Annotated in this window: 26 protein-coding genes (1 of these 26 only partly in view); 19 read left to right on the top strand and 7 right to left on the bottom strand. The window is 64.5% G+C overall.

Going from position 1 to position 57,671, the window contains the following annotated elements; all coding sequences use genetic code 11:
• The 3 genes from ACFU4Z_RS08725 to ACFU4Z_RS08715 all read right to left on the bottom strand — a co-directional run.
• On the bottom strand, nucleotides 1-25,702 hold the 5' portion of the coding sequence (locus ACFU4Z_RS08725; RefSeq protein ID WP_379060807.1) for an MFS transporter. It extends 11,714 nt beyond the left edge of the window; 25,702 of the gene's 37,416 nt are visible here — the first part of the coding sequence; its start codon is at nucleotides 25,700-25,702; its stop codon lies off the left edge, out of view.
• Nucleotides 25,703-25,918: 216 nt separating this feature from the next.
• Nucleotides 25,919-26,350 (bottom strand): YbaB/EbfC family nucleoid-associated protein, encoded by a 432-nt coding sequence (locus ACFU4Z_RS08720; protein ID WP_379060806.1) that lies wholly within the window; start codon nucleotides 26,348-26,350, stop codon nucleotides 25,919-25,921.
• A gap of 58 nt (nucleotides 26,351-26,408) precedes the next feature.
• Nucleotides 26,409-27,068 carry a hypothetical protein gene (locus ACFU4Z_RS08715; protein WP_379060805.1) on the bottom strand — a complete coding sequence of 220 codons (660 nt, stop codon included), beginning with the start codon at nucleotides 27,066-27,068 and terminating at the stop codon, nucleotides 26,409-26,411.
• Nucleotides 27,069-27,812: 744 nt separating this feature from the next.
• On the opposite strand from ACFU4Z_RS08715, the gene ACFU4Z_RS08710 reads away from it, so the two are divergent.
• The gene (locus tag ACFU4Z_RS08710; RefSeq protein WP_379060804.1) at nucleotides 27,813-28,061 is read left to right on the top strand and encodes a hypothetical protein; all 249 of its coding nucleotides are present in this window, start codon (nucleotides 27,813-27,815) and stop codon (nucleotides 28,059-28,061) included.
• A gap of 485 nt (nucleotides 28,062-28,546) precedes the next feature.
• On the opposite strand, the gene ACFU4Z_RS08705 is transcribed toward ACFU4Z_RS08710, so the two are convergent.
• The gene (locus ACFU4Z_RS08705; protein WP_379060803.1) at nucleotides 28,547-29,725 is read right to left on the bottom strand and encodes an alpha/beta hydrolase; all 1,179 of its coding nucleotides are present in this window, start codon (nucleotides 29,723-29,725) and stop codon (nucleotides 28,547-28,549) included.
• A 380-nt stretch (nucleotides 29,726-30,105) separates the two neighbouring features.
• On the opposite strand from ACFU4Z_RS08705, the gene ACFU4Z_RS08700 reads away from it, so the two are divergent.
• Both ACFU4Z_RS08700 and ACFU4Z_RS08695 read left to right on the top strand, forming a co-directional pair.
• On the top strand, nucleotides 30,106-30,633 hold the full coding sequence (locus ACFU4Z_RS08700; RefSeq protein WP_379060802.1) for a DUF5984 family protein: 528 nt from the start codon (nucleotides 30,106-30,108) through the stop codon (nucleotides 30,631-30,633).
• Nucleotides 30,581-31,168, top strand: coding sequence for a glycosyltransferase family 2 protein (locus tag ACFU4Z_RS08695; RefSeq protein ID WP_379060801.1), 588 nt, complete (start codon nucleotides 30,581-30,583; stop codon nucleotides 31,166-31,168). Before ACFU4Z_RS08700 ends, ACFU4Z_RS08695 begins: the two co-directional genes overlap by 53 nt.
• Here ACFU4Z_RS08695 and ACFU4Z_RS08690 read toward each other — a convergent pair.
• Nucleotides 31,165-31,356 carry a DUF6374 family protein gene (locus ACFU4Z_RS08690; protein WP_379060800.1) on the bottom strand — a complete coding sequence of 64 codons (192 nt, stop codon included), beginning with the start codon at nucleotides 31,354-31,356 and terminating at the stop codon, nucleotides 31,165-31,167. The two genes, ACFU4Z_RS08695 and ACFU4Z_RS08690, sit on opposite strands and share 4 nt — an antisense overlap.
• Nucleotides 31,357-31,751: 395 nt before the next feature.
• On the opposite strand from ACFU4Z_RS08690, the gene ACFU4Z_RS08685 reads away from it, so the two are divergent.
• The 6 genes from ACFU4Z_RS08685 (at nucleotide 31,752) to ACFU4Z_RS08660 (ending at nucleotide 40,641) form a co-directional block, all read left to right on the top strand.
• Complete coding sequence (locus tag ACFU4Z_RS08685; RefSeq protein WP_379060799.1) at nucleotides 31,752-33,965, top strand: protein kinase; 2,214 nt, start codon at nucleotides 31,752-31,754, stop codon at nucleotides 33,963-33,965.
• Between the two features lie 62 nt (nucleotides 33,966-34,027).
• Nucleotides 34,028-37,060, top strand: a complete 3,033-nt coding sequence (locus ACFU4Z_RS08680) for an alpha-mannosidase (RefSeq protein WP_379060798.1) — start codon at nucleotides 34,028-34,030, stop codon at nucleotides 37,058-37,060.
• A gap of 186 nt (nucleotides 37,061-37,246) precedes the next feature.
• A complete protein-coding gene (locus ACFU4Z_RS08675; RefSeq protein ID WP_379060797.1) occupies nucleotides 37,247-37,669 on the top strand; it encodes a hypothetical protein in 423 nt (140 codons plus the stop codon).
• A gap of 6 nt (nucleotides 37,670-37,675) precedes the next feature.
• Nucleotides 37,676-38,902 (top strand): cytochrome P450, encoded by a 1,227-nt coding sequence (locus ACFU4Z_RS08670; protein WP_379060796.1) that lies wholly within the window; start codon nucleotides 37,676-37,678, stop codon nucleotides 38,900-38,902.
• Between the two features lie 132 nt (nucleotides 38,903-39,034).
• Nucleotides 39,035-39,244 (top strand): hypothetical protein, encoded by a 210-nt coding sequence (locus ACFU4Z_RS08665; RefSeq protein WP_379060795.1) that lies wholly within the window; start codon nucleotides 39,035-39,037, stop codon nucleotides 39,242-39,244.
• 383 nt (nucleotides 39,245-39,627) lie between these two features.
• A complete protein-coding gene (locus ACFU4Z_RS08660; protein WP_379060794.1) occupies nucleotides 39,628-40,641 on the top strand; it encodes a TIGR03617 family F420-dependent LLM class oxidoreductase in 1,014 nt (337 codons plus the stop codon).
• Nucleotides 40,642-40,767: 126 nt separating this feature from the next.
• Here ACFU4Z_RS08660 and ACFU4Z_RS08655 read toward each other — a convergent pair whose 3' ends face one another.
• The gene (locus ACFU4Z_RS08655) at nucleotides 40,768-41,424 is read right to left on the bottom strand and encodes a hypothetical protein (RefSeq protein WP_379060793.1); all 657 of its coding nucleotides are present in this window, start codon (nucleotides 41,422-41,424) and stop codon (nucleotides 40,768-40,770) included.
• Nucleotides 41,425-41,442: 18 nt separating this feature from the next.
• On the opposite strand from ACFU4Z_RS08655, the gene ACFU4Z_RS08650 reads away from it, so the two are divergent.
• The 8 genes from ACFU4Z_RS08650 (at nucleotide 41,443) to ACFU4Z_RS08615 (ending at nucleotide 52,130) form a co-directional block, all read left to right on the top strand.
• Nucleotides 41,443-41,679: a hypothetical protein gene (locus ACFU4Z_RS08650; protein ID WP_379060792.1), complete on the top strand. Its 237-nt coding sequence runs from the start codon at nucleotides 41,443-41,445 to the stop codon at nucleotides 41,677-41,679.
• A 185-nt stretch (nucleotides 41,680-41,864) separates the two neighbouring features.
• Entirely contained in the window at nucleotides 41,865-42,839 is a 975-nt protein-coding gene (locus ACFU4Z_RS08645; RefSeq protein ID WP_379060894.1) for an acyl-CoA thioesterase, read from the top strand.
• 491 nt (nucleotides 42,840-43,330) lie between these two features.
• A complete protein-coding gene (locus ACFU4Z_RS08640; protein ID WP_379060790.1) occupies nucleotides 43,331-44,431 on the top strand; it encodes a terpene synthase family protein in 1,101 nt (366 codons plus the stop codon).
• A 118-nt stretch (nucleotides 44,432-44,549) separates the two neighbouring features.
• Nucleotides 44,550-45,842 (top strand): diguanylate cyclase domain-containing protein, encoded by a 1,293-nt coding sequence (locus ACFU4Z_RS08635; protein WP_379060789.1) that lies wholly within the window; start codon nucleotides 44,550-44,552, stop codon nucleotides 45,840-45,842.
• A gap of 616 nt (nucleotides 45,843-46,458) precedes the next feature.
• Nucleotides 46,459-47,376, top strand: a complete 918-nt coding sequence (locus tag ACFU4Z_RS08630) for a hypothetical protein (RefSeq protein ID WP_379060788.1) — start codon at nucleotides 46,459-46,461, stop codon at nucleotides 47,374-47,376.
• A 1,158-nt stretch (nucleotides 47,377-48,534) separates the two neighbouring features.
• Nucleotides 48,535-50,067: an amino acid permease gene (locus ACFU4Z_RS08625; RefSeq protein ID WP_379060787.1), complete on the top strand. Its 1,533-nt coding sequence runs from the start codon at nucleotides 48,535-48,537 to the stop codon at nucleotides 50,065-50,067.
• Between the two features lie 108 nt (nucleotides 50,068-50,175).
• Nucleotides 50,176-51,081, top strand: coding sequence for an alpha/beta hydrolase (locus ACFU4Z_RS08620; RefSeq protein ID WP_379060786.1), 906 nt, complete (start codon nucleotides 50,176-50,178; stop codon nucleotides 51,079-51,081).
• Nucleotides 51,082-51,380: 299 nt separating this feature from the next.
• A complete protein-coding gene (locus ACFU4Z_RS08615; RefSeq protein ID WP_379060785.1) occupies nucleotides 51,381-52,130 on the top strand; it encodes a polysaccharide deacetylase family protein in 750 nt (249 codons plus the stop codon).
• A gap of 78 nt (nucleotides 52,131-52,208) precedes the next feature.
• Here ACFU4Z_RS08615 and ACFU4Z_RS08610 read toward each other — a convergent pair whose 3' ends face one another.
• Nucleotides 52,209-53,708, bottom strand: coding sequence for an MFS transporter (locus ACFU4Z_RS08610; RefSeq protein WP_379060784.1), 1,500 nt, complete (start codon nucleotides 53,706-53,708; stop codon nucleotides 52,209-52,211).
• Nucleotides 53,709-54,416: 708 nt separating this feature from the next.
• Here ACFU4Z_RS08610 and ACFU4Z_RS08605 point away from each other — a divergent pair.
• Both ACFU4Z_RS08605 and ACFU4Z_RS08600 read left to right on the top strand, forming a co-directional pair.
• Entirely contained in the window at nucleotides 54,417-55,880 is a 1,464-nt protein-coding gene (locus ACFU4Z_RS08605) for an MDR family MFS transporter (protein ID WP_379060782.1), read from the top strand.
• A gap of 255 nt (nucleotides 55,881-56,135) precedes the next feature.
• The gene (locus ACFU4Z_RS08600) at nucleotides 56,136-57,425 is read left to right on the top strand and encodes a lipase family protein (protein ID WP_379060781.1); all 1,290 of its coding nucleotides are present in this window, start codon (nucleotides 56,136-56,138) and stop codon (nucleotides 57,423-57,425) included.
• The last annotated feature ends 246 nt before the right edge of the window (nucleotides 57,426-57,671 follow it).

Here is a 57,671-nt window from a genome sequence, read left to right as displayed (position 1 = left end):
TCGACCATGCCCCAGCGTCGGCATTTTCAGGAACTTTGGCTTGCAGGTATCCGGCGAACGGGACGTTGTTGAGGAAACCGGTTGCGCCGGCGAGAGCCGCGGTCAACCAAAGGACCAACGCGTCGGTGGTGGTCGCGTATGCGGCCACAACACCCGCGTACGCTGCCACCGAGGTCGGGTAGGTCCATTTAACGTTGGCGTGGTCGATAAAATTCTTCGGTATGAATTTTGCCCCCAACAGGCCTCCGCTGATGATCCCCACGGAGAGTAGGATCATCATGGCCGCTGAAAAACCTCCGTCGTGGAGTAGTTGAGCCAATTGCATAAGGGCTGTCTGGACACCGAACAGCGCCGGAATGCACAGCAAGAGGACGCCGCGCAGGTACGAGTCCTGCCACATGGCGCGGGCTCCAGTAAAGAAACCGGCCTTCTCCTCCTTCGCTTCCTCCTTCTCTTCCTTCTTCTCTATCGTCGGAAGCTTGGACAGTGCGAGCAGATTCACCAGTGAGGTCACAACGCTGGTCAAGAACGGGAATGCTATTGAGATCCGTTCGAGTAACGGGACAATGGACTTGCCGAATCCGCCGGCGATCGACCGTTCTATTATCCTTAGTTTATTGGCAACTGTTTTGGCGGCATCCTTCTCTTTTTCTGTGGTAGCCAATTGTGTACCGTATTTATTGGCGCTTGCAGAGGCAAAAGCATCGAGGACCGCACCGACGACAGCCGAGCCCATGGCGACCGGCAGAGCGTGCGGCAGATCCCACACAACCCAGCTGCCGACGCCGGCCATGATCGCAGCGCTGGTTGCCGACAACCATCGCAGCATCCGGCGGTTGTTGATCCGGTCCGCAATCGGTCCGGCCAAGAATTGTGAAATCAGCGTGGCTGCTTGGGTCACGGCTGCCGTCAGGCCGATCGCCTGCAGCGAGGCACCCATGTCGAGGAAAACCAGCGGGAGGGTCGCTATCAAGCCGGCACTTCCCGCGCCGGCAGTGGCCGAGCCCCAGAATCTCAGGGTGAGGTTTCTGAACTTGGGTCGAGTTCTGTCGCGGATCCATTGGAGCCACGATTTCGCGGGTTCGTCCGGGTTTCCGGGCTGGTTGGATCCCTCGGTGGGTGGGTCGCCGAGGATTTCGTGTAGTCGTTGTTCTTTGGTGGGGCCTTTGGGGGCTACTTGGGGGAGTGCTCTGAGTTTGCCTTCGGAGGTTCTTGTGTATTCGCGGGTGAAGACGGCTACGGGCTTTTCAGTGTGGAGCTTTTCCCAATCCTCGCGGGTGCGGACGCGGGGTGTCGGTCGTTTGTTTTGTTCCTTTTCGGCTTTTGGGGTGGCTGGTTGTGGGATTTTGGTGTCGAAGATGAGGGTCGGGCCGCCGGGGGTGGTGGTGGCGGTGAAGCTGTGGGCGGTTGTGCCGTCGTCGGTGACGAAGACGATGGTGTCGATCTTGTTGGTGGGGTCTTCGAGTTTGTCGAGGATGTGGGCGAGAGGGTGGGCGCCGGGCGCGCTGGTTGTGGGTGGGTCGATTCTGGTGAAGCGGTTGTCGAGGCCCTTTCCAAGGTCTTTCCAGGTCTTGACGGTGGTGGTCGGGCGGGTGGTTTTGTCGTAGCCGAGGGCCCAGGTGACATCGAGGGTTTGGTTGAGGCAGGTGCGGACGTAACCGGCGATCTCGATGGTGGTGCCGCGGGTGTCCTGGACCGCCGCCAACGGTTGGCTGCCCAGCTGCTCTTCCAACTGCGTGGCAAGGCGGAGGAAGATGGCACGCTGCATCGTGTCGATGGCGTCCGAGGAGCGACCCAACGCTTGTGCCGTCTGGGCGGGCGACTGTTCGAGCTGGAAGCGACGGTGGAGGACTTGTTGGTGTTCGGGCAGAAGTTGTTGGATGCAGTCCTGCAGCGCCTGTTGGTTGTTGTCGAGCGCGTACCGAACGATGGGCGGCAGATCCTCGACAATCGCGCTGTCGGCCAGCGCCGTCACCAATTTCAGGTCGGCGCCTACGTCGGCGCGACCCTCGGCGTCGCCGAGCAGCAGGGCGGCGAGGCGTCTGATGCCCTTGCTGTAGTGGTTTCTGTGGTCTGCACCCAGTGCCCGCGCGATGTCTTTCATCGGCTGCTTGTTGAGGAGGCGTGCTACTACGGCTGCGCGCTGCAAGTCACCAAGCTGCCTCAGCGCCGCGTTGAAGGCCTTCCTGTCGTCGTTCAGCGCGTGCATGACGACTTCCAGCGATTCTTTTCCTGCCTGCGCCTCGAGCGATCGAGCGAGGTGGAGCATGGCATCGCGCTGCAACACTCTGACCGCGCTTGGGCTTCGCTCCAGAGCTGCTGCGGATTCTGTGACGGTCATGCCACGCCGAAAGCGCAGGTTCAGGATTTGCCGCTGAGCCGGTGTGAGCTGATCGAGGCAGGCCGCTAGCGCCGAGGGTTCGTCGGTCAGTGCATCCCGAACAATTGGTGGCATACGGTCGACGATGCTGCTGTGCGCCAACGCCGAAACGATCTGTGCTGCAGGCACTTGGGCATGCGGCGGCGCACCGAGTTCGGAAGTCGTCTCGAGCAGTTGCTGCAGACCCTCCCGCTCCAACCGGTTGACCACGCGCTGCTCCAAGCCCGTGATCCGCGCTACCTGTGCGACCGGTCTCCCTTCGCCGATCCCGAAGCGCAACATCAGCACTTCACGCGTTTCTTCGGTGAGCTGATCCAGGCCGTGCTGCAATATTTCCGCGCCGGCCGATGCTACGAGGCCGCCGCGCATCCCTGCCGGTGTTTTGGTGCCCGCAGCGGCCACCAGCGCCCGTCGGAGCCGATTGAATTCCAGGCCATATCGGGCGAGTACGAGGTTGGTGATCGCATCCAAACGACCGTCGGCGGTATCGGCGTCGCGAACCGGCGTCGTGGCGGCGCGGCTGAATATCTGGGCAGTGAGATACTCAGCCGTCCATGGGTCGTCGTTCGCATCGAGCATCCGTCGGAAAGTGGGGGTCGAATCCGGTACGAGGTCCGGCAGCACAACCAGACCAGTGGAGTCGACCGACGGCGTGCCCGCCATCACGGATCGGGTGGGTTGGGCCGGTGTGGCTTTGTTGGGCGTGTTCGGCTGCGCTGCAGCCGGATTGCTGTCCGTCGGCCAGTGGACTCGGCTTGCTATCGACGTGCCTGCCTTGGTGCGACTCACCAGATACCCTTCGGCGGCCAGCCGCCGGTAGGCCGTGGCCATGGCACTCGGCGACGGCATCCCGAGCTGGGTCGCGAGGTCGCTCGCTGCGGGTAGCAACTGCCCCTCGGACAACCGACCTGAGCGGATTGCCTCGCGCAGCTCGGACTCCACGACGACCTGCCAGCCCCTGCCGGCCGCTTTCGTCGTCAGTTCCGCCATCGAGGTCGCCTGGGCGAACATCCTGAGCAGCACCGCCGGATCCAACCGATCATTCGTCGGATCGAGTTCTGCATCAAGGACTTTGGCCAACGCCTGGACGGCGCGGTTGTACAGCGGCTTGATCGAGGACTCGCTGCGGAATCCGATTTCCTCCGCGATCTGGGGGAAGGTCAGGTTTCGCTCATGTCTGAGTTCGAGGCACAGTATTTGGTCGGGGTTGTCGATCCGTTGAATCTTGGCACGCAGCTGTTCGAGCTTGCTGTCGTCACCTCGTGCGGCCGCACCCAGAGCTGTTGTGAAGGCAGCCCTGACCTTGGGGAGCGCGTCCGGAATCGGGACTGGCCGAGTCTTGGTTGCCGCTACCCCGCCGCGGTCGGTCTCGGGTGCCGGGGTGCCGATGGGTCCTTCGGGATAGTCGTGTCCCGCGGTTCCGGGGACAGGCAGGTTCGGGTCGAGCGGCGCTATCGGTAGACGGTCGCTGCCGAAGTAAACGGCATACACCCGTTCGCCCTCGAGTCCCGTTGTGCCACGGACATATTCTTTCCACTCTGCGGTGCGGTCCAGGCGCTCGAGCTGCTTCTCGTTCGGGTCGTAGCCGACGAGATCGCCTTCGATGATGCGTCCGGTCTCCTCGTCGTTGCGTATCAGGGTCGCGTGGACGCCGAGGCTGCCGGGGCGTTCTACGACCAACACGGCCTGTGCTCCAGGGCCCAAATCGGATACCCGATCGGCGACCTTGTCGCGAGCGGTGCGTTCCTCGTCGGGTGTGACGCCGGCGGGCTGCCAAGCGGCGCCGGTCAACCGTGCGAGATCTTCGGCCCACGTGCCGGCAGGCGACAGCGGTCCTGCGGGCATCGTGACCGGGACGCCGTCGAGGAAGAGCTGGGAAAGTATCCACAGCGCGCAATCCCTGCTGCCCTCCAACAGAATTGCCAGCGCGGGGTCGTACCACGACAATTCCTGATCGTCCGGGACTGCGAAAGCGGTGGACCCGTCGTGACTGGGCAGGGCGATCGGTGCGGATGCCCGGACAAGATAGGGGTTCAGCTCGGGGTTCGTTCGCGCGAGCTGAACGAGCCTGTCGGCCTCGGGATTTCCGCTCGAATCGATGCGGATCCTCGTCAATTCCGCTCGCCCACCAGGTTGCGTGGCGTAGTACTTCCGAATTTTGATCAGCCCGCGGAGATCGGCGATCAGCTTTGTCGCAGCCGCGTCCTGATCGGTGGATCCGATCCACAGCACCGTCGCGACCCGGCGACCGGGGGCGGTCCGCGCGGAATTCTCGATGTCCTCGACTTGGCGGGCCACACCCGATGTCACCGAATGCAGGTCTACGCCCGGTCCGCGCACGATGACATGGACCTCGTCGGCGGCGTCGACATCACCGATGGCCAGCACCAGCTCTCCGGACCCGCCGGAGGCGTACGTCAATAAGTGGACCGGCGGATGCCCGGGCAGCTCGGCCGCCCGTTCCTCCGCCATCGCGATCCCGGCCGTCACCGCGATCCGGATAGCTCGCGCGATGTTCAGGTCGGAGGCGATTTCTCCGGTGATCCGGTTTCCATTGGCATTCGCCGTGCCGTCCTTCCTTCTTGCCGCATACAGCAGTGTTCGCTTATCTCGGTCTCGCCACCGCGCAGGCACGTACGCGAGGTTGACGCGGCGATGCATCACCCCGGTCAGGTCCCACCGTTGCTCTCGATTCAGGGAGTGGAATGCTTGCGCTCCCGCGACTCCTGGGTCGAAGGCGTAGCCGATCAGCGGAGCGTCCACCTTCAGCATGTTCACAATGCTCGACACCTGCTCGGCCGCCACGTTCGCCATGCGGGTGCGCGCAGAGCTGGATGCCGGAACAGCGGTTGGGAAAACGCGCGTGGGTACCCGCGGCTGGGCGAGCAGCTGATCAGTGGCTGCCCGCAATCGGCGCTCGAGCTCGCTGATCTCTTTCCGAATACGACGGAGTTGCTCGGCCTTCGGATCCGGAGTCGGGTGTGGGTCCAGCGGGTCGGGCACGCCCACAGCGCCGAAATCGGCTCCCGCGCGGACCTCCGCGCGGAGCTGCTCGCGCCGTGCGCTGGCCGCGCGATGTTGCCGGATGAGCGGCTCGAGCGCCGCGAAGTGCTCGTTCAGGCGGTTGATCTCGCTGATCGATGAGATGAGCAGCTCGAGTTCGTTGTACTGCTCGAAGAGTTGCCACCATCCCTCATCACCGGGACTTCCCTGCCGTGTCAGCAAAGTCCGCACCCATGGACCCATCACGGCGGGGCTGATGCCGATGTGCTGGGCGAGCAACTCCGCCAATTCGTCACGTTCGCGCAATGCCGCCGAGTCACCGAGCGCTAGATTGCGCAGTTCGGCCACCTCCTCGGCGGTGGCCTGCATCAGCTGACGTCGGGAGTTGCCCTTCAGGACCGCGGCGTCGAGGGTGACGAGCAAGCCGATCTCGGCGTCCAGTTCGTTGACCCGCTCGGCTGCTGCGAGCAGGTTCCGGATATCGCGGAATTCGTTGACCGCATCATTGACGGCCTCGTCGGGGGCTTGCGCGGGGGCGGTGCGTTGCCTATCGCTGAGCAGCGCGGTCGCCCTCGTCTGTGCACCGCGCATTCGAGTGTTCAGCCGCTGCATCGCCACCGATCCCGGCGTCAATGCCTCCGGATCTTCATGCAGCTGCCCAGCGAGTTGATCGCGTTGGGAGCGGGCCTGCTCGCGGAGCGATTGGAGTTGCCTCTGGGCTGGCAGATGCGGCGCTGTGGGGCCGTTGGTGAGGTCCGATCGGGATGCCACTTCCTGGAGTTGGCGGTCGAACAAGATCGGCCATGGGTCCTCGGGTCCGCCCGGCCCAGTCGGGTCTTGGATCGACTCTTCGAGATCGGCTCGCCGCAGGGCCAACGCGTCGAGATAGGTTTCGGTCAGACCCGGCCAGGTATCGTCCAGCTCGTCGGGCCTGACCTGTCTCAGCAGCGCATGCAGGTGGACTCGGTTCAATTGGTCGAGAATCACCAGTGCGCGATGGATCGGCCCGGAGGGGTGGTCGGCGAACTGCTGTTTCGCCTCGGCCACCAGCTGACGCCATTGCTCTGTGGTCCAGGTATCGGACGGGCGCGGCAATCCGAATTCCGTGGCCAGTCGGTTCGCCAGATCGAGGCGGCGCCGCTCCAGAATCGTTACCAGATCAGTGGATTCGCCTGTGAGGTCGGCATCGGCCGCACTGTCCTGAATGCCACTGAAGCGAGCTAGCACGTCGGTGTGCCAGTCTCCTCGGTTCCGAGCCGCGTAACGGAGCTGGGAATCGTTGAGCCGCTGCGCGGTCGCGGCGAGCTCCGCGGGCGGAATGTGGTGCGCAAGCGCCTCCAGCGTGCTGTCGTGCTCGGTCATGAAGCGTTCGACGAACCCGGTCGGATCCCAATCGTCGGTGAAGGCGTTGAGGTAGCTGACGGGAATCAGACGGTTAGCGCGATCCAAGCGCCACTTTTCGCCCGTATGCGAATTCGATGGATGGATAGTGCTATTGGCCAACCCCAGTCGTTTGGCATCGGGGGTGAGCACGTAGTCCGCCCAGGCGTCCTCGAAGTCCACTGTCGCCATGCTGACCACATCGCGTCCTGGCACGAACTCGACGAACACGATCCGCTTGCCACGGCGCAGCGCGTCCGGAGCCGGCACTCCGGCATCCCTGACGGTGTGCAGTCCCATCTCCTGCGAGTCGGCCTGCCTCACGGTGCGCATCGTCCATTTGACGGCCTGATAGCCATTTCCGTAGGTGATCAGCTCCACTTTCTCCGGCGCCGTCGGGCGATCTGAACCGGAGTCCAGACGCTGCCGGGGGGAGAGTTCGCCGGATGCTTCGGCTTCGGCGAGCTTTTCCTGGAAGCTGCGATCATCGGTGAGGGTGTTGAGCCACGCGATGTCCTCGGGATAGGTATAGAAAACCATCGCAGGTTCGTCGCGCTGGTAGTCGCCGGATGTCGGCGTCGCGAGCAGTTTTCCGTCCGTGTCGATCAGCACTCGCCGGTACTCGATTGCTAGCCCGTCGCGCGCTGCCCGCTCGCGCAACCCCGGGGCGAGGGTGTCCAGCAGCAACTGCTGGCTTTGCACTGGTGAAGCGACCACGATGCGTTCACCCGGAACCTCCACGACATCCGGGATCGGGCGTCCCTCCGCGTCGTGGACGGGGACTCCGCCCTCCGCAGCGAGCAGGTCGCGAGCCGCTAGTACAGCCAATGCCAGTCGTGTTTCCTCCAAGTGCGCGAAGGCGCGTTCGACGTTCGGCTTCAGTAGCCAGAAGTGCTGGAGGAGCTCGGCGGCCGCTTTGTCGTTGGTCAACAGGGTGACCAACTCGTCGTCGGCGACGAGTCGGCGCAACTTCGCCTCCAGACGGCGCCGCTGGATCTCCGCGACCTTCTCCGCGATCCATCGGATTCCTTCAGCATCCTCCCGATGCAGGTTCGTCGTGTCGATTCCGAGCGCGAGCCCTGGGCGCAGCGCCTCGGCTGCTATTTCCGACGCGTGTTTCTCGGCGATCGCCAGCCGCCGCTGGATGGCGGGGGATGGTTCAGGGCGAGCGTGAGTGTGGGAAGCGGTTGCACCCGTGCCGTTTTCATCGAGTTGTGGTGCGGCTGGCGCTTCTGGGGTGGCAGTGCTCGGGTCTGTCGCCGGGGTCGCGGGAGACTCCTTTGCGGCCAGGACCTGATCGGCTGTCGGCACGGGGCCATTCGGATGGTCCGGCCGCGGTGTTTGCTGCGGTGTCGGGGGTTCGGCGGCCGCGTCGTCGTTCTGGCGCTGGCTGTGGCCGCCCTTTCCGGTTGCCGCCGGATCGACCCAGCCCTTCGGGTCCGGCTTGTTCGGGTCGTGGTGGAAGGCCAAATGTTGCTGTGACAGTCGGTTTTGCTTCTCGTGTGGCATGCGGGGACCGCGGACGGGGTTGCCGAGCGCGTCGACTTCACCGAAAGACGCGGCCGCTGAATGCGCCGCGCCTGCGGCAGGGACAGCTCTGCCTCTGCCCCATGGTGTGCTCGACTTGCTGGTAGCCCCGGTGGTTTCGGCCCGGCGCCACGGTGTGGGTTGAGGGCGCGCAGTGGACGATCCGGCTGCGCTTGTCGGTTCGCCATCAGGTTCCGATGTGCGACCTTGCGGGGTGACCGACGATCCGTGGGTTCCGCGAGAATCTGTGGGCGCGGCGGGATTCGGTGTCTGCGGCTGTGGTGTCGGGTTGCCGCCCGGCTCCGGCTCGATCTCCAAGAGCGGGCCGAAGCCGGGGCCTGTCGGCGGAAATTCGCTCGTGAGGACAGTGATGTTGTCCTTTTGCCCTTTCTCTTTCGCTCTTTGCACCACCGCCTTTGCTGCTCCGAGCATATTGCCCGGTTCCTGTTCCAGCTGCGTGACGATCACGTCGCGTAGAACATCTGCCGGCGTTACCTCTGCGCTGGAAGCCTCGACGGCGAATTCCCATCCGCCATCCGAAAGCAGGACTACGACGCCCTTACCGCGGGGGCGGTAAAGCCTTGCGTTCGATCCTCGTGATCCTGTGTACGTCCGTCCCAGGAACCGATCCGGACCTTCCGCAAACTGAGAGCGGCTCGCCTCCTTTTCGGTGGCCGGTTTTTCTTTGGTGCCCAGTATTTCCATCATGGCCGCGAGATTCGAATCGTCGACACTCAATTGTTCTGCTGGTTGACCCTTGTCGAGGGGGCACCAATACGCGCGTGTGTCGCCGTACGAATCGACAGCGACCCAATCCAGCCCTTCTGCGGTGACGACGATCGTGGCCGCGGGTGGATTGTCGTGTCCGGCGTATTCGTTCGCCGCCAGTTCCGCCGCCACCTGCTCTGCCGCGGCTATCGCGCCCTTGACCAGCGCCAACGGATCGAAATCGTGGCCGGTCTGGATCGCGCCTGCCGCGTCGGCCATGCTCTTGACGGCTGCTTGTGCGGCGAGCCAGGCAAGCTTGTAACTGTGTGATGAACTGGACGTTCCGTCGACCACCGCCTTGAAAACCACCGGCTGACCGTTGATGGTTGTCTTCACCATCGCGAACGCATCCATATTCACTGGATGTTGGTTCTCGCCAACTCCGCCGATGTCGGTCACCGCGGCGACGGAGCCCTGATCTTCTTCATAATGTCTCGGCGGTTGACGGTGGAAAGGCGCGGTCTGCCCAGGTGCGTCGTCGACAGTTGGCTCCAAGGACACTGCGTGCTGCGCACCGTCGGGCAGTGGCCTGGCTTCTGATGTCTCGGGGAGATCTTCCGACGACTGGAACCGTTGTGTGCCGGACGGCGTCGCGGTATTCGCCTCGGGCCAAGCCTGAGATCGCGAGGTCTGTTCGGACGCGGATGGCGTGCCGGTATTCGCTGCGGGCCACACCGGCTGTTGTGGAGTGTCGGATAGTGCGGTGGATTCTGAGGTATCCACGAGGTCTTGCCATGACTGGTGCTGCGGAACATTCTGTGCCGCAGGTGGTGTGGTGGTGTTCGATTCCTGCCACGTCGGAACTTGCGGGATCTGTTGGGCCGCGGACGCTTCGGTATTCGCTTCGGGCCACGCCTGCTGTTCTAGAACGGGACCGGGCTGTTGGGGTGGTGTGGGCCCGAACGCGTCCAAAGCCGCGATCAGCTCGCCGATCAGGCGCTGGGCGGCCTCGTCCTCCGCCTTCGCATTCGCGAGCCGCTGTTCCCGTTCGGCGGCGGCGCTTCCGGGCTGCTCTGCATAACGCACTGCCTGCGCAGCCTCCAGATATGCAGCTGCCTTGCGGAAGTTTTCGGTGAGGGTCGCGAGTCTTGCGCGGCCGATTTTCGCGGTCGGATTTTCGAGAACCGCGATCAGGTCGTCGAGCGCCGCGAAACTGTCGTGCAGCTGGTAGAAATTGTCCGAATCCAGTGCGAGGCCGTCGTTGATCTCGCTTTCCGGAATTTCGGCGGCCCGTGACAGCGCCTCGCCGATCTGATCGGCGACCGCTCGCACCCTGTCGATTTCGATACCGTCCAACAGGCCCGTGGCATAGGGATTCGAGCGGTCACCATCTTGTACCGCACCGAGTTCCGATATGGCCGCCTCAAAGTGGCGAACAGACTCCCGGAACCGGGCCTGCGCATCCTGGATCATCCGCTCCCGCTCGGCCGCACTCGGCTCCACCTGCCGGGCTTCCGCCTCGGCCACGCGGACCTGCGCTGCCTTCCGTGACCACTCTTCCACCCCGGCGGAGAAGGACCGCAGCACCCTGAGCCGCGCGGCGGGTATCTCCGGATTCGATGCACTCTCGGCGGCCAGCTCCTCGTTCACCAGGACCAGCACTCGCTCGAGCAGCGCGACGCGCTCCGCGTCGGCCCGGCCGAACATGGCGTCGGCGTGATTTCTGGTGACGGTGTTGCGCAGCACGCGCAATCGGTCGAGATCGGCCGAGGTGGCATACGGGTTGTCTGCCATCGCGGGGCCGACTTCGTTCCGGGAGGACGCAGCCTGGCTCGGGGGTTGGCGGTTGCCTTGTGGTGTTGACGCGTTGGACGGGCCGTGGTCGCCGGGGAGGTTGTGGAAGACGACTCCGCCGTAGGGGAGCCCGGCGTGGCCGCTCGCCCGCTGGGGTTGCGCGGCAGCGTCGTGTTGGGTGTCCAGGTTCGCGAGTGCCGTGTTGTGCTCGGCGAGCACCTGGTGGGCGATCTCGGTCAGTTGTGTTGCTGTGAGCGCTGTTCGGGGGTCCGCCTGTGCTCGAGCGGCGCGTTGGTGGACCTTTGCGGTGAGGTGCCGTGCTACCTGAACGTCGGCGACCTCGCTCATCAGAATGTGGTAAACACGGTCCGAATCGGTGGTCTTGTCGGTCGCCTCTGCCTTCGGCTCCGAGGCTCTGGACGTGTCCTCGGGCTCTGGTACGGCCTCGAGTTGCCTGGAAGCTGTAGTTGCAGAATCTGTTTCGCTGCCACGGAGGTTCAGACGTTCGAACTTCATCGCGGCCTCGGTTCGATTGGCGACTCCGAGTTTCTTGTAGATGATCGTCAGCTGGTTCTTGACGTATTTCTCGGAGGTACCCAGTTGCTCGGCTATTTCTCCGTTCGTTTTGCCTTCGGCGAGTAATTCGAGTACCGCGATCTCGCGGTCGCGGAGCGGGTAGAGCGGAATTTCGGCCGTTTCCTCGGAGTTTGTGATCGGGTCGACTAGTCCCAGGTTCCGAGCCTTGAGTGCGGCCTCGGTTCGATTGGTGACTTCCAGTTTGCGATAGATCTCCGTCAATCGGTTTTTCACGGTCTTCAGCGGTTCGCCTCGGCGCAACGCAATTTGATTGACTGGCACACCCTCGGATATCAGTTGGAGCGTTTCCAGCTCGCTGTTCGATAGTTGGTGCCGGATGCTGTGGGGGTCGAGGTCCAACTGGGAAGCCTTGACTGCTGCCCCGGCCCGGCTGCTTACGCCCAGCTTCTTGTATATTTTCGCCAGACGATTCTTTACGCCCTTGACCGACATGTGCAGCGCCGCCGCAATTTCCGCGTTGGTTTTGCCCTCGACGAGGAGTACCAGCGTCTCTTCATCGATACTGGTCAGCGCGATTCTGCCTGCCTCGGGAGCGTCAGCGCGGTTGAGGTCGAGCAAGTCCCTCGCCTTGATCGCGAGTTCGGTCCGATTGCGGACATCGAGCTTCCAGAAAATGTTCTGCAGACGCGTCGCTACAGTCTTCCAGGACATACCCAGTTGCTCGGCGATTCCGCTGTTGCTCTTGCCTTCGGCCACCAAGCGGAGCACTTCGACCTCGCCAGGGGTCAGCCGGTCGCCTTGCGGTCCCTCGATCGCAGTGGATGATTGGCCGGTCTGCGAATCGGCAGGGCCTGGGGCCTTCACCACGGGGTCGGTCCGTCCGGCGGTGGCGGGGAGTGTTCGGTCGAGCGGTTCGTCCGATGTCAACAGATTCGCATCGGTCCCCGGTGATTCCGCCATGTCCGCGCGCGCCTGATCGAGCTCGCTCGTGGCGACTGCCTGGTCGCCCTGCCGCGGTGCCGTCGGCTCCGCCGATCCACGCGTGAGCGGCACCGACTGGTTCGCGGGTGTCGCCTCGGTGGGAAGTGGGCGATGCGGTTGATCGCCCCGGTGATCCTCGGTCGGCTCAGTGTTTTTCGGTTCGGTGGCTCGTCCGGCAGCGGGTCCTTGATCGGTGGAGCTCGGGAGGTAGCCCATGCGCAGCGCCATTGCCATCAAATGCGGCCGGTTTCGGGCACCGAGTTTGGTGCGGAGCGCGGCTTGGCGTACATCTACGGTGCGGCGCGACACCTCGAGGTCCGTCGCGATCTCCTCGTTGGTGTCGCCGTTGGCAATTCGCGTGAGCATGTCGGTCTCGTCCGGGGTTACCTCCGGGCGGTCGGTGTCGGTAGCGGAGTCGTGGCCGGTGCTGGGCAAGATGCCGATGCGGGTACCGATGACCACCATCTGCGCGCGGGAGCGGGCGCCGAGCTTTTGGCCGAGCTTCACCACGTTGGCATCCACGACACGTGAGGACACCTGGAGGTCGGCCGCGATTTCCTTGCTCGTCTCGCCGTTTGCCAGCCGTACGAGCAGGTCGATTTCTTCCGGGGTCGGCGCGAAATGGACGATCTCGACAGCTTCATCTGTCGAGGCGGGCAAGGGGATGCCCGGCCTCTGCCGAGCCGCGGCGATGGCCTCCGCCCGGTTATGGGCCCCGAGCTTCTGGCGTATTCGGCTCCAATGGTCACGGACCTCTTGCTCGGACAGGCGCAGCCGCGACGCGATTTCCTTGTTCGTCTCGCCGTTCGCGACGCGAGTGAGTATGTCGATTTCGCGTACGGTCAGCGCATGTCGGCCGATGTACTCGGCCTTGGCCGCCATCTCGGCTCGAGTGCTGACGTCCAGCTTCTGGCGGATGTCGGTCAGATAGCTTCGCACCGTGGGGGGCGCTAGGTCGAGGATTTCCGCGATGTCGCTGTTCGACTTGCCCGCCGCCACCAGCTCGAGCACCGCGAACTCTCGATTCGTCAGACCGAATTGACTCGGTGGCGTCGAATCGAGCTTGTCCTGGTCGGGCTCTTGGGTTGTTTGCGTCTCTTCGTCCTGATTGTCGCCGTCAGGCGAGTGTGCTTGCACCAATTGGGCGAACGTGCTGAGCGCATGACGCTGCAGGGTGGTGAGGTCGCGGCCGTGCGGTCCAGCGTCCACGGCTGCGATAATGAGCTGGCGTTGGCCGGAATTCAGCGTGCGCCACATGCGCACCGCATGCTGGGCGAGCGCGTCCAACCACGCTCCGGCGTCCGTACCTTCTGGAACCTGCCATCGGTGCGTTTCCGCAAGCCGGAACACCGAACGGTTGATGAACTGTGCCAGCGGTCCCAACCGCTCGAGTTCACTGCCGAGCGGACGATTCGAAGCAGGTGCGAGCATGGCGAGCAGGCTGTGAAGTGTGTGCGGCCCGTACTCCTGACGGAGTTCTTGGAACGCCGCCGCATCACCCTGCTGAGCCCGCTGTAGTGATGTGGTTTCGAGGCTGATACCCCATTTGCTGACTGCCTGCAATATATCTACGGAATTGGTCGCATCGAGTTTTCCGCAGATTTGGCGCATGCTGTTCGCAAGCTGGCGACTCGATATCCGCAGAGTCTCTTCAATTTCCCTATTGGACCGGGCTTCCGTGATCAGGGCGACTATCTGGGCTTCGCGAGCGGTGAGTTCGGGGCGGGGGTCAGCCATGAGTGGCGGGGGTATGAATGGAATGTCACCAGTGCGCAAGCCCATGGCAACTTTCGCCTCGCGGCGAAGGATGCCGTATTTTGTGGTGATGTGGGTCATGTGCTCGTCGACCATTTTGGGAGAAATGCCGAGCAATATCGCGATTCTGTCGTTCGTTCTGCCTTCCGCTACCAGGGTGAGCACCTGGGTCTCACGTCGGGTCAATGCGGGGCGGAGTTCGTCGCCGGACGATAGTGGCGTGCGGGGAAGGGTGCCCGCGCGCACCGCGACGGCCATCGCCGCCGCTAGGTTCGGCACGCCGAGCTTGGCCACTATCCCGGCCTGGTGCGCCAGCACGGCATCCTTCGGCATGTGTAGCAACGGCGCTATCTGAGCAGGCGACTTATCGGCGGATACGAGGTCGAGTATCTCGACCTCGCGGCTGGTCAGCGGGGTCTGGCCTGGTTCTGTAACCGGGGTGACAGGCGTCGTCGGGTTCGCGTTGCCCGTGATGTCCTGGGCCAGATGGGCGAGTGCGCGGATCGCTCTGGGTGGGATGCTGCTGAGGTCTTGGCCACGTGATACCGCGTTGGTGGCCTCCGCGATACGCCAACGAATGGGGCGGTCCAACTGGTCGAGGCGGCTCCAGAATTGCTCGATATCCAATTCGGCGATGCGACGATACGTCGAGTCCGATTCGGTGACACCATGCGCCCTCAAAATCTTCAGGATTCCTTCACGGATCGGCCGGAACCATCTCTGCTCCGTCACCTCTCCTGTGATCCTGCCCAGCCACTCGCCGACATCCTGCCCGGTGGCGGGTCGCCAACGACGTTCGTTCGCAAGAGCGAACACTTCATCGTTTATCTCGCGTGCCAATTTCACAAGCACCGCGAATTGCGGTCCTTGTCGTCCTCCCGATATTTTCAGCATCTCCAGTACGCGCCCATACGTCAGTTCGCGCAGTCTCTCGAGTGCTTCTGGGTCAGGTTGTTGCTGGACCGACCGCGGCGGCGCACTTTTCGGTGCGTCTGTGGCGGAGGGCGTGTGATCTGTATCTGGCGGTTGATGGCCGTCGTTGAGCTGTATTTCGGGCGCGTCGAGTGCTGCTTGGTGTTCTGCCACTACTTCGTCGGCGATTGCGAGTCGTCGCTGTGCGGCGTCGGATGCGTTGGCGGGCAGTACCTCTCGAGCGGCGCGTGCGTCGGCCTCGGTCGCGAGGTCTCGTGCCACCGCGGGGTTGCCGACCGCGGCCATCAGGTGGTGGTAGACGGGGCTGTCTTCTGGGCGGGATGTGGGCTGGCCGGCGTCGGTGTTGGCTGTTGTCGGTGCTCCATGGTCCGGGTCAGCTGACTTCGCGCTATTGCCAGGAGCGGGGTTCTCGATCGGCATCTCGAACCACAGCGTCTTACTGCCGTCACGCTCCAGCTCGACACCCCATGCAGAGGACAGCGATTCGAGCAATCCGATACCGCGACCGTGGGTCCCGTCGACCCGCACGCCCGCTTCCCACTGGGACTCCTCGTCGCCCTCGAAGGCTTGATCGGTGACGGTGTCGGGGTCGCTCTCCGCTCGTCGCTCCGGCAAAGCATCGCCGTCGTCGCCGATCTCGAACCGGAATACGTCGCCGGACCGGAAGACTCGCACTCGGGCCTCGCTGCCAGGCGCATGCAGATGAACGTTTCCTACGAAATCCGACAGCAGCATGATCGCTTCGTCGCATTGATCGATCGACCAACCGGCCTCTGTCAGGAATTTCGTCGATGCCTTCCGCACTGCCCGCACGCCCGGCGCGACAGCATCCGGCGTCAGCGTGGTCTTCACGCCGCGTGCAGGGTCTGCGCGTGACGGATCCTCTTGGCCGTCGGTCTCGAAGAGCTTGAACCACATGGTCTTTCGGCCACTCTGTGGAAGCTTCCAACCCCACGAATCGGCCCTGATGTCCAGCAAGTCGACGACACTCCAGGCGGGATGGTCGTCGGTCTCGCGGGCGGGGAGATCTCGGCTGTCGTCGGTGACCTCGATCTGCACCCACCGGTTGCCGGCTTCCCCGAGGATGGTGCCGGAAATAATTGGGCTGCCACCGTTATTGGCGCGCGCCTGTAGCGCGAGCTCCCATGCGGCACCGAGGGCCACGTCGAGATGTTCGGCTACCGGCCAGTCCGTCATCACCTCGTGAATGGGCTCGACGGCGGACGCGATGTCCTCCAGGCCCAGGAATCGTGTCGCGGTCTCGACCAACTGCTTGATCGCGGGTGGTGCATCCGCGTGCCTGCTGATCTTGCGGAGCTCGTGGAGCGGATCGCTACTGGACCGTCCTACCCATTCGTTCCCCGGCGCTTCCAGGCCGAAGGTCGCGGCGAGGCGTATGCCCAAAGCGGTTGTCTTGCTTCGCCATTCGGCGAGCGCAGTCGGCGACTGCCCCAGCTGCTGCGCCTGGGCTTCATGGGCGAGCCGTTCTGCCAACCACTCCGGCAGCGTCGCGAAGCTTGGAAGTGTCGGCACGAGACGTCGGTGTGCGGGGTCCATCGACCGCAACTCTTCGTCTATGAGAGCTAGTGCCTGCTGCACTTGCTGTGGTGTGTACGACTCGAGCAATGCGGCCAGATCCGGGTCGCCGGCGGCAGACGAATTCGAGTCAGCGCGCGCTTCGCCGGCGATCTCCCCAAGGTGTCCTGTGCCCTCGACCGAATCAGGATGGCCCGCCGTGGCGGCCGGGGTGCCGGCCGCGGGCGATGGCGACTGCTGAATGCGGTTCGCATCGAGCGGTGCTTCGGCCGTGAGCTGGGCGGCCACCGCGTCGATGTCCGCCCACAGTGCCGAGTACTGCTCCCGGCCGACCCGCTGCTGCGCCAGCATGTCGGTCAGGAGCATGTCCTCGACGGGATTATCGGCATCGCTTGCCTGCGGTGCTGCGCCGGCGATGTCGAATATGAGCAGGGACAACCGTGCGACTTCTGCATCGAACCGGTGGAACTCACGTTCGAAGTGAGCCGATCTTTCTGCGGCAGCATCGTGGGCGGCCTGGGCTATCGGATCTGGGGCGCTGCCATCCGGTGCGAGCGCCGCCGTCAGCCGGTCGTGCTCGGCGCGCCATCGATCGCGCGCTACCCGGTTGCGCTCACGCTCGATGACCGAGCGCCTGCGCTCCCTGTGCAACTCCGGTATCGAGCTTCCGTTGCCCGGCGCGTCGATAATGCCGCGGCGCTGGAGCATTCGATCGAGGTGCGCGACGGCATCGTCCATGTGCTCTCGCGCCTTGCGGGCGGCCGCCTCGTCGGTCACGGCGGGAGCAGTGGTTTGCGGGTTGCCGTGGGAGCTGAGCACACTGCACCAGACGCGGCCGACGCTGTCGACCTGCACATGTCGATAGTCGACCTGAATTCCTGCCTGCGCCAAAGTATTCAGCGCTTCCGGTGTCAGGAAATGCTCGGGATCAGCGAACGGCGACATGATCGTGAGTCGATTGTCCTCGAGTCGGGCCCAGCGTCCGATCCGTTGCCCGGTCGACTGTTCCAGCCAGCGCCCCGCCACGTCGGCCGCTGCTTGTATTCGGAGGGTCTGCTCGGCATCGACGAGCATTTCCAGCGAGGTGAGCAGGTTGTCCTGCCATGTTTCGTCGCCAGGGTTCAACTGGTCCGGATCGAGCTTCGCAGGGAACATCTCGTGCAATTCCGAGCCGGCTGCGGCCAGGTCCCCGGCAACCAGAGCGATCCGGACACCCCAGTCCGGCCGGTCTGCCATAGTCTCGGTCGATACGGTGTGTTGCCACGGCTCATGCGAGGCAACCGTTTGTGCACCGGGCTCGTCTGCCGCCCGCAGTGGCTGTAGGCGTTGGCTGGCTGGCATGCTCAACTGCCACAACCGGTCCTGCCGCTGCGCTCTCGCGATCCGCGTTGACTCCGGTAGTGCGTCGACCAGCACCCGACCGGCCAGGTCTACCCGCACCCGTCGCGTGATCACCGGAATTCCGTGCTGTTCGATCGCGGCCCGCGCTGCCGCGGAGATCGCGGGCGGGCGGCCCTCTCGCGTGAACATTTCCACGCGGACGCGGTCGACAACCCGTCCGAATGGCCCCAGCGCGTGCCCGCCGTGAGCCGCCACCACTTGGCGGAGGGCTAGCTCCTCCGCTCGCGTCCGTGCATGGGTGAACGCGGCGTCGAATTCCGCGTACTGCGGAGCGACTGTATCGATGGACTCGCGTAGCACCGCCAGTTGCATGCGGCGCGTGTGGTCGAGTTGGCCGGGATGTGACATTGCGTCGGCCACTCGGTCTTGCAGCGCGCTCAGGTCGAGATGCGTCGCGGCGGTGCCTGCGTCCATCCACTCGGTGAGACCGAGCAGCTCGGCAAGACCGTCGGCAGCGACAACGGCGGAGCGGAGTTTTCGGAGCACTTCTGACCGCTGCCAGGCCGCATCGGTCATCCGCTGAATCTGTTGCGCCAGTTCGCCGGTGGGCAGATGTTCGAACTCGGAGTACGCATGCGACGGCGCGCTGTCGCCCTCGTAGCTGCCGCCGAGCAGGAGGCCGCGTTGTCGATCTATCAGGCGAGCGAACTCATCCAATGCATGGCTTTGGCCGTCACTCGCATGCATCTTTCTGCTTGCTCGCTTGAAGGCTGCCTGATCGGCGGGTGTCCTTCTCCGCCACGTCCGAGCCATTGATACCGCCGAGCCGTTGGGCGCTATGCTCGTGCGAGGGCCGGAAGCCGCCGGAATCGGTCCACGATCGCTGGCCCTTGCCTCCGCCACGGCATTGCGGCGCTCCGCATCCGCCCATACCTCTGCCACCGTGCGCCCGCTCAGCAACGCTTGCAGAGCATAGGCCGGATGCGTGAAATCGACAGGTGTGTCCGCGTCGAATGCATTTTTGAACGCTGTGCTGACCTTGGGTGCATCGAGTCCGAACGCGATGTTCGCCTCGGCCAAAGCTTCCGGCGGGTTGAAAACCGCACGATCGCTCAGGGCGGGCTCTGCTACTCCCGCCCTGTAATCCTTGATTATCTGGGGCAAAGTGTCGACATCGAGCTGCCGCACCCATGCATTGAACAGCGTTCCGAGCTCGACTTTGCCGTCTTTCTTCGGAACCCCGAAATCATCCAGCCAGCGGTCCAACGCATCCGGGTTGTCGAATTTCTGCAACCATGCGTTGAATGCCGCGTAATAGATGTCTGCATCACGGATAAGCTTCTTGTGGCGGCTGTACCCGTCGAGCTGGTCCAGCCAGTCGTCGAAGCGAGTGTCCGGGAGAAGAGCGCCTGCCTTTCGTAGGCCCGAAAAATGTTGATAGAGGAAGCCGAACGCCCTCGCCTCCAGCGAATTGCGCTTAACTTCTCGGTCGGCGGTCCGCGCGAGAGGATCCCGCAGATGTGCCATTTCATGACGGACTGTGTCATACACGGGATCGTCGGTCGGCGCCAGAAATCTGCCATCTTCTCTGTCGGCTTGAAGGCGCGCTCGAAAATTCTCGACATTGCCGAAATAGTTCTCATTGAGAAACATGAATCGGGAACGTTGACCGTCGATGGTCAGAGTTCCCGAAAGTGCGATTGGACGCAACGGAACAACCGCGATAATATCGATGCCGATGTTCGGGTCTTCGGAGAATTCGTCTACGACAGCGTTTCTTATCGACAGCGCCGTCTCGACAGAAATCCCAGGATTGTCGAGCCCGAGTATGTCTATGCCGTACGTGTCGAACAATTCTCCCGCTATTGCCTGCTTGATACTCCGATCGGCCTCCGAGTCGGAATTCGTGCTGGGGTTTCCGGATGCCGGCACGGCAGACTCGGAGACGGCACTCGACTGTCCGTAGCTCCGCGCCGCGGCCGAAAGCGTGATCGTCGACCCCGATGAGCCGTCCACCAACTGCTCCGCCGGAATCGCGCTGCCGCGACCGGCGGTGTCCGGCGCTGTCATCTGTGCTCCGGCAGACATGGGCTGTTGCGCTGGTTGATTCGAGCTGCTTACCGGGTGAGCGGCCGGTGTGTCGGCGCTGCCGTCGGCGGTGACCAGTGGACGCAGTGCAGGGTCTGATTGGGGAACCTGGACCGCACCTTCCATGTCGGGGGCGACGTCTGGTACCAGCCGCAGCTGCGGGGGTTGCTTATTGCGGCCCTTGCGTGGGGCGGTGCCGGGGGTCAGCGGCCCGCCACCGGGAATGGCCGTAAGGCCGAACCCTGGTGTGGGCGGGCTATTTTCGTCTACGTTCTCGTTCGGCGTCCAGGCTTCGAGTTGCTCGCCCGGCGAAGGGGATGCTTGGTCGGCTTGTGTGGCCGTGTGAGCGGAGGGCGCGGCGTCCGGTGTCTGCGTCGCATCTGGATCCGCAGGTGCAGAGCGCGCTGCAGTCGGTGTGGTGCTCGTGTTGGCTGCGGCGTCCTCGAGTCCGGCGCGCGGTGTCGGTGTCGCGGGTGTACCGACCCAACTGGTCGGGGCTTGCGCCTGCACCACCTGGCTCAAACCGCTGACTGCGGCGAGTTGGGGTTGGGTGAGTTCGTGGCCTAGTCGCAGCGCAGCCTGTGCGTCGGCGAAGTGTTCGACCTGGGTGTGTTCCAAGTGACCGAGGGCGTCCTGCAACACATTTCGCAGGTTCTCACCCAGCCAGTCGCCGAGGTCACGGCTCTGAGGGACCTGCCATCCGTCCAGTTGTGCGGCACGGAATCCGGCGAGGTTGATCGCATCGGCAAGCCGTCGCACCGGATCTGCGGGCGTGCCGTGCTCCTGGCGCCAGCCCAACAGGTCGAACGACTGCTGGAGGGTGGCGGGCCCGAAGTGCCGTTGGAGCGCATGGGTCGCCGCCGAGTGGCCGTCCCGGGCCTGCTGCAGCACCGCGTCCAGGTCGTCGATCGGCCACTCTTGGAGGTCGTCGGCCGGTGTCTGCGGTTGCCCGACAGAGGTGACGAGTGCGGCGGGAGTATTGGATGCACTGGGGGTGGTGTCGGAGGCCGGCGGTGCGTTGGGGAGGTGGACGCCTGTGGCTGGTGGCGTGTGGGCCTGGTTGGCGCGCCGCATCGCGCGCTCCTGGTACGCGCGGTCGGCGGCGTCGTTCTGCAGCGAGGAGGTCAGACTGCGGATGTCCTGCTCGGCCGCGGCGACGTCGGCTTCGGTGGCAGCGGCTTTCGCCCTGGCCGCTTGCAAGGCCGCGCCGTTGGCGTGGGCCGGATGCGTCGCATCGGGTGCACCGGCATTGCGGGCGTATTCGGCGTATTCGGCAGTAGCTTCGGCATGCTTGGCTACGGCGGTCCGATAGTGGGTGACCGCGACCTGTGCCTGGTGATTCTGCGTCCGGCTGTAGAGATGGTCGGTGACCGCGACGTTGAAGCTGTAGCTGCCGTTGCGGCCGTTGCGGCCCGCGCGCGAGGCCCATTGGTGATCCTCGTCCGGATTTTTCGCTGAGCGCCCCAGCATGTGCGCGTGCACCCCGCCCAACTGGTTGACCTCGTCGGTGATCGACACATCGAAACCCCGGCCCAGCATTCCCGTGCCGATGGTCACCGCGCCCCGGGCGCCCGCATCGTCCTTGACCGACAACAAGTGTTCCTCGGCCGAGTTGTTGTCGCGGTGCTCGGCGAACCATCGGGCGTCGATCACGTCGTGGTCGACCCCCGCCTTGCTCAGCATCAGCGAGAAATTCCTCGCGAGATCGTTGAACGGAGAGATCACCAGGACCGGCCGTCCTTCGGCCTGCAACTGCTGTACCCGCACGACGGCGTCTTTCAATTTGTCCGGCTCGGTGAGGAATATCCGATCTTCCTCACCGGTCAGTTTCGACGGGCCGAAGTCCTCCACCTTCGCCAAGCCACCCTGGACCGGGAAATTCTCTTTGATCTCGGCGGCGGTCCGCTCCAGAGTGCCCGACATCAGATTCAAACGCCGGTACCCGCCGAGCACGTCCTCTACGGTTACATGTTTCGACCCCGTCCCATCGGAATACACGTCGACGCCGAACATTGCTTCCACCATCTTGTGGCGACCACCGAACCAGCGGCTTTCGGTCCCGACCTTCGGATCGCTGCGCGGTTTTCCGTACTCGTCGAGGATCTGGATCTTCCCGTCGAACTTCTGGAAATCCCGATTCAGCTTCAACCGGCCCGCTTTGACATCCAGGAATGCGCGGGCCATCTCGGTTTCCTCCCCGGTGAACGCTCGACCGGTCCGCTGCTCCCACAACCGGCTCGCCCCCGCCAAGCTCGCCTCCGGGGCGGTCCGCAGATCCGCGGATGTCAACACCCGCTCTTGCAGTACGCCCCGCAGGAAATCCCGCACCCGATACACGCCGGCGGCCTCTACATCCGACGCGACCTCACGCTGCCCATCGGACCGGTAGTGAACCGTCTCATTGTGCACCAGCACCGCGTCCGCCTCGTCGATCGTCGCGGTCTTCCCCGGCGGGGGCCGATCGAACAACTCGGCCGTCGCCCGCTCGTCGTAGGTCATGTAATAGACCGTGGGGCCTTCCGGCTCGGCCGGTGGATTGTGCGGATCCCAGCGAGAGACCTCGTAGCCGAGACTGCGAAACATCGACGCGAACTGTCGGGCCCCGTCATTGGCCAGCGTCTCGGTCGTGGTGATCACATGGTGGACCCGCACCTTCCGCCCACTCGCCAGCTCCACCGGTTCCCCGCGCGACAACTGCCACAATGAATCCAGCGCGCCGACAATCGTCTTGCCCTGCGACGTGCCCATCTGACGCATGAACCCGTGCTCGCCGAGCAGGAACGCCTTGATCTGATTCCATCGCGGCGTCATTCCCGTGTCTTCGCGTATTGCGTCGATGTACCGCAGCAGCGACTCCACCTCGTCGCCACTCTCCATCACCTGCCTGCGCTGCTCCCACGACTCGCCAGCCAACTCCTCCTTCCGCGACTGATACAACTCAAGCGCGTCTTTTGCCGCCGCCTTGAATTGCGCCTGCTGCTCGGTGGTGAGGTCCTCTTTCACCGTCGGATCAGCCGAGGGCAACCTCGCCAGCTCGGTTCCCAGCTGCGCCGCCGACCGGTCCGGTCGTTCATGGCCGGACGGATGGGCGTCCTCCGAGACCGGGTCCCCGGTGCGCTCCGGAACCGCCCCTTCGTTATCGGCGGGATGCTGCTGTGCCGCGGCGTTCCGGTCCTCGGAGCGCTCGGCGGTGGCGGTTGACTCCTCATTGCCGGACTTCGGCTTCGGCGCGGTGCTGGAGTCGTTCTCCTCGCCGGGGAGATTGCGGCTGCGCTCCGAGGTGGCAGACTCGGGTTCGTGCGGCGGCTGCCGGTCGTGCGCCGCATCGGCCGCGTTTTCACCGTCGGGGTCCGGCTTCGGCGGCGTCGTCGGTTCCGAGACGACTGCCGGCGCGTCGATACCCGCAGGCTCGTCGGAACTCTTTGCGGGGCCGGGTAGTTCGCGCGCCGCAGCGATGGGGGAGTCGATGGCATTGAGCTCTGGCGCGAGCCCGGAATCGTTCGATTTCCAATCGGCGGGTCGTTGTACCCAGCCTGCCTTTTCGGGACCGAAGGCATGCACGGCACCGGGAGTATTCCGCTGGTTGTGCGGTCCCGATACGGAGAGATTCGGCGGCGGGGTGTCGGCCTTGGCGGACACTGCCGACCGGGGGCCGGTCCGTTGTGCGGGCCCCGCCTCCGCGGCGACTTGGCGACCCTGACCTGGCCGCGGCGACTCGGCCGGACTGTCCGGATGTGGACGGTTACCAGCCGCACCGGCATCGGCGGGATGCGCCGCCGGGCCCTCGGCATGCCCCGCGCCAGCGCGGACCGCTGCCGGAGCGGCCGGAATCGGTTGCGGTGGTTCACCATCCGCGCCGGCTTCGGCGGGATGCGCCAGCGGACCATCGGTTGCGTCGGCCTCGACAGGATGTGGTAAGCCTGCGGCGTCATCCGGTGCTGGACCTTGCCGCTCGGATGGTGGCGGGGCAGCCTGCTCGTCGACGTGGGTGCGCGCGTTGACCGGTGTGTGGTCGGCAGGATGCGGAAGCGGACCGTCGGTGGGCTGCTCGGCGGTGGGATGCGGAGCCGGGGTCTCGGAATCGACCCGGTGGGCGGCACCGGCCTCGGCCGCGGACGCTCCCGGGTCGGCGTGGTCGGGATCTTGTACCGAGGCGTGGCTGTCATTCAGTGCAGCGAGCCGCCGGTCGGCGGTGCCGGATCCAGCCTCCGCACGATCAGGGTGCTGAATCGCTTGTACTGCTGGATTATCCGGGTGCGGGCGGGCGCCTGTGACGTCGTTATCCGCGGGACTTCGCATCGCACCGGTGGCCACGGGGGGATCGGCGGGATGCGGCGCGGCCAGGGTATTGAAGTCTGTGCGTGGGGCACGGCCGTGGTCGCCCGCGTACACCGACTGGATCTGCGACGCTGCGTTCGCAGGCAGCTGTTCGCCGCTGGGGTGCTGGATTTGGTCGGCCCGAACCTGGTTGACGCCATCGGGCAACAGCGCATCCGGATCCTTGGGCTTCCATATGCTGATGTTGTATTCCTCGCGCACGAACGGCGCTGGACGTGAGACCAGGTCGGCCGCTGGCTGGCGAAGCAGCGTAACGAGCTGGTCGAGTTGCTGGTTGATCTCGGCCGGGTCGCCTCCGCGCAGTATGCCGTGCTGGGCGAGTGCGGTGGCGAGTGCCTCGGTAAGCGGGCCGCTACGCGGGGCGGTATGCGGGGCGGCCACAGCGGGAGTGCCGCCGGCGAGAGCGGTGGTGGCCAGAGCGGTGGCGGCGACAGCACTGGCGGCGCGGGCGATGCCTGAGGGAGCGGTGGGAGCGGGAGCCGATCCGCGTGCGGCACTGCGGATGTCGGCGGCACCGTGTGCGGCGGCACCGAGGAAACCGCCGGTAATGGCCGGCAGCAGGGTCTCGCCGATGGCATCGAGGGTGAGCTCCTGGCCCGAGAGCCGAATCGAGACGTAGGCGCCGGCGATACCACCCACGACTCCGCCGGAAGCGCCGACGAACGCCGTGCCGGCGAGTTGGTAGGCCACCTGTCCGGCGGTGCTCTTGGCGCCTTCGGCCATTGCGACCGTTTTCGGGATGATCAAGCGCTCGCCGATCACCTTGCCTGCGATCGCGCCGAAGACGCCGCCGATACCACCGGCGGCAACAGCGACTTTGGCGGCCTGCTTGTCCAATACCTTGCGGTCATCGGCGATTATCTGACCCGCTTGCACGCCGACGTTGAGGCCGCCGACCTGCACAACTCCCCAAAACCCTGCCTTGACCGCGAGCACGATCGTGCCGCGGTGGGCGGTGTACTTCGCGGATTGCCCGGCGAGGAAGATCAGGAACTTCCGCCGGAGGATCTGCAACGCTGTTTCCGTTGCGAGACGGTCGATGTACATCTCGAACCGCGCGCCGATCGGGGAGAACATGATCGCGGCGCGGATGAACTGCGCGGCCAGAAATATCGCGAACCCATAGACCGTGTACTTCTGCAGTTCGGTGCTGTTCGCATTCTCGTACAGTTGCTCGGCCAGTGAGTCGTTGCAGTCGGCCTGAGCACGGTACTTCGCAGCCAGATCCTGATGCTTCTGGGCTGCCGCGCGACCCGCTTCCCCGCGGACGGTGGCTTCCACCTGCTCGGCAAGGGCGTCTTGGTAATCAGCGTATGCGCGGCACTGCTCAGCGACGTCCGACCAATAGTCGGCCGCATGGCGCATCGTGGTTTCATCGCCGTGTGGGAAATGCCCTGCCACGCACTCCATTACCGGCGGAGGCAGCCATGGCGGTAACTCCAGGCCCATCTACTGCGCGACCTCGCCATGGTTCGTCCGGATGGGGACTCCCGCCATCTCCGCCACCAACCGATTCACCACAATCAACCTTTGTCTACACCTGTGCTGCTTCCTCGGTTTCTCTTCTCATTCATGGTAATTCGGGGTGAATCCTCGACGGGTCACGCACAGCGATGATCACCCCGCTCGATTCTCGTCGCCGCGGAAGAAGGCACGCACCTCGTGGATGCTGGGCGCCTCGGGCGCGATGTCGCGGAGGTCCGGCATGGCGTCGACCTCGCTACCGGCGGAGGCGGTCAGGCGTTCGTGCTGTTCTCGGGCAGAACCTGCCGCCGCCTGGACTGCGTCGACGATGGCGCCGGCGAGCTGCTCGGGAGTCTTGCGGAGTGCGGACGCTGTCAGCCTCAGGTCGGTGAGCACACCACCGGCATCGACGACTACCTCGACCGATTGGTCCGGCGAGTTCGCTTGCACACGAACGGCTTCCATTTGCCGGAACATCTCGGCCAGCAGGGGCCGCTGTTGTTCGTAGGCGTCGAGGAAGTGCTCGATCTGGTTGCGCAACCCACTGTTGGCCGACCGCAGGCCTTCTTGTTTCCATCGGTCCACGCCGATCTCCTTCCTGAACACCGCTGCCCTGCAATTGGATTCGTCGCCACTCGGCTTTTCACGCGTCCGCGCTGGATGCCCTTGCCATCGTCACCAGCAGCCGATGCAGGACTTTCTGGGGACCGCCGGCCGCTTCGCCGTCCAACTCGACGGCGGCGAACGCCTCCGCCAGCGCCGGAGCGGGCGCGAACACGCTGTGGCGGAAGCAGTTGTCGCCCAGGTCGCTACGCCACCGCTTGTAGCCGTTGACCACCCGCGCCAGCGTGTCGCCTTTACCGCCACGCACACGGAGATATTCGGTGATCAGCGCACGCTGGGCCTCGGTGCGTGCCCGGAACCCGCCGGCGATGTCCAGCACACCGCCGAGTGCGCGCACGATCGTCGCGTACATCGGTCGTTCCTGGTGAACGGCATCCGTCGACTGCGATGCCGCGACGGCAGGCCCGGCCAGCAGGAGGGGATCCGCTGCGGCGGCCGTGTCCAGCACGATCCACGGTGCGAAGTCACCGGATTCCCTTGTCGTGCTGCGGTTTTCCACACGTGACGGCGCGCCGGCAAGGTGGGTGATTTCGATTCCGCACAGCGGCAGGGTGTAGCGGCCGAGCACGTGGTCGAGAGCCGACGCGATCTGTTGCACCGTGTGCTCGTGGAGGCCGGCGTTCTCGAATCCGCGTATCTCGAGGTTGTGCCTGGCCGCCATCTCGCGCGCGATCCGCATCGCCTCGATGCCGGTCGTCCGCGGTCGCGGCGCGGCGCGCTGTGGTGTGGTGCGCGGGCGCTGATCGGCTGCGCGCTTTTCGGCCTCCGGTCGCGGTGACGGGCGTCGCGGCGGGGAAACCCGTGGTGGAGTGCCATTCTCCGGCGGAGTGACCGGGGACGACGCAGTCGGGGACTTCGACCAGGGACTGCGCGCGGAGTTTCCGGACCAGGGTGTGCCGCCCAGTGATCCTGTGGTGGCTCTCGCTGGTCCGGACCCACTGGCGGCCACGGGATTCGTGAGAGGTCCGTTGACAGGTTTCGCGGCCGGGGCCCCATTTGCGGTGTTCGGAGGGACGGTTGCTGCGGCGGGGTCGGTCTCTGCGGCGCGTCCTCCCGGCTCGTCGGTCCCGCCGTTCCTGCTCATGTCCTGGCCGGGTCCGTCGGAACCGACCGGGGCGCTCGATTGCGGACCCGAGGACAGCGGGGCGGGGGACCGCGGGTCGGAGGACTGTGAGGGCGCGGATGGTGAGTACGGTGATTGTGCGGATGGGAATTGCGCGAGTCGGGATTGTGCGGATGGGGATTGTGTGTGGGACGACTGCCCTGGGTCCTGCACGGCCGTGCGAGGAGCGTACGAACGATACCCGGTGTCGGGGTCGGCCTGCGCGGGCCAAGCCGCTGGCGAGACCGGACTCTCATAGCCACCCGGACCGAATGTGTCGAGATCTCCCGTGTTCAGGGCCGAATTCGTGCTGTTGATGTGGTGCGCGCCGCCGATGTCAGCCTGATCGAAAGCGTCGGCCGTGCCGGCGTAGGTGCGCTCCATCGCGCGCAAGGCGGCGACGAGGTTCTCCATGCCTTCCATCGCCTGTTCGGCACCGGGAACATACGACTCCGCGAATATCTTTCCTGGCTCATCGTCTCCCCAGAACTCACCTTTGAGCGTGAGGTCCGCCTTCAGTTCGGACAACATCCGGGCCGTCTCGGCGGCGATTTGATTCAGCTCTGCTGACGAGGCTCGCATTGCGTCCAGATCGGCCCAAAGCGATTCGCTCACGCCGATCTCCTCGTTTTGTGTGGTGATCACGTCTGCTCGCCGGGGTGGTGGTGAGCTCGATGATCAGTGCGTTGATGCGCCGCGAAATTCTACCGCCGCGCAGACCGCCGCCTTCCATCCTTGGGAAGGCGGCGGTGGCCGACGCTGAACGAGTCCGAGTCGGGGTCGGCTGGATCTAGAGCCGGTAGGCACGGCAATTGATTCGGCTCCGACCGAGCCCATCAGATGCTGCGGCAGGCGGTATCAGTCATGTTGCTCATCGCCAGAGCCGCTGGTAAGGCATGGGCCGCAGAGCTTCGCGCATATCATGATCTATGAGAATTGTCGCCAGTCCCATGGCGCACGCTGCCATCGCAAAAGTGTGCGCCGCTATGGAATCGGCCCGGTAGTGCATCGGCGGCCAACCCGGAAAGTGGACTGTGACATGGCATGGCATGGCATTACTTCGGTTGGGGCGGGGCGGTCAGGCGAGGACTTCTCTGCACTGCCATGGTCTCAGCGGCCGGTATTCGGCTGTCGCACACTGGCATCCGGCTTGTGGCCGATGGAATCTGTCCGCTGATCACCTGGCGGTGGAACTGCCCCAGGTCGCGGATCGCGGCTCGGGCGTCGGCGAGCAGATCCGAGCCGATGTGGTGGACGTGCGGAGCGCGATCCCAGATCTGTAGTTGGATGGGGACGTTGGCTTGGGCGCAGCGTCGGGTCAGTATCTCGGCGTCCGGTAGCAGGCATTCGGTGGAGCCGACCTGGATCAGGACCGGTGGTAGGTCGGTGAAGTCGTGGTTGACCGATGACCATGTCGGGTCGAGTTCGCCATCGATGGCAAAGCCTTGCCGCACTATTGTTTCCAGAATCCGGGTGGGCAGGTAGGAATCGCGGTGCCGGTTGGGGTGGGCATTGCGGGTTGTCGAGTCGAAGTCGGCCCACGGCGCGATCGCGGAGATGCCGCCGGGCATCGGCAACCCACGCTCCCGGGTGGCCAGCGCGAGCCGGAAGGCGAGCCCCCCACCGGCCGAGTCGCCGGACACGATGATGCGCTCGGGTTGGAAGCCCTGCGCGAGCAGGTACCGATACGACTCGACCGCGTCGTCGAGAGTCTCGGTGAAATGCGCGTCGGGTAGCTGTCGATAGTCGACATTGAATGCGGGCATCCGGCTGGCCCGCCCGATCTTGGCGACGAGGCGCCGATGGGTATTCAGGCCGCCGCTGATGTACCCGCCGCCGTGGAAGTACAGCAGCGCCGAGTCTTGCCGTTGGCTTGGGTCGGCCAGGTCGTCGTGCCATAACCATTCGGCGCGAAACTTTTCGAACTGAACCCGCCGACGTTTGGTGCCGTTCGGGGGGACGAGCACAGCGGCCGGTAGATCGATGAGGCGGCCGAGCAGGAGCATCTGCTCGAGCTGGCTATAGCCGCCTATCCGCGCCAGTGTTGCCAACCCGAATCCGACCGTGCCACGCAGCAGTGGTTGGGCGATTCGGGTGCCGATACTTGCCCGGTTCGATCGTTCGACGATCGGTGACCACGGTTCGGGAAATGATTCGCACCGCGCAATAGCAGTGGCCATCGCGGTTCTCGAGTCGGCGCCGGCCGAGGGCAACTCGGCTTCGGAATCGGGCATAGGCGCCAAGTACACCGTTTCGCCAATGGCGCAGCTAGGAACAAGAAATACGAAGTTCGACCCAGTCCGCCCGGATATTTTTGTAGCTACCTCCAAGTCCACCTCGGATGCACAGCTGGGCGGGCGCCGGCGGACCTCCCCGGCCGGTCACCGATTACTCCGCGTGCGCAGCTGTTGAACGTTGCATCGAGTGTGATCGAGCAGCGACCGCACAGCCATCGAGACGCTGAGCCTATTGACCGGGCAGTCGAGGACCCTGCCATTCCCGTCGGGTGTGGAATCACGTCATCACCGGCACCGCAACAAGTCCTACCGGGTCGGCTGCGGCAGAATCACCGCATGCGCACACAGCTGCCGTACCCAGCACCGCCGGTGGCCCCATGAGCACGGCGATGTCCATCCGATTCGGACTGGCGCCGCTGGCCGAGGTGCATCCCTGGGGTAAGGACAGCGAGCTCCACTGGTTCGGACTGACCCAGGGCTGGTACTGCCTCGATGTCGGCGGCTTCGAGTTGATGCGGTATTCGGATCGGTCGATCGAGCAGCTGCGCGGGGACGGTGCGAACCTCTCGGGTGCGGAACATGTCGGGGACGAAGAACGGTATATCGACTACTACGTGGTCCGGCTCTGGGAGGACATCCTCGCGTTGTTCCCGGAAGCGCTCGAACCCGTCCCCGCAGACCTGATCGACTTCCTGAGGAGCGACTCCGAACAGTGGTCGCAGGAGGTGCTGGACGCCTCGATCAATGACGATGCGCTGGCGCGGGAGGTCGATGCCGCAATGACGTTGCGCAGCCACCGATTCGTCGCCGGGCTGCCCGATGACGACCGGATTCGATTCGCCGTCGGCCGGCGTGGCGGGCCCGGAGTCGCCCGCACGTTGGCGCTCGGCCGCGTTACGCGGTGAGCTGGTCAAGACCCTCGATGCCGATGACCAACTCAGCGACGAAGTACTTGCGCGAGACATCGATGCTCTCGAGCGATTCGATATCGGCTGGACGACATCACGAGTGCTCGATCTACTGCTGGACGGCTCCGTGATCGGTTTCGACAGCGATCCCGACGAGGGCGTGATCGAACGCGGTGCAGTCCTCGCTCATTGGCGTTCGAACAACTATCGCGCCCAGGTGCACCCGGCAACCCTGTGCATTCGCACCCAGCTCGTTCTCGCTCTCGGCGGCTGGATGGGGCTCCCGGCATCCGAAGACACGGGACTCCTCCTGGCGGCCAATGCCGTTGCAGATGGCTACTTTTCGGCCAGCGTCGGCCTGCTCTACCGCAAATGGCCCGGCCAAACCACAGCCCAAGCGGCCCACATCGACACCGACGATCTGACCGCCCGCTACACCGTGATCGAACGTCGAGCGAACGCGCTGGCCAACGACTTCCCGCACTGGCACTACTCCGGCAGCTACGGAGAAGCTGCGAATGACAGGCGCTAGCGCTCCCCGGCTCGCTCTGCGTCCTGGGTCGCCTCGGTGTAGATCCGCAGGCCTTCCGAGATCTTTCCGGCAGGGTGCTCCAGGCTTTCCGGCGAGATGTACTTACCGAACGCCGCAGCATCGAGTAGTTGATCACGCACCTGTTCGAGCTGCATTCGGGCGAACGGGATCCGCATGAGTTCACGCATCCGCTGACGATAGCTCGAGTCGAACATATATTCGATCTCGCAGCGAGGCCTGCTCGCTGATGACCGTTTCGGCCACCGCCAGGATGCGGTCCGGGTTGCGCTGCGCATCGGCACGTATCCGGTGCGGCAGCATGTCGCCGAGGAGTTGGCCGCCTGGTGATTGGCTCTGGTTTCGGCCGAGTCGTGAATATGGCATCGGTCCGGCTTCGAACGGCGTGATTGTCACCGGGGGATGTGCGGGTGGATGTCGACGCTCGTCCGCCGGAAGGCATGAAATTGGATACCCTTGAGCAGGGAAGTTCTGCGGAAAGGAAATAATGTGGGGCCACTACGAAACAAGGCCGCATCGACCGTAGCCGCCGTGTGAACGCCTCGGGCTGATCTCCGGGCCACCGATGTACGAGCCGATCGATCTGGTCGATTCAGCGGAACGAACCCGCGCAGCGCTTGCCACTGTCGTGGCAGCGTTTTCCGAGGCGTGGGCGTCCGGGTCCCCGCCCGACCTGTCGGCTTACCTACCCCGTGAACCGGCTGACCGACGTACGATACTGATCGAACTGATCAAGGTCGACCTCGAATACCGCTGGCTTCGTTATCACTTTCCCAAACGACTGAGCGAATACCGTGCGGAGTTTGCGGAGCTGCAAGATGGTCCGCTTCCCGCCGAGCTGGTCTACGAGGAATTCCACGCCCTGCGCCGCGGTTCGCACGCAACAGATGCGCCTGCCACGGTCGCCGCGATTACCGCCACGGCGGCCGTTGCCGAGCTCCCAGAGATCACGAGTGACTACCGCAGCACGATGATTGCTCGCCCAGGTGCCCAACTTGTTCTCGATGCCATCAAAGTCGGTGACCATGTCGACGATTTCGACCTACTGATGGGGATCGGGTCCGGCGCCTTCGCTCAGGTGTATCTCGCTCGGCAACAATCGATGCAGCGACTGGTCGCGGTCAAGATTTCCCATAACCACGGCATCGAGCCGCAGACCCTCGCCCAATTGGACCACGAATACATCGTGCGCATCTTCGACCAGCGACTCATCGCCGATGGCGAACTGAAGCTGCTCTACATGCAGTACCTACCGGGGGGAACGCTGCTCGACGTGGTGCGCTTACTGCGCTCGACGCCTTCGGAACACCGCAGTGGGCAACTGCTGCTCGATGCCATCGACAAAGTACTTGCCGATAGGGGCGAGGTTCGGCCCACCGAATCAGCTGTTCGAACACGGACTGCCGCCCTGACGTGGCCGGAGACTGTCGCCTGGCTGGGTCGCCGACTCGCCGACGCGCTCCAGCACGCATCCGAACGCGGGGTGTTGCATCGAGACATCAAACCCGCGAACGTGCTGCTGAGCGCCGAGGGAATTCCGAAGCTGGCCGACTTCAACGTCAGCTCGAGCAAACGCGTCAAGGGCACGAGTCCCCTGGCGTATTTCGGCGGGTCACTGGCGTACATGTCGCCCGAACAGCTCGAAGCCTGCCACCCGGACTTGCCGGTGACCGCCGCCGACCTCGACACTCGAAGCGACATCTTCGCGCTGGCTGTCATGCTGTGGGAGTTGCTCACCGGGCGGCGTCCGTTCGCGGACGAAACCTCTGCGGGCGAGTCGGAGACATCGCTGGCCCGCATGCTCGAACTGCGGCGCAGACCCGTTGAGTCGAAGTTCCTGGCGGCGCTTCCGCCGGATTGCCCCATGGCGCTGCGCCGAGTGCTGCTGAAGTGTCTGTCGCCCGACCGTGAAGACCGCTACTCGTGCGGTTCGGAATTGGCCCAACAGCTCGACTTGTGCCTCGAGGAGAGGGCCCGCGACCTCGTATATCCGCCGCCGAACAGTTGGCGGGCACGATTGTCGCAATGGCCGACCCCCATCCTGTGGTTGTCTTCGCTGGTCGGTGTCGGCCTAGCTACGGTCTACATGGCTGTGCACGTCCAGGAACTGATCCGAGCGCGACTGTCCGATGCCACCAACACGCAACTCGACAAGGGCGTCCTCGTTTTCATCCTCTGTGCTTCGCCGCTGGCTGTGCTCATCTACGCATACATGTCGCGTGATCTGCTCGCCGTTCCTCGCGGCTTGCGCGATGGCAGACGCTACGACGAGGCAATGCTCGCGCGGGTGCGGTCGCGAACCTTGTTCTGGGGCGACATGTGTGCGCTGAACACCCTTCTGACCTCGGTGTGCGCAACCGTGACGGGGGTGATGTTGCTGCACTGGTTCACCGACCTTCCGGTGCGGCTGCTGGTCCATGCGGCGACAACCGTTCTGGTGGCGGGCACCATCTCCGTTGCCTATACCTTCTTCCTGTCCACGTTCTACATCGTCCGGTGTGTCTATCCCATCTATTTGCGCCACGGCCCCACAACGGCGCACGACTTCGCTGTTATTCGCGCGCTGCGTCGAAGAACCACGGTCTATCTTGCGGTCACAGCGTCGGTGCCGCTGGTCGGGGTGCTGGCCGGATTCAGCGTCCTCGAACCTACGGAGCTTCCGCTCGTGGCAAATTCCGTTCTGGGGTTGTGCGCGGCGTCCGGGCTCGCATTCGTCGCCGTTTATTGGTTGTTCAGGAAGTTGGATGCAGACCTGCGCGCGCTCGGGCGCGTGGTCTAGCAACTCCAAATCAGGACGGCCGCGGTTCGTCGATCACGCCCCGGCCCGATGGGAGCACCGCTATGCACGATGACCGTCGATTGGTAGAGAATCGCCTCGGGCGGGTCTTGGCGGAGCGGATCACTCCGGCGATCTACCCGGAGTCGCTGCCACTGAAGGTGTCCATCTGGGTCGCGCCGGATGAGCCGGTGCCGGTCGCCGAGGGCTTGGCCGCGCCTCGGACGCCGATCGAATCGGGCGCGAGGTGGGGCGCACCGTGGGCGACCAGTTGGCTCACGGTCGAAGCGACGGTGCCTGCCGCGTGGGCGGGCAAGACCGTCGAGGCGATCATCGATCTCGGTTTTGACCAGAACATGACGGGTTTCCAGTGTGAGGGCCTGGTCTATCGGCCGGACGGATCGCCGGTCAAGGGTTTGCACCCGCGCAATCAGTGGGTGCGGGTGGCGTCCTCGGCGGTCGGCGGTGAGCACGTGGTGTTGCACGTCGAGGCGGCCTCGAACCCGATCATTCCCTTCTTCTCGCCGACCGCGCTCGGGGACAAGTCCACCGCCGGTGACGAGCCGCAGTACCGGCTGGGTCGGCTGGACCTCGCGGTCTTCGACGAAGAAGTCTGGCTGCTGGTGCAGGATCTGGAGGTGCTCGGCGAGCTGATGCACGAGATGCCCGAGGAGCCCGCCCGCCGCTACGACATCGTGCGGGCGATCGAGCGCGCGCTCGACGCCGTCGATCTCGCGAACGTCAACCACACCGCGGCGGCGGCACGCGCGTGCTTGGCCGATGTGCTGGCCAAGCCGGCGGCGGCATCCGCGCACACGATCTCGGCGGTCGGGCACGCGCACATCGACTCGGCATGGCTGTGGCCGCTGCGTGAAACAGTACGCAAGGTGGCGCGCACCACCGCGAACATGACCGCGTTGCTGGCCGACGAGCCCGAGTTCATCTATGCGATGTCCCAAGCCGCGCAATACGACTTCATCAAGCGGCACCGTCCCGAGGTCTACGAGAGGGTCAAGAAGGCGGTGTCGGAGGGACGGTTCGTGCCGACCGGCGGCATGTGGGTCGAGTCGGACACGAATATGCCGGGCTCCGAAGCCATGGCGCGGCAGTTCGTGCACGGCAAGCGGTTCTTCCTGGAAGAGTTCGGTGTCGAGAACCAGGAGGCATGGCTGCCCGACACGTTCGGATTCGCCGCCGGGCTGCCCCAGATCATCAAGGCCGCCGGGTCCAAATGGCTACTGACACAAAAGATCTCCTGGAGCCAGCTCAACCAGTTTCCACACCACACCTTCCTGTGGGAGGGCATCGACGGAACCCGGATCTTTACCCATTTTCCACCGGTCGACACCTATAACTGCTCGATGCACGGCCGCGAGATCGCGCACGCCGCAAGGAATTTCAAGGACAAGGGCCGCGCGTCGATGTCACTGGCGCCGACCGGCTGGGGCGACGGCGGTGGCGGGACGACACGCGAGATGGTCGCCAAGGCCGCCAGGATGAAGAACCTCGAAGGCTCGCCGAAGGTGGTGTGGGACTGCCCCGCCGACTTCTTCGCCAAGGCCGAGGCCGAGTATCAGAACCCGCCGGTATGGGTGGGGGAGCTGTACCTGGAGTTGCACCGCGCCACGCTGACCAGTCAAGCCAAGACCAAGCAGGGTAACCGGCGCAGCGAGCACCTGCTGCGGGAAGCCGAGCTGTGGGCCGCCACGGCGGCGGTGCGGAAGAACTGCCAGTACCCCTACACGGCACTGGACCGGATCTGGAAGACGGTGCTGCTGCACCAGTTTCATGACATCCTGCCGGGCTCGTCGATTGCCTGGGTGCACCGGGAGGCGAAGCAGATATACGCCGCGGTGGCCGAGGAGTTGACGGCGATCATCGAACGGGCCCAATGGGTACTCGGCGGTGAGCGAGTGGGACCGAATGTCTTCAACCCGGCGCCGCACACGTGGCGATCGGTCCCGGCCGGTGCGGCGGCTGTGGTACAGCCTGGTCACCCCTGCTCGGTGGCCGAGCGCGCGGGTGGTGGGTTCGTCCTCGACAACAGCCTGTTGCGGGTCGAAGTGGACGCCCGCGGCCTGGTCGTGTCGGTGTTCGACCTCGAGCGGCAGCGTGAGACGCTGCCGCCGGGTTCGGCCGCGAACCTGCTGCAGCTGCACCCGGATTACCCGAACGCATGGGACGCTTGGGATGTCGAGCTCTTCTACCGAAACCGCGTCACCGACCTCACCGAAGCGGACTTCGTTGCGGTAGACACGGATTCGCCGGCCTCCGCTGTGGTGCGGGTGGGCCGTTCGTTCGGGTCTTCCAAGGTCGAACAGACCTTGGCGCTGCGCGCGGGCGCGCGAGGCCTCGACATCGAGACCGGCGTCGAGTGGTACGAGACGGAGAAGTTCCTCAAACTGGCTTTCCCCCTGGACATCCACGCCGACCGCTATGCCTGCGAGACTCAGTTCGGGCATCTGTTCCGGCCTACCCACATCAACACCAGCTGGGAGTATGCGAAGTTCGAAGCCTGCAACCACCGGTTCGTCCATTTCGCCGAGCCGGGCTGGGGTGTCGCGCTCGTCAACGACTCCACCTACGGACATGACGTCACCCGCACGGTCCGGGCCGATGGCGGGACGACGACGACACTGCGGGTTTCACTGTTGCGGGCGCCACGGTTTCCGGATCCGGAGACCGACCACGGTGCACACTACTTCCGGCACTCACTGGTCCCGGGCGCCTCGATCGGGGACGCGGTGTGTGCGGGCTACCGCGTCAACCTGACGCCGTTGCGGCCGGGTGTCGCCGAAGCCGTCGAGCCGCTGTTCACGATCGACAACGATGCCGTGGTGACCAGCGCTGTCAAACTCGCCGACGACGGCAGCGGCGATGTCGTGCTCCGCGTCTATGAGGCGCACGGCGGCCGTGCCTCGGCGCTGGTGGCCGCCGGTTTCGGTGTCGCAGGGTTCCAGGTCTGCGATTTGCTGGAGCGGCCGCTGCCGGGGGACGCCCCCGCGATAGCGGAGGGCACGGGAGTTCGCTTGCGGCTGCGGCCTTTCCAGCTCGTTACGCTCCGGTTCGCTCGTTCCCCTGAATCCGACGCCGAGTGAACAGTCCTCCGATTCAACGGCGGCGGAGTCGGACTGCCGCGACGTAGTCCCCGCACTCCCTCGCAAGTGATTCCATTGCGGTGGCTGGTTGGTTGCTGTCTGTCGTGCGGGCGTTGATGTTCGGCGGTACACTGCCGCTGGGCAGCGGGCAGGCCGGATGCGTTATGGATTGATGAGGGAACGGAATTGGTTATAGGCACGGACACGGCCTGGGTGCTGTTGTCTTCCGGGCTCATCTTCCTATGGGCGCTTGTACTGGGCGTGTGGAAATGGCAGGCGATGACCACCTCGCCGGAGGGATTGGCGCATCCGTATGTCGACATCGCCCACCGATCCGCATTGCTGTATTCGTTCGCCACCGCGTTGATCGCGGCATTCGTCGAACTGTCCGGTTGGCCGACCGCGGTGAATTCCGCAGCGGCCGCGACGATCATCCTGCTTTTCGTCGTGACGATCGCGAACTACATTCGGCTCGGATTGACGCGCGAAACCGACAATCAAATGCGCAATCCGCCGTCCTCGATGCGTTTTGTCCTGGCCGCCCTGATCATCGGCGAGATCGGCGGCTTCTGCGTCCTGCTCGCGGGCTTCGCCACGGCGCAACTCTAGCGCGCCATGCACGACAGCGCTCAATACAGTTCGCCGATCGGCGGTGATGAGCCACGGATTTCGATGTATGCACCGGAGTTCGCGGCGGATCCGCATTCCGCCTACGCGGCGATGCGGGAGCGATATGGGGCATTGGTGCCGGTAGATTTGGCGCCGGGTGTGCCTGCCACGTTGGTGATCGGATATTACACCGCCGTCCGAATCCTCAATGATCCCGATCATTTTCCGGCCGATCCGCGTGGCTGGCAGGTGAATGTGCCCGCCGACTGTCCGGTGTTGCCGATGCTGGAGTGGCGGCCGAATGCGTTGCGCACTACGGGGCTCGAGCACGCGCGGTATCGGCAGGCGAATATCGCGGGGCTCGGCAAGGTGGATCAGTACGGGCTGCACGACACCGTGGAGCGGATCGCGCTGCCGTTGATCAATTCGTTCTGTGCGGATGGGTCGGCGGATCTGGTGTGGCAGTACGCGTTCCCGCTTGCCTTCGCAGTGCTGAACGCGCTACTCGGTTGTTCGGCCGAGATCGCGGAGCAGGCCGCGACGGGGATGGCCGCGATCTTCGAGGGCGTCGACGCCGAACGCGGAAATACGATGCTGCTCGACGCGATGCTGAGGTTGGTTCTGCTCAAGCGGGCCGAACCCGGCGAGGACATCACCACCCGATTGTTGGAGCACCCGTGCGGGCTCGACGATATGGAGATGGTGCATCAGGTGGCCACGCTGTACGGCGGCGGCATTGAGCCGCAACAGAATTTGATCGTCAATGCGCTGCTGCTGATCCTCACCGACGAGCGGTTTGCCGGTGAAGTGCTGGGTGGGAGCCTGTCGACCCGGGACGCGCTCGACGAGGTGTTGTTCAATGATCCGCCGCTGGCGAATTTCTGCGTCAGTTTTCCACGGCAGCCGATTCTGATCGACGGCGTGTGGTTGCCCGCGCACCAACCGGTGGTCATCAGCATGGCCGCGTGCAACAACGATCGGCAGATCATCGGAAATCACCATGCGGGTAACAGATCTCATCTTGCCTGGGGTGCTGGGGCACACGCCTGCCCCGCGAGTTCGATGGCCTACTTGATCGCTCAGGCCGCCATCGACCAACTGCTCGACGCACTACCGGAGCTACGCCTGGCGGTGGCACCGGGTGAATTGGCCTGGCGGCCAGGACCATTCCATCGAGCACTGACCGCACTGCCGGTCGTCTTTCCGAAATCGCCACCACTGCCTCAGCGCTGACAGCGGCGGGAAAGTCGCGGCGGCGAAGCCCCCAGTTTCGGTGGCATACCTTCCCGGGTCTGTCCGCACTGTCTGCGACGCCGATAGCGTCTCCTGGCGGCGGCTCCCCTCGCCGCTCGAAAGGAAACATAGATGCGTAACCACGTTCGTGCCGGAGTGCTTGCCGGCGCAATCCTGCTGACGCCTTTGGCCGCAGTCGTGCCGGCTTCGGCCATCCCGCTGCAGCCCGCCGAACCCGTTGTCGAACAGTCGGATCCGGTCGCCAGCCCTGGCTGTCCCGGCGGCGCCCCGCACTGGGACTGCCTGCTGGAATCGCTGTCGGCCAGCGGCTCCGGCGGCTAGAGACTCCGCCACGTCGAAGTTCGCCGCTCTGCGGAACTTCGCTCTCAACGGCACCGATCACCGCAGCCACGGCGAGCAGGACCACGCGATCGGCACCTACATCCGCTGGCCCAACCAACACGCCAGCCCTGTCCGAGACTTCGCCGTCGGCTCCAAGATCCGCCACCCCGATTACCTACCGAAGGTTGCCTGACGCAGCACTAGCCGCCCGCTCCGCGTCTCCGAACAATCCCATCACTCGGTCCCAGAGGGAATGGGTGGAGTCCCGGATTTTCGGGCGTTGCTCCGAAGGTGTAGACGATACGGTGATGCCGTGTTGTTTCACGACATCACCGAGCAGCGGCGGACGAACGGTTAATGATCGCGATGGGATTCGTATCACTGTGAAAATCGACACCACTCTGACCGGCGGACTCAGCACGATGGGCACGGACGCCGCCGCCGCGGAGGCAGCGGGATATGCCGGTATATGGACGTTCGAAGGTGCGCATGATCCGTTCCTGCCGCTATTGCTTGCCGCCGAACACACCGATCGGGTCGAATTGGGCACCTCGATCGCGGTGGCGTTTGCCCGTAATCCGCTGTTGCTGGCCACCATCGCATGGGATCTGCAGGCGTTCTCCCAAGGCCGGTTCGTCCTCGGTCTCGGCAGCCAGATCCGAGCTCATATCACTCGCCGCTACTCGATGCCGTGGAGTCAGCCGGCCCGCCGCATGCGTGACATGGTGCTGGCCGTGCGGGCTATCTGGGACAGCTGGCAGCAGGGCGGTCGACTCGACTATCGCGGTGAGTTCTATCAGCACACGCTGATGCCGCCGCTGTTCATGCCGGCTCCTGCTGAGGTCGAAGGTTTCGGTCCCCCGCCCATCTATCTCGCGGGCGTGGGACCGCAGATGACGACTGTCGCTGGAGAGGTGGCCGACGGATTTATGTCCCATCCGTTCTGCACGCCGAAATTCCTGCGCGAAGTAACCCTTCCCGCTTTGGAACAAGGTGCTCGGAGCGCACGGAAATCTGTGGACGACATCGTGATTCATCATTCCGCGATGATCGCGATAGGCAGGTCCGATAGTGAGAGGGCCGCGGCCAGGCAGGCGATCCGAAAGCAGCTGGCCTTCTACGGATCGACACCGGCGTATTGGCCGATTCTCGACCTCCATGATCGCGCGGAGCTGGGCCCCCGACTGAAGGACATGTCCAAGAAAGGGGAATGGGACCGGATGGCCGACCTGATCGACGACCCATTCCTCGACGCTGTCGCAGTGACTGTCACCGACCCCGCCCGAGCTGCGGCGCAGCTGCATGAGCGGTACGACGGGATCGTCGAGCGGCTCGGATTCAGTACGCCTTACCAAGCTGACCCAACGTTGCTGGCGGAACTGTTGCGGCAGTTGTAGGGTTTCACGGCGCTCGGGCCGACCCGCCCGCCGTCGACATTATCGCACGGAAAGCGTTCCAGCAGAACGTCTTCGAGCATGGTATCGCCCGCAGGCGTGCCTTACACCGGGCCTCGGCCGCAGTGGTCAGGAGTTCGTGCCGACCGGTGTCTCCACGGCTATTTCGCCACCCAGCTCGTAGCCGCTACCCAGCCGCAGCTTGTCCCCGCTCCAGAATCGACCCGGGTCATACCAGTTGGGGCTGCGGTGCTGCGGCAGCAGTCCCATCGCCTGGTATGTCGCGGCCACGATCTCCGCGCAGTACGCGTTCTCGAATTCTTGGGCGGCTACCTGGCGCGGCTTGTGGCGCGGGAGACGCGCCCGGCCGCGTAGCCAGCGCCCGGCGAGACCGGCGGTGGATGGGAACGGGATTCCGTCGAGCCGGGCGATGGTGCGCAGCAGGCTGTCCTCCATCTCTCGGGTGACCGGACGGTTCAACTGGCGCAGCCACGCCCGCTGACCGTAACGGTGCGCCCACACCAGCACCGCATCGCGCAGATTGTGTAACTGGACGCCACGGTGCGCGACTCCCGACCACATGTCGGGCAGTGATCGGCCGAGCTCCGCATGCCAGATCAGCGCGGGTAGATCGTCGATCACGACGGACATGCCGACATGGTTGACCGGACTGTTCGTCGTCATCCGGATCGCCCGGTCGGCTGCCGAATGCCCACGGAACAGCCAGATGTCGCCAGTTCTGGTGAGCTCGAGCGCTCGGTCGAGACTGATGCCCGTACCCGTCATGGCCGTAGCCTATGCGGTATGAGGTGGTGGAAGGCAGTGGGATTGGCGGGTGCGGCCGGTGTGGTCGCCACCGGTGTGGTGATTGTGCGTGCCGAACGTCGGCGCCGTGCCTACACTCCCGACCAGGTCCGCGAACAATTGCATGTGCGATTCGCCCAAGCGGTGTCGGCCCAGACGGCCGTCGAAACCGCCGCTCCGGGACCGCGGAACGCCTCCGGTATCCAGGGGCGCGTCCGACGCTTGTTCCGGCGTTGACCACAGCCGGGCCGCGCGGGTCGGCGGCTACTACTCGCCCGTAGCGTCGTGGGTACCTATTCTCCTCGGGTGACAACGGAGTCGGAACCGTGTATCCGCATCCCTCAATAGATCGGCTGGCTGTGAGCGCCACTACCTTCGACTCCGTCCCGAGCCCGGCAGCGTCCGGCAGACGCTCCGAGGCGATCCACCGTTTTCTCGTCAAACCCGTCGACGCCGGCATCGGGGGATCGGTCGACGGCGGCAAGCTCCTCGAATGGATCGACAAGGTCGCCTACGCGGCGGCGGCCCAGTGGAGTGGGTGCTACTGCGTGACCGCCTACGTAGGGAACATTCACCTCGACCGGCCGATCGCGGTCGGTGAGCTGGTCGAGTTGCATGCGAACCTCGTCCACACCGGCCGCACGAGCATGCATATCCTCGTCAGCGTCTATTCCTCCGATCCGACCCGGAAGCGGCCGGTGCAAACGGCGCAGTGCCTGACGATCTTCGTCGCGGTCGACGACAATCGGCAGTCCGTGGCAGTCCCGCAATGGGATCCGGCCACAATCCTCGAGCTCCAGCGGCATCGGCAGGCACGGGCCAGGATTTCGGTGCGAAAGCGGATCGAGGAGGCCATGGCTGCCCAGCACTACACTGCCTCGGGCACCGCGCCGAGCGCCACGCTGCGATTCCTGGCGGCCCCCTCGGATATCAATTGGGGCGGCAAGGTGCACGGCGGCCGCACGATGGGGTGGATCGACGAGGCCGCCTACGTCTGCGGAGCCGATTGGGCCGGGCAGCATGTCATTACGTCCTACTTCGGCGGGATCCGCTTCTACCAGCCGATCGTCATCGGCCACATCGTCGAGGCCACCGCTCGGCTGATCTATACCGGGCCGCGCAGCATGCACGTCAGTGTGCACGTGACATCGACGGACACCCACTCCGGCAGACCCGAGCTCGCGGCGCATGGCCTCGCTGTCGTGGTCGCGGTCGACGACAGCGGAAAAGCGCGGCCGGTCCGGCAATGGGCGCCGGTTTCCGAGGAGGATCGGGCGCTCGAGGCGCATGCCCGCCACCTCGTCGATCTGCGTTCGCAGGTTGAGCCGTTCACCTCGGCGAGCGATATGCCGGCCGACGCCGAACCCAGCCACTTCCGCGCCCCGATGCCGGGCTGAATCCATTCCAGGCCGGACTGTGTAGCGGTGACCGAAACCACCCGAGTTTCAGACGAATCACCAACGGCCCGACACCTGTATGCCGGGCCGTTGTACTCGAGGGTTCAGCTGTTGCCGAACGAGATCCGAGTGGGAACAACAAACGGCGACTGAGGCCCGACCAGACCACCCCGACAGAACGGCGAGGGAAGTCCGAAGCCGCGGCAACCAGCCACCCGTCACGTTGTCACGCTGCCCGTGGGCGGGTAGTGGTTCCCGCCCAGGTTTGGGCGCTGCTTGCCGCAATCTCGGCTGTTGCGGCTGACCGGAAATGCGAGGATGCGGTGGCGGTGCGCCGTAGTAGCTGAGCGGGTGTGGACACAGCCGAGCTATCTGGATCGCGATCGTTTACCATTCGGGGACCGAACCACGGCCGGTGGCCGATTCGGCCCGGCCCGCTGTCGATATCGCTATTGAGTTGTGGCGGAGTGTGGTCGGGGAGGGAGTTTGTGGTGGGCGAGTACACGCTGGTGGTCGAGAAGCGGCTCGCCACGATGCGGGCCGAGTATGTGACGTTGCTTCGGGCCGAGCCGGTCTGGTCGCTGCGGGAGTTGTTCAGCACGTCCGACTGTGACGTCGTCGACTTCTGCCGGGGTTTCGCGCCGAATCCGTTCGGGGAGAGCGCCTGTGCGGATGTGGAGGAGTTCTGCACCCGGCACGGTATCTGGCTGCAGGCTGGGGGCGCGCACTACAACAGCATGACGCCGTATCTGCATCCGCACGCCGTCACCGCCGAGCGGATGACGATCATCGGGATCTACAACGCAATATTGTTCTGGCTCAACGATACTGTCGGCCGGGAGAAGTTTGCCCACCTGACCGCCGCCGAACAACGACAGGCCCGCGTCACGGTGGAACGCCTGTGCGACTTGATCGAGACACGGTGTGCCGCCGCGGATCCTAGTTCGGTGGAGGCGGCGACCGCCGAATTCCTGGCGTTGGCCGACCGGCAGGCCGACGCGGACTGGCTGGCTCGGTTTCTGGATTCCACTGTCGATCATCTGCGACCGGCGATCCGGGATCAGAACGCCCGAGCGCGCGGTGACTTGCTGACGGTAGTCGACTACATCGAATTGCGTGCGCATGTGTCAGGGATGTACCCGGCGATCGCGCTGTGCGAATTCGGCCGCGCCGAGTATCTGCGCTGGGAGCGTGTGCGTGCCGCTGGACTCGAGGTCGACCTGCGGCGGTTGCAGCGGTTGACCGTGGAGATCGGGGCGCTGATGAACGACGTGTTCTCCTTCGAGAAGGAATGCATCTGGGACCGCGCCGATTTCAATCTGATCCCGGTGTGCCTGCTGAATACTCCCGGTGCAGGCCTGTCCGACGCCGTGCACGCCGCCGCACAGATCGTGCGCGACCGGATATCCGAGTTCCGCCTGGTTCGCGCCCGGATCGGCCGGGTGTGCGCCGATACCGACCCGACCATTGCCGAGCCGGTATCGGCGCACGTGCAGGATCTGCTCGGGTGCGTGCAGGCCACCTGGGTGTGGCAGATCGCCACCATGCGATACAAGGGCGAATCGGTCTTCGCCGAGAACCGGCTCGCATGATTGTTACCGTGCTCGGGGCTTTCACGCGATACTGTGTCGAATCGGGCTATCGTCGAGTGAACGGATCACGGTCTTCGGCGAGGGGTGGTCGAGTGGTGTGACGTATCGAAGGGCTGGGGTGGACGACAGCAAGAGTGCGGTATTGGCTCGAACCTGGTGGCAAGCGCTTGCCAGGGCAGGCGACATGCCTGCCTTGGACGGCCGAGGCCTTCAATTGTTGGCCGGCCTGATCGACGATCTCGCGAACGCGGTGGATGCCGATCCCTTCGACGTCACTGTGGGCGCCCGGGTGGGAGCGGCGCTGGCGACCGCGCAATTGGACGACCAGCGGGTGCCCGCCGTATCGGCGCAGGTTTTGTACCAGCTGGCCGAGCGCAGTGTGCGACCCGACGCCGGACAGCGACTCGCCGGGCTGCTGGCCGCGTTGGGCCAAGGCCACCAGCTGGAGCTGGACCAGGCGCGCGATGTCCCGAGTTCGGCGGTCGATCGGGGGCTCGATAGAACCGATCGCGACGAACGGGATGCGCGGTTTCGTATCCTGTTCGATAACACGACCATCGCCATCGCTATCGGTGACACCGACGGAAAGCTGCTGGAAGCCAACCGGGGACTGGCCGACATGATCGGCGTCTCGGTGGACGAGCTCCGCGGGATCTCGGTCTACGACTTCGCCCATCCCGATGACCGGAACGATATCCGGGCGCTGCTCTACGACAAGCTGGTGCCAGCAGGGGAGGGCACCGTTACGCTGGACCGGCGCTTGGTGCGCGCCGACGGCAGCGTGGGGTGGATGTCGTTCGCCATCTCGTATGTGAAGGGCAATGGCGGTCAGCCGGATTATCTGCTGGCCATCGGAGCCGACGTTACCGAGCAGCATCGGCTCCAGGACGAACTACGCAGGCAGGCCAGGCACGATCCGCTGACCGGCCTGCCGAACCGGCGTTACCTACTCGAACGCATCGATGAACTCACCACGACCGCCGCGGAAGGCGACCGGGCCGGATTGTGCTTCGCCGATCTGGACCACTTCAAAAATGTCAACGACCGCTTCGGCCACGGCACGGGTGACAAGGTCCTGACAGCGGTGGCGGCCCGCCTGAACGACGTGCTCAGTGAACACGACTGCCTGGTCTCCCGACTAGGTGGCGACGAATTCGTCGTCTTGGTCCCGCCGCCTGCCACCGCCGCCCAGATCACGGTGATCTCAGAAAAACTCTTGTCGGTGTTCTCCGACCCGATCACGATCGATGGCCAGCAGTTGCAGGTGGCAGCCAGCATCGGGGCGGTGGTGACACCGATCGTCGGCGCCAATGCGGAATCCCTCCTCGACGCCGCCGACGCCAGCCTGTATTACGCCAAGACCAGCGGAAAAGGGCACTGGGTGTTGCACACCCTGCAGGCTTTGACCTGAGTGCCGACCTCGCCAACAGCAGACGCGCGCGGTCGGCGAGCGCGAGAGCTCGCTGTTGAAGACCAGGTTCGAACCCGCTGCGGCGAATCGGCCTGTTCCCCTACCAGATCCGCGCTCAGCACCTGTCCTGCTCCACGTCGAGCATGGCCGCACCAACTGACCGCAACGACGCCGCTACCCGGAAGGCACTGGTGTCCGAGGTCGGTACGACACCGCGCCGATGAATCTCGATGTGCCGAAAACCGTTCGAAGCAAGGGTAATTCGGCAAAGACTTCGGTATTTGGTCAATCGACCTGAATGCTCCGAGATGCTCGAGAATGCTGTGTCCTGGGTCTCCTTGGGATTCAAATCACGTTGACCCGAAGTGTATTCGGCCATAACCTCGATAGCTGTCGATGGTCGACGAAGATCATCCGGCTGCTTATCCGAGCCTTGCGTTCGCGCTGGTTCATCGAGGGGCGCAACTCGCTCCACCCAATTCGCTACAAGCGAAAACGAAAGATCCAAAAGGTCGAAATCCGAATAATGGCATATTCAACTTCAGAACAATTCAAATACGTTGAGCCGCAGGGTTCCGGGTCTCGATCCGGTTGGCGATGTTGGTGTATCGCGGCGTTGAGCCTGCTCACCTTCGCGTTCCTTTTCCAGCCGTGGCTCTCGGCGTCGGGGCCGGCGGGGGACCTGCACGCCAACGCCTTCGGCCGGATCGATGGCTCCGTACCCGAGCTCAATACTCTCGGGTACGCGCCCGCCAACCATATTTCCATCAGCGGTACCTGGGGCATGCTGGCCGCCATCACCGCAGTGATCACCCTATTCGCCGCGATGCTGTACATGGTCGTGCGTATCGAGGCGTTGTCGTGTCTCATGGCCGGCGCCAGCGTGGCCACAGCGCTGTTCGTCCTGGCGGCGGTGCTGTATCTCAACGGCCAAGCGCCTGCGCTGCGCGACATGACCAAACACAGCGACGCGATGGCCACCGGACTCGGCAGCATTCTGCGGAATTTCTTCGGTGGCGGTGAGGGGTCGAACCCCGAGGCGGCACAACAGGTCGCCAGCGCCGCGATGAAGACTCCTGCGCTGATCTGCGGTCTCGCCGCGGCCGCCGCGGCCGCTTTCGCCCTCGCCGAGTTGCGGAATCGAATCCGCATCACTGTGGTGAATGACCCGAATGCCGATTCCTCATACCTGCTGACGCCGTCATCCCGCGAAGAGTTCGGTGAGCCTGGTTTCACCGAAGAGCGCGGGCCGGAGAGCTCCATCGATCCTCGCGTCGCTGTCTCGCTCGACCTTCTCGAGTCGGCCGGCTACACCGTGTCCGACGGGATGGGCATCGCCGCGCGGACAGCCGCGAACCCACTGCCGATCAAGATTGTCGTGACCGGCCACCACGATCGTGAAATGGTGCTTCACCCGCAGTGGGTGGGGGAGCTCGAACCGCGTGGTGGCGTGAATTACGAAGGTATTCAAGGTCTTCGTTTTCGACGTAGGGGAGTCGAGTTGGTGTTGGCGAACGTGAACGACGTGAGCTGACCAGATAATTTTTGAGTTGCAGGATCGACGGCGTCGGACGCCACTGCGGACGTATTGCGGACGCAGGTGCCGACGCCGTCGAATTTTTTTGCCCTCCAGCCTCTTACGCCTCGACTGCCATCATCCGAGTTGTAAAACGAAGTAATTGTTGGATGTTTCGAATCTTCTAGGTTGGCGGAGGTCGTTCTGTTCGACGATCGGTGCAACCTCGGAATCCGCCGTTGAGCTAATTCGCGGTCCGTCAGTGCGTTCACGCACCTTCGGTGATGCATCTCGTCGGCGCCGAGCGGGCGGCTCTGAATAGTGTTTTCGCTCGAGCGGAGTGAGCGGGTTGTGTAGTGCGACGAGTTCTCCGCCACGGTAGATTTCGACGACTTCGGCGACGACAGCTGAAGTCGGGCGTTGAGAACGTTTTCATCATCAATGCTCTGATCAGTGGACGAGCTCGCGGGGAATCGGCTTGCTGCCCGAGGGGGCCGGACCAGCGTTCATGCGTGCTGGAGTCATGAATCTAGTTCTCCTGCAAACGATTTCATTGCGCACTCCGAATGTCGGCCGATCGCAACGGTCTGGCTACCCAGTGGCCAAGGCGCTCGAACGCGCCAATGTGCCACAGGCTCGTCGGCAAAGGCTGGAGCTGATCGTCGCTGGCGCGACGGTCGATCCGATCGCGGGCGAGTAGTCGTGGCGGGTTCGGCCTCTGTCGCTGTGGCTTGCGATCGCCGGCGCCCGCTCAGCCCGAGAGCGGCGGCTATCACGGTCTTCGGCGGCGGGTGCGTAGCCGACTGGGCGACGGTGGCCACGCTATTTTTCGCGGGCGGTGCTGGCGGCGTTGCAGTGGTCGAGCGGTTCGATGTCTTTGTCCCGCAACGCCGACGACGTACCGGGTGTGGCGGCCTCGCGGTCTCTTCACAGTCGGCGAATTAAGAACATCCCGGTTGGTTTGCAATTGGAATCGGTGAGTCCATTGTGTGAGAGAAATGATGGGATCAATTCAATATGACGTGGCAACTAATTTGCATGGCCGGATTGGGGTGGCCGAATCGGTCCAATCCTATTGATCATGCCGTTGTGTAGCGGTACATTACCCCCACTGTGCCGTTACTTGGTGGCACGTTAATCGACGACATAATCGTCGTAATGTGAGGGGTTTTGGCCATGACCACAGTTCGACCTCCCTCAGAGGTGTCGGGGCCCGTAAATACGCTGCACGATGAGGACGCTGGTTACCACAAGTCGCTTCGTCCGCGTCAGGTACAAATGATCGCGATCGGCGGCGCCATCGGCACCGGCCTGTTCCTGGGTTCGGGAGGCAGGCTGGCCAACGCGGGGCCGGGGCTTTTTCTCGTCTACGCCGTCTGCGGCGTGTTCGTGTTCTTCATCCTGCGCGCGCTCGGCGAGCTGGTGCTGCATCGCCCCTCCTCGGGGTCGTTCGTTTCCTACGCTCGTGAGTTCTACGGCGAGAAGCTGGCTTTCACGGTCGGGTGGATGTACTTCTTCCAGTGGTGCATGACCGGAATCGTGGACATCACGGCCATCGCCACTTATGTCCACTTCTGGGGAGCCTTCGAGGCGATTCCGCAGTGGCTGATCGCGCTGGTCGCGCTGGCGTTGGTGGTCAGCATCAACATGGTGTCGGTCAAGTGGTTCGGTGAGCTGGAGTTCTGGGCCGCGATGATCAAGGTCGTCACTCTGGTGACCTTCCTGATCGTCGGCACCATCTTCCTCGCGGGCCGATTCACGATCAAGGGCGAGCACACCGGCCCGCAGGTGATCGCCGATAGTGGCGGCTTGTTCCCGAGCGGCATCCTGCCATTGGTTCTGGTCACCACGGGTGTCGTATTCGCCTACGCCGCGGTCGAGTTGGTCGGCACGGCGGCCGGTGAGACAGAGAATCCGGAGAAGATCATGCCGCGGGCGATCAACTCCGTCATCGCTCGGATCGCGCTGTTCTACGTCGGATCATTGGTGCTGCTGGGTTTGTTGCTGCCCTACACCGCTTTCAAGTCCGGCGAGAGCCCTTTCGTCACCTTCTTCTCCCGGATCGGTGTCGACGGCGCGGGTTCGGTCATGAATATGGTCGTGTTGACCGCGGCGTTCTCCAGCCTGAACGCGGGCCTGTACTCGACCGGCCGGATCCTGCGGTCGATGTCGATGAACGGCAGTGCGCCCGCCATCGCGTCGCGGATGTCCAGCGGCGGTGTGCCGTATGTCGGCATCCTGGCGACCGGTGCTATCGCGTTGTTCGGTGTCGGCTTGAACGTGGTAGTGCCCGACAAAGCGTTCGAGATCGTGCTGAACATGTCGGCGCTGGGCACCATCGTGGCGTGGACGGCGATCGTGGTCTGCCAGTTGCAGTTGTGGCGCTGGGCGCGTGACGGCAAGGTGGAGCGGCCGAAGTTCCGGTTGATGGGTGCGCCCTACACCAGCTACGCGACGCTGGTGTTCCTGGCGACGGTGGTCGTGCTGATGGCGTTCAGTGATGACGAGTTGCAGCGTGGCGCGGTGATCGCCGTGGCCGTCATCGTGGTTCCGATGCTGGTCGTCGGGTGGTTTCTCGCCCGCAAGCGGGTAGCGAGCATCGCGCAGCAGCGTGAAGGTCACACCGGCCGGTTTCCGGTGCTCGCTGAGCGGCCGTCGTCTGATCGCGAGGCAGGCGACCAGGCCATCGTTCACAACGAACGCGAATAGGGGCGTGTCCTGCTCCCAGGGCGTCGCGATGTTCTGGGAGCAGAGTCGCGGCTCGACCGCGAGCGGTCATCTCGCTCGCGTCGTACGGTGATGGCAGGACCGAGTTTTATGGAAGGGATCGCGATGCGCGTCGATGTCGAATTCACCAGTGGCGCAGTAACCTTGCGGGGCTGGCTCTACCGGCCGGAACCGACGTCGGGCAGCACCCCGCTGGTGGTGATGACACACGGCTTCGCGGGCATCAAGGAATGGGTCGCCCCGTTTGCCGAAGTGTTCAGCGCCGCGGGCCTGGCCTGTCTTGTCTACGACCACCCCGGATTCGGGACCTCCGATGGTGAACCCCGCTACGAGGTCGACCCCACCGCCCAGATCGAGGGCTACCGCGACGCGATCACCTTCGCCCAGACTCTGGACGGCATCGACCCGGAACGAATCGGCCTCTGGGGAACCAGCTACGCGGGCGGGCACGTCTTGGTCGTCGCGGCGACCGACCGCCGTGTGCGCGCCGTCGTCTCGCAGGTGCCGATCACCAACGGCTGGGCCAACTTCCGCAGCTTGGTCCCCTCCATCATGCTGCCCGCCGTCCACGCGGCCATCGCCGCGGACCGCCGAGCCCGCGCCTCCGGCAAACCGCACGAGACGATCAAGGCGGCCTCCGATGATCCCACCGAGCTCGTCGCTATGCCGGGTATCGAGGTCTACAACTGGTTGATGGCCAATGGCCCGCAAGTCCCTACCTGGCGTAACGAGGTCACTCTCTCCAGCGTCGACAAGTTCCAGTCCTACACCCCGGAAGCGTTCCTGCGCCGCGTGTCCCCGACGCCACTGCTGATGGTGATCGCCGATCAGGACACCTTGACACCCAGCGATATCGCTCTGCAGGGCTACGCCGAGGCGCTGGAACCCAAACAACTGGCTCTGATCCCCGGCTCCCACTTCGCCGTGTACGAGGAGCAGTTCCAGCAAGCATCCTGCGTCGCAAGGGATTTTCTGCTCACGAAGCTGAGCGAATAGCGCTTGCCCTGGGTCGGCATGCGGGCACTCGCTCCTCTTCGCCAGCAGTGGCGCCCACCGGGCGAAGTGGCCTGGTGGGCGCTGGCCCTATTGGGCGGGGTTGGGGCTGGGCAGCACCGCCGGCAATGCGCGCCGGCGAGCTGCCCTGGTAGCCGTGCTGCGCGAAATGTTCGAACGCGACACCGACGATCCGGGTACGGGCCAATTCGCCCGATCGGTGTGCGGAATCGGTTGCTGCCATGAGCCGGAAGCCTATTTGCCGCTTCCGCGTACGCGAGCGGGCCGACATGCTCAGTGGCATGGTGTTTCCTCGCCGCCTCTCCCACCGCGCCCGCAGCGGGACAATCTGTCTGGTGATGGTGCTCGTTGTGCTGCTCAGCGGCGGCTTCGGCCTGTTCCGTCTGATGAACTCCCGGACCTTCCAGTTCTTCGGTGGCCTGACCGACCGGGTGGACACCACATCGAAAGTCGTCGCGCTGACATTCGATGACGGACCGGATCCCGCTGGCGCGCAACCTGTGCTGGATGTGCTGGCCGACAAGGGGGTGCCCGCGACGTTCTTCTTGATCGGGCAGGAGTTGGAACGTCATCCGGAACTCGGTGTGGCCATCGCGAAAGCGGGGCACGAGATCGGCAACCACACCTACTCGCATCAGCGAATGGTCTTCGTAACGCCGGGCACGGTAGCCGGCGAAATCGAGCGCACGGACGAGCTGATTCGAAACACCGGGTACACCGGCGAGATCACGGTTCGTCCGCCCAACGGCAAGAGGCTGCTGACATTGCCGTATTACTTGCACAGGCATGACCGGAAAACGATCCTGTGGGACGTCGAACCGAATTCGTATCCGGAGGTCGACAGCAGCGCGGCGGCGATCGCCGACTACACGGTGGCCAAGGTGCGACCGGGTTCGATCGTGTTGCTGCACGCCATGTACGGCGGGCGGCAGCAGACGATAGCCGCGATCGCCCCGATGATCGACAAGCTCAGGGCACGCGGCTATCGGTTCGTCACCATTTCCCAGTTGTTGCGCGCGCAGGGGACCTGAGGGCAGAGGACGGCGGTGCAGGGAACTGCCCGAGCGGCGGCGGGCTGTGTGACACCCACCGCCGGCCCGGTAACCGCGTCAGATAGACCGGGTTGGTTCCGGCGTCGACGGTTCGTCGGCGCGATGTGCTGTGCTCAGCGGATCGGCGATGTCCTCCAGCGATTTACCTTCGGCGTCGACACCGAAGCGCCATGCGACCAGCCCGCCGATGACCATCGTTGCGGCGCCGATGATGTACCCCCAGGTCAGTGGGAGCCGGTCCAGGTCGACATTGTCGGCGCCGCCGATCAGCCGGCTGAAGAAGTACGGTGCGACCACACCGCCTGTGCCCTGCGCGATCGCGAAGAAGAACGAGATGGCTTGGCCGCGCAGCTCCAACGGGAAGATCTCGCTGACGGTGAGATAGGCCGAGGACGCCCCCGCTGAGGCGAAAAAGAAGATGACACACCAGAGCGCGGTCTGGGTGACGGCATTCAGTAGTCCCGCATTGAACGCCCAGGCCGAGACGAGTAGAAGTGTGCCGGAGCCGACGTAGGTGGCACAGATCATTTTTCGACGTCCGATGCTGTCGAAAAGCGGCCCGAGTACCAACGGTCCGATCAGGTTGCCCACCGCGAACGGGAAGAAGTAGTACCCGGTGTGGTCCAGCGGCACGTCATAGAAGTAGATCAGCACCATGCCTTGAGTGAAGAAGATCGAGTTGTACAAGAATGCCTGCGTGGCCATCATCGTGAACCCGAGGAGGGACCGGGAGGGGTACTTGCCGAAGAAGATACGAGCCATCTGCAGATAAGACAGCCGGCCCGCGTCGACGATGTCCAAGGCCTTGCTTTCGTCGACCGGGGGCAGTTCGACACCTCGGCTTCGTATGCCCTCCTCGATCTCATCTACCGTTCGCTCGGCCTCGGCGGCCCTACCGTGTGTGAGGAGCCATCGCGGGCTCTCCGGCACCTGGCGGCGCAAGAAGATGATGATCAGCCCGAGAACCGGTCCGATGAAGAAGCCGATCCGCCATCCCCAGTGCAGCGGGACGATGTCTTCATTGAAGAGCACCAGACTGGCCGCCGCGCCCAATGCGGCTCCACCCCAATAAGTACCGTTGATGGCGATGTCGACTCGCCCTCGGTATTTCGCGGGCATGATCTCATCGATCGCCGAGTTGATTGCCGTGTATTCGCCGCCGATCCCGGTGCCGGCAATGAAACGGAAGAAGTACAGCGACCAGGCGCTCCACGACAGGCCGGCCAATCCGCTACCGACAAGATAAATCGCCAACGTCAGGATGAAGAGTTTCTTGCGCCCGAGTTTGTCGGTGATTCTGCCGAAGACCAGTGCGCCGACCACCTGTCCGGCCAGATACCACGACGCTGCCGCGCCGACCTGCCCGCTCGTGAGGTGCAGGGTGCTCGGGCTCTCCAGCACGCCACCCATGCTGCTGACGATCTGGATCTCTAGTCCGTCCAGGATCCAGGACACCCCGAGTCCGATGACTATCAACGAGTGGAATCTCGTCCACGGCAGCCGATCCATTCGAGCAGGGACCAGGCTTCGAACGACTTCCACAGGTGGCCTTGACATTTCGTGATCACCTCAATCATTGGAGATTGGTTGGTTCCCCGGCCGACATCGGCCCGGGGTACTGCGAGGGGGATGGTCGCTGCCGCCCGGTCGATCCGGCCGTGCCTCGAACCGCGCGAACGGAGTTGTCGGGAGAGCGTTCGGGACGGCGTCGAATATCGAGTCCGGCAACGGATTTCCGTATCGGTCGCTGCGACCGGCCCGCGCGAGTCCGTCGAAAGGCCTGGACCGCAGTCTCGATACCCGCATTGGCAACGCGCTTCACCGCCCGGACCGTAGAAACTCAGGTCGCGCCGGGGCGGCGCAACCATCGACTCGTTACATAGCGTGCCAATAGATGGTGGCACAATAAAACATGACGCGCAGTGACACTTAACTTTTCGCCGGTTTTGCCCGCCTCGGGTGGCAGGGAGGTCGTGTGCGGCCGGCGTAGCGCCGACGCCACCCCGAGGTACGTGACCAGGCTCACGATCCGGTATCGACGCCGGTGAGAAAGGCTGCTGACCAGTAGTTTCCGGGGAGCTCACGGGTCGATGGGCGGGAAAATCGGGTGATGTTTGTCGGTGCCGACCGGAATACTGACGCGCGCCCGATGAGTTCGAGTGGCCGATTCCGTCTCAACCACTGTGGCGCCGGGACACGATCCGGTGACTCGGCCAACGGGCCACACGTATTACTGCCAACGCACCAATGCTCCGGAGGTACCCGATGCCCGCCGAACCATCCGCTCCCGCCTCGGGAAGGCGGACACCGACCGTCATCCGGGTGCTCGTACTCGCGACCTTCGTGGTGATCCTGAACGAGACCATCATGATCAACGCGATCCCGCGTCTGATGGAGGACCTCGCGGTCACCGAACGGGCGGCGCAGTGGGTGTCCACCGCGTTCATGCTCACGATGGCGGCCGTCATCCCGACCACCGGCTGGTTCCTGCAGCGGGTATCGACCCGGCAGGCGTATACCGTGGCGATGGGGGTCTTCCTGGCCGGTACCGCGCTGTCGGCCGTCGCGCCGTCGTTCGCGGTGCTGCTGCTCGGGCGGATCGTCCAGGCAGGCGGCACCGCGGTGATGATGCCGCTGCTGATGACCACGCTGATGACCGTCGTGCCCGAGCAGGACCGCGGCCGGGTGATGGGCAATGTCACCCTTGCGATTTCGGTCGCGCCCGCGCTGGGGCCGGTGGTTTCCGGGGTGGTGCTGCAGATCGGTTCGTGGCGTTGGCTTTTCGTCCTGGTGCTGCCGATCACTGGGGTAGTCACCTGGCTGGGTCTGCGCCGGCTGGAGAACATCGGTGAACCGCAGGCCGGGGCGATCGACTGGGCCAGCGTGCTGCTGGCCGGACTCGGATTCGGTGGGCTGGTATTCGGGCTCAGCCGGTTCGAGAGCGGCAACCTCACCAGCCCGGCGCTGATTGTCGCCGCGGGCTCGGCGCTCATCGCCGCGTTCGTGTTCCGTCAGCTGCGCATGCAGCGCACCGGCACCCCGCTGCTGGATCTGCGGGTCTTGCGGTCAGGTACCTATGCGAAGGCGCTGGTGCTGATGTCGATCGCGTTCATGGCGATGCTCGGGTCGATGATCCTGCTGCCGTTGTATCTGCAGAACCTGCGTGGCCTGAGCCCGTTGGAGACCGGCCTGCTGGTGATGCCGGGCGGGTTGGCGATGGGTCTACTCGGACCGACCGTCGGGCGCTTGTTCGATCGGTTCGGCGGACGGTTGCTGGTGATTCCCGGGTCGATCGGGATCGCCGCGTCGCTGGCTGGATTCACCCAGATCTCGATGACCATGCCGTACTGGCAACTGATCGCCCTGCACGTGCTGCTGATGGTGTCGCTGGCCGCGGCCTTCACGCCGGTCTTCACTCTCGGCCTCGGTGCTCTGCCACAGCACCTGTACTCGCACGGCAGCTCCATGCTCGGCACCCTGCAGCAGGTCGCCGCGGCCTTCGGCACCGCGTTGGTGGTGACGGTGATGTCGGCCCGCAGCACCGAGCTCATCGCTGACGGTGCCGACCCGGTCACCGCCCACCTCGACGGCATGCGCCTGGCCTTCGTCGTCTCCGCCGCCTTGGCGCTGATCGTGATTGCCATGGCGGTGCTCCTTCCGAGCCGGGCAGCCGCCCCGGAAGCGGCCGGAGAGCCCGACACCGCGGCCCCCGAACTGGTCAAGGGCTGACCGATTCGGCACGACTGAGCCCCTGGCTGCCTGCTGCGCACGCCAGGGGCTTTGTTGTCGTCGGTCCGCGAAACCGCCGCGGACCCGGAAAACTGCAAGCGGTTGATGGCGCAAACGATGCGGTCACGATCAACTTGGGGCGCGTTGTCCCTGGCTGGGGGCTCGAAGGCAGCTAGTCTCGGTATCCGATTCTCGAAGGCATGGCTATCCCCCATCGAAGGAAGGGATTGTTTCGTGAGGAGTCGAATACTCAGCTTGACCGCAGTTGTGACCGGAGCTTTCATCGCGGTCGGTGTCGGGGCGTTTTCCGCAGCCGACCCATGGATGCTTCCGGCTGTGGAGGCCAGCGGCTTCTACCTGCCGCCCGTGCCGCTGCCGCCGGGAGACCCAGGCACCATCATCCGGACCGAACCGGCGCCGGTGGCGCTGTCAGCCCCCGGGCAGCCCGGAATAATCCCGGCGATGGGGACACGCCTGATGTACCTCAGCAGCGATGCTCAGGACGCGCCGACCGCTGTGGTTGGCACGTATCTGGAGCCGGCTACGCCGTGGACCGGCCCGGGGGAGCGCCCGCTGATCGCGTACGGGGTCGGCACGAAGGGGCAGGGCGATCAGTGTGCGCCGTCGAAGTTGTTGCCGGACCTTGTCCATTTCCAGCCGCCGCTCGACGTGATTTTCGAGTACGACGTGGTAGCGCTCCACTCCCTGCTGTCGCGTGGCATGGCGGTCGTGGTCACCGATTACCACGGCCTCGGCACGCCCGATATTCACGACTATCTCAACCGGAAGGCACAAGCACACGCGTTGCTGGACTCCGCGCGTGCCGCGTTGCGGTTGCCGAGCAGCCTGCACCCGAATTCACCGGTCATTCTTTACGGGTACTCCCAGGGCGGTATGGCCTCCGCAGGCGCGGCCGAGCTGCAACCGAGCTACGCTCCGGAGCTGAATGTGCGCGGCGCGTACGTCGGGGGGCCGGTGGTGGATGACGAGTACTTCATCGGTTACAACGACGGCCGACCCTCCGTCGCACCCACCTACGCGTGGATTCTCAACGGCATCGCCGCCTACTACCCCGAGACGCGACCGGTGCTCGACGTTGAACTCAACGACATCGGTAAGGCGATCCTGGATGACTCCCAGAACAAATGCGCCGTCCCGGTCGGGCTGGCCCAGGCCCATCAGTACACGTCCCAGTGGACCACCAGCGGACAACCACTCATCGCCGTGATCGATCAGTCCCCGGCGTTGAAAGCGGCATTCGACGAGCAGCGTGTCGGCTCGCTCACCCCGTCGGTTCCCGTATTGATCTCCTCGGCCAAGAACGACGAGGGCGCGCCGTACACGCCGATCCGGGACATGGCCGCCAACTGGTGCGGTCGTGGTGCGCCGATTCAGCTGGAGTCGAATGCGGACATTCCCCCGGTCTCCGGAGCAGTCGGCACTCACGTGCTGGCCTTTTTCCCGTCGCTGGTGGCCTCGCAACAATGGATGACCGATCGGCTGGCGGGTGCCCCCGCCCCGTCCAACTGTGCTGCATTGCCGTAGTTTCCGGTGCACAGCATATCCGGTGGCGTGGGGACTCCGATCGGATACACGGCGTCCGGTGTCTGCCCGCGCGTCGTCGGCGCGTCGCACCTGAGTGTGCGTGCACTGTGCAGGGTGGCGGGGGGGGGGGGGGGGGGGCCCCCCCCCCCGGGGGCCCGCCCCGGGCACACCCGCACCGGGGTTAGGGCGCCCCCCCCCCCCCGCGCCCCCCCCCACAAATTTGTGGAGTTGTTGGCCCCGACCCCC

It is taken from the genome of Nocardia sp. NPDC057440, assembly GCF_042802915.1.
In the GTDB taxonomy this organism is placed as follows: Bacteria; Actinomycetota; Actinomycetes; order Mycobacteriales; family Mycobacteriaceae; genus Nocardia.
The sequence above is the reverse complement of the archived record's forward strand: the minus strand, read 5'-3'. Positions and strand labels throughout refer to the sequence as shown.

Excerpts from the sequence above, each read along its gene's own strand:
- ACFU4Z_RS08655 (WP_379060793.1), bottom strand. The coding sequence starts at position 41,424 with ATGACGGGTACGGGCATCAGTCTCGACCGAGCGCTCGAGCTCACCAGA.
- ACFU4Z_RS08670 (WP_379060796.1), top strand. The coding sequence starts at position 37,676 with ATGCACGACAGCGCTCAATACAGTTCGCCGATCGGCGGTGATGAGCCA.
- ACFU4Z_RS08685 (WP_379060799.1), top strand. The coding sequence starts at position 31,752 with ATGTACGAGCCGATCGATCTGGTCGATTCAGCGGAACGAACCCGCGCA.
- ACFU4Z_RS08605 (WP_379060782.1), top strand. The coding sequence starts at position 54,417 with ATGCCCGCCGAACCATCCGCTCCCGCCTCGGGAAGGCGGACACCGACC.
- ACFU4Z_RS08620 (WP_379060786.1), top strand. The coding sequence starts at position 50,176 with ATGGAAGGGATCGCGATGCGCGTCGATGTCGAATTCACCAGTGGCGCA.
- ACFU4Z_RS08665 (WP_379060795.1), top strand. The coding sequence starts at position 39,035 with ATGCGTAACCACGTTCGTGCCGGAGTGCTTGCCGGCGCAATCCTGCTG.
- ACFU4Z_RS08680 (WP_379060798.1), top strand. The coding sequence starts at position 34,028 with ATGCACGATGACCGTCGATTGGTAGAGAATCGCCTCGGGCGGGTCTTG.
- ACFU4Z_RS08615 (WP_379060785.1), top strand. The coding sequence starts at position 51,381 with ATGGTGTTTCCTCGCCGCCTCTCCCACCGCGCCCGCAGCGGGACAATC.
- ACFU4Z_RS08610 (WP_379060784.1), bottom strand. The coding sequence starts at position 53,708 with ATGTCAAGGCCACCTGTGGAAGTCGTTCGAAGCCTGGTCCCTGCTCGA.
- ACFU4Z_RS08705 (WP_379060803.1), bottom strand. The coding sequence starts at position 29,725 with ATGCCCGATTCCGAAGCCGAGTTGCCCTCGGCCGGCGCCGACTCGAGA.
- ACFU4Z_RS08700 (WP_379060802.1), top strand. The coding sequence starts at position 30,106 with ATGAGCACGGCGATGTCCATCCGATTCGGACTGGCGCCGCTGGCCGAG.
- ACFU4Z_RS08650 (WP_379060792.1), top strand. The coding sequence starts at position 41,443 with ATGAGGTGGTGGAAGGCAGTGGGATTGGCGGGTGCGGCCGGTGTGGTC.
- ACFU4Z_RS08625 (WP_379060787.1), top strand. The coding sequence starts at position 48,535 with ATGACCACAGTTCGACCTCCCTCAGAGGTGTCGGGGCCCGTAAATACG.
- ACFU4Z_RS08715 (WP_379060805.1), bottom strand. The coding sequence starts at position 27,068 with ATGCGGATCGCGCGCGAGATGGCGGCCAGGCACAACCTCGAGATACGC.
- ACFU4Z_RS08690 (WP_379060800.1), bottom strand. The coding sequence starts at position 31,356 with ATGCGTGAACTCATGCGGATCCCGTTCGCCCGAATGCAGCTCGAACAG.